Annotated in this window: 42 protein-coding genes and 1 rRNA gene (2 of these 43 cut by a window edge); 24 read left to right on the top strand and 19 right to left on the bottom strand. The window is 40.5% G+C overall.

The features are described 5' to 3' along the window. From CJ263_RS12790 to CJ263_RS12775, 4 genes are all read right to left on the bottom strand, one after another. Positions 1-512, bottom strand: a 16S ribosomal RNA gene (locus tag CJ263_RS12790) (it extends 1,013 nt beyond the left edge of the window). Between the two features lie 428 nt (positions 513-940). Next, on the bottom strand, positions 941-2,812 hold the full coding sequence (locus CJ263_RS12785) for a putative porin (RefSeq protein ID WP_229702360.1): 1,872 nt from the start codon (positions 2,810-2,812) through the stop codon (positions 941-943). Between the two features lie 236 nt (positions 2,813-3,048). Continuing rightward, positions 3,049-4,428, bottom strand: a complete 1,380-nt coding sequence (locus CJ263_RS12780; RefSeq protein ID WP_229702359.1) for a RagB/SusD family nutrient uptake outer membrane protein — start codon at positions 4,426-4,428, stop codon at positions 3,049-3,051. A 13-nt stretch (positions 4,429-4,441) separates the two neighbouring features. Then, positions 4,442-7,495 (bottom strand): SusC/RagA family TonB-linked outer membrane protein, encoded by a 3,054-nt coding sequence (locus CJ263_RS12775; RefSeq protein ID WP_229702358.1) that lies wholly within the window; start codon positions 7,493-7,495, stop codon positions 4,442-4,444. 214 nt (positions 7,496-7,709) lie between these two features. Here CJ263_RS12775 and CJ263_RS12770 point away from each other — a divergent pair, with 214 nt between their 5' ends. The 4 genes from CJ263_RS12770 (at position 7,710) to CJ263_RS12755 (ending at position 12,982) form a co-directional block, all read left to right on the top strand. Further along, complete coding sequence (locus CJ263_RS12770; protein ID WP_094997629.1) at positions 7,710-8,303, top strand: ribonuclease HII; 594 nt, start codon at positions 7,710-7,712, stop codon at positions 8,301-8,303. Positions 8,304-8,331: 28 nt separating this feature from the next. Further along, on the top strand, positions 8,332-10,800 hold the full coding sequence (locus CJ263_RS12765; protein WP_094997628.1) for a ribonuclease HII: 2,469 nt from the start codon (positions 8,332-8,334) through the stop codon (positions 10,798-10,800). 136 nt (positions 10,801-10,936) lie between these two features. Continuing rightward, the gene (locus CJ263_RS12760) at positions 10,937-12,268 is read left to right on the top strand and encodes an OmpA family protein (protein WP_094997627.1); all 1,332 of its coding nucleotides are present in this window, start codon (positions 10,937-10,939) and stop codon (positions 12,266-12,268) included. A 15-nt stretch (positions 12,269-12,283) separates the two neighbouring features. Beyond that, a complete protein-coding gene (locus CJ263_RS12755) occupies positions 12,284-12,982 on the top strand; it encodes a TapB family protein (protein WP_094997626.1) in 699 nt (232 codons plus the stop codon). A gap of 30 nt (positions 12,983-13,012) precedes the next feature. On the opposite strand, the gene lipB is transcribed toward CJ263_RS12755, so the two are convergent. Genes lipB through CJ263_RS12740 form a run of 3 tightly spaced genes read right to left on the bottom strand, consistent with a single transcriptional unit; the run spans position 13,013 to position 14,662 of the window. Next, entirely contained in the window at positions 13,013-13,729 is a 717-nt protein-coding gene (lipB, locus tag CJ263_RS12750; RefSeq protein WP_094997625.1) for a lipoyl(octanoyl) transferase LipB, read from the bottom strand. A gap of 27 nt (positions 13,730-13,756) precedes the next feature. Further along, positions 13,757-14,494, bottom strand: a complete 738-nt coding sequence (locus CJ263_RS12745) for a hypothetical protein (RefSeq protein ID WP_094997624.1) — start codon at positions 14,492-14,494, stop codon at positions 13,757-13,759. A gap of 12 nt (positions 14,495-14,506) precedes the next feature. Then, positions 14,507-14,662, bottom strand: coding sequence for a YqaE/Pmp3 family membrane protein (locus tag CJ263_RS12740; protein WP_010518549.1), 156 nt, complete (start codon positions 14,660-14,662; stop codon positions 14,507-14,509). Positions 14,663-14,755: 93 nt separating this feature from the next. Between CJ263_RS12740 and CJ263_RS21125 the strand changes: the two genes are divergently transcribed. The 9 genes from CJ263_RS21125 (at position 14,756) to CJ263_RS12695 (ending at position 25,127) form a co-directional block, all read left to right on the top strand. Continuing rightward, positions 14,756-15,799, top strand: coding sequence for a response regulator transcription factor (locus CJ263_RS21125; RefSeq protein WP_199768147.1), 1,044 nt, complete (start codon positions 14,756-14,758; stop codon positions 15,797-15,799). 113 nt (positions 15,800-15,912) lie between these two features. Beyond that, positions 15,913-16,473, top strand: a complete 561-nt coding sequence (locus tag CJ263_RS12730) for a thioredoxin family protein (RefSeq protein ID WP_094997623.1) — start codon at positions 15,913-15,915, stop codon at positions 16,471-16,473. 39 nt (positions 16,474-16,512) lie between these two features. Beyond that, positions 16,513-17,247: an SGNH/GDSL hydrolase family protein gene (locus CJ263_RS12725; RefSeq protein WP_229702357.1), complete on the top strand. Its 735-nt coding sequence runs from the start codon at positions 16,513-16,515 to the stop codon at positions 17,245-17,247. A 39-nt stretch (positions 17,248-17,286) separates the two neighbouring features. Continuing rightward, positions 17,287-18,978: a lysine--tRNA ligase gene (lysS, locus tag CJ263_RS12720; RefSeq protein ID WP_094997622.1), complete on the top strand. Its 1,692-nt coding sequence runs from the start codon at positions 17,287-17,289 to the stop codon at positions 18,976-18,978. A 121-nt stretch (positions 18,979-19,099) separates the two neighbouring features. Further along, the gene (locus tag CJ263_RS12715; RefSeq protein WP_094997621.1) at positions 19,100-20,530 is read left to right on the top strand and encodes an SLC13 family permease; all 1,431 of its coding nucleotides are present in this window, start codon (positions 19,100-19,102) and stop codon (positions 20,528-20,530) included. A gap of 189 nt (positions 20,531-20,719) precedes the next feature. Next, positions 20,720-23,209, top strand: coding sequence for a zinc-dependent metalloprotease (locus CJ263_RS12710; protein ID WP_094997620.1), 2,490 nt, complete (start codon positions 20,720-20,722; stop codon positions 23,207-23,209). 171 nt (positions 23,210-23,380) lie between these two features. Next, positions 23,381-23,560 carry a hypothetical protein gene (locus CJ263_RS12705; protein ID WP_094997619.1) on the top strand — a complete coding sequence of 60 codons (180 nt, stop codon included), beginning with the start codon at positions 23,381-23,383 and terminating at the stop codon, positions 23,558-23,560. 164 nt (positions 23,561-23,724) lie between these two features. Continuing rightward, on the top strand, positions 23,725-24,165 hold the full coding sequence (locus CJ263_RS12700) for a Spy/CpxP family protein refolding chaperone (protein WP_094997618.1): 441 nt from the start codon (positions 23,725-23,727) through the stop codon (positions 24,163-24,165). A gap of 425 nt (positions 24,166-24,590) precedes the next feature. Continuing rightward, a complete protein-coding gene (locus tag CJ263_RS12695) occupies positions 24,591-25,127 on the top strand; it encodes a hypothetical protein (protein ID WP_094999239.1) in 537 nt (178 codons plus the stop codon). Between the two features lie 354 nt (positions 25,128-25,481). On the opposite strand, the gene CJ263_RS12690 is transcribed toward CJ263_RS12695, so the two are convergent. Both CJ263_RS12690 and CJ263_RS12685 read right to left on the bottom strand, forming a co-directional pair. Next, complete coding sequence (locus CJ263_RS12690) at positions 25,482-26,612, bottom strand: IS91 family transposase (protein WP_094996498.1); 1,131 nt, start codon at positions 26,610-26,612, stop codon at positions 25,482-25,484. Further along, positions 26,612-27,451, bottom strand: a complete 840-nt coding sequence (locus tag CJ263_RS12685; protein WP_308423278.1) for a tyrosine-type recombinase/integrase — start codon at positions 27,449-27,451, stop codon at positions 26,612-26,614. Before CJ263_RS12685 ends, CJ263_RS12690 begins: the two co-directional genes overlap by 1 nt. Positions 27,452-27,723: 272 nt before the next feature. Between CJ263_RS12685 and CJ263_RS12680 the strand changes: the two genes are divergently transcribed. The 8 genes from CJ263_RS12680 to CJ263_RS12645 all read left to right on the top strand — a co-directional run bounded on the left by CJ263_RS12680 (position 27,724) and on the right by CJ263_RS12645 (position 35,774). Then, positions 27,724-28,389 carry an HAD family hydrolase gene (locus CJ263_RS12680; protein ID WP_094997617.1) on the top strand — a complete coding sequence of 222 codons (666 nt, stop codon included), beginning with the start codon at positions 27,724-27,726 and terminating at the stop codon, positions 28,387-28,389. 222 nt (positions 28,390-28,611) lie between these two features. Beyond that, complete coding sequence (locus CJ263_RS12675; protein WP_094997616.1) at positions 28,612-29,520, top strand: DUF5694 domain-containing protein; 909 nt, start codon at positions 28,612-28,614, stop codon at positions 29,518-29,520. A gap of 78 nt (positions 29,521-29,598) precedes the next feature. Then, positions 29,599-31,863: a zinc-dependent metalloprotease gene (locus tag CJ263_RS12670; protein WP_158657151.1), complete on the top strand. Its 2,265-nt coding sequence runs from the start codon at positions 29,599-29,601 to the stop codon at positions 31,861-31,863. Positions 31,864-32,215: 352 nt separating this feature from the next. Beyond that, positions 32,216-33,133, top strand: coding sequence for an NAD(P)-dependent alcohol dehydrogenase (locus tag CJ263_RS12665; protein ID WP_094997614.1), 918 nt, complete (start codon positions 32,216-32,218; stop codon positions 33,131-33,133). A gap of 110 nt (positions 33,134-33,243) precedes the next feature. Then, positions 33,244-34,344: an adenylate/guanylate cyclase domain-containing protein gene (locus CJ263_RS12660; RefSeq protein WP_094997613.1), complete on the top strand. Its 1,101-nt coding sequence runs from the start codon at positions 33,244-33,246 to the stop codon at positions 34,342-34,344. A 6-nt stretch (positions 34,345-34,350) separates the two neighbouring features. Further along, a complete protein-coding gene (locus CJ263_RS12655) occupies positions 34,351-35,115 on the top strand; it encodes a DUF6090 family protein (RefSeq protein ID WP_094997612.1) in 765 nt (254 codons plus the stop codon). Positions 35,116-35,224: 109 nt separating this feature from the next. Then, positions 35,225-35,509: a hypothetical protein gene (locus CJ263_RS12650; protein ID WP_094997611.1), complete on the top strand. Its 285-nt coding sequence runs from the start codon at positions 35,225-35,227 to the stop codon at positions 35,507-35,509. Positions 35,510-35,537: 28 nt separating this feature from the next. Continuing rightward, entirely contained in the window at positions 35,538-35,774 is a 237-nt protein-coding gene (locus CJ263_RS12645) for a DUF1059 domain-containing protein (protein ID WP_094997610.1), read from the top strand. Between the two features lie 2 nt (positions 35,775-35,776). Here the strand turns inward: CJ263_RS12645 and hemL are convergent, their stop codons facing one another. Genes hemL through CJ263_RS12625 form a run of 4 tightly spaced genes read right to left on the bottom strand, consistent with a single transcriptional unit; the run spans position 35,777 to position 39,152 of the window. After that, complete coding sequence (hemL, locus tag CJ263_RS12640; protein ID WP_094997609.1) at positions 35,777-37,060, bottom strand: glutamate-1-semialdehyde 2,1-aminomutase; 1,284 nt, start codon at positions 37,058-37,060, stop codon at positions 35,777-35,779. Positions 37,061-37,063: 3 nt separating this feature from the next. Further along, a complete protein-coding gene (locus CJ263_RS12635; protein ID WP_094997608.1) occupies positions 37,064-37,909 on the bottom strand; it encodes a glucosaminidase domain-containing protein in 846 nt (281 codons plus the stop codon). Next, entirely contained in the window at positions 37,906-38,811 is a 906-nt protein-coding gene (locus CJ263_RS12630) for a 1-aminocyclopropane-1-carboxylate deaminase/D-cysteine desulfhydrase (protein ID WP_094997607.1), read from the bottom strand. The genes CJ263_RS12635 and CJ263_RS12630 overlap by 4 nt, the downstream gene beginning before the upstream one ends. Positions 38,812-38,816: 5 nt before the next feature. Further along, on the bottom strand, positions 38,817-39,152 hold the full coding sequence (locus CJ263_RS12625) for a hypothetical protein (RefSeq protein ID WP_094997606.1): 336 nt from the start codon (positions 39,150-39,152) through the stop codon (positions 38,817-38,819). A gap of 228 nt (positions 39,153-39,380) precedes the next feature. Here CJ263_RS12625 and CJ263_RS20970 point away from each other — a divergent pair, with 228 nt between their 5' ends. Together CJ263_RS20970 and CJ263_RS12620 are read left to right on the top strand one after the other, a co-directional pair. After that, positions 39,381-39,539 (top strand): DUF5522 domain-containing protein, encoded by a 159-nt coding sequence (locus tag CJ263_RS20970; RefSeq protein ID WP_158657150.1) that lies wholly within the window; start codon positions 39,381-39,383, stop codon positions 39,537-39,539. 72 nt (positions 39,540-39,611) lie between these two features. Continuing rightward, the gene (locus CJ263_RS12620; protein ID WP_094999238.1) at positions 39,612-40,190 is read left to right on the top strand and encodes a DUF4136 domain-containing protein; all 579 of its coding nucleotides are present in this window, start codon (positions 39,612-39,614) and stop codon (positions 40,188-40,190) included. Between the two features lie 60 nt (positions 40,191-40,250). Here the strand turns inward: CJ263_RS12620 and CJ263_RS12615 are convergent, their stop codons facing one another. Beyond that, positions 40,251-40,715 carry an Lrp/AsnC family transcriptional regulator gene (locus CJ263_RS12615; RefSeq protein WP_094997605.1) on the bottom strand — a complete coding sequence of 155 codons (465 nt, stop codon included), beginning with the start codon at positions 40,713-40,715 and terminating at the stop codon, positions 40,251-40,253. A 177-nt stretch (positions 40,716-40,892) separates the two neighbouring features. Here CJ263_RS12615 and CJ263_RS12610 point away from each other — a divergent pair, with 177 nt between their 5' ends. Continuing rightward, positions 40,893-42,644: an aromatic amino acid hydroxylase gene (locus tag CJ263_RS12610; RefSeq protein WP_094997604.1), complete on the top strand. Its 1,752-nt coding sequence runs from the start codon at positions 40,893-40,895 to the stop codon at positions 42,642-42,644. A gap of 52 nt (positions 42,645-42,696) precedes the next feature. Here the strand turns inward: CJ263_RS12610 and CJ263_RS12605 are convergent, their stop codons facing one another. The 5 genes from CJ263_RS12605 to CJ263_RS12585 form a co-directional block, all read right to left on the bottom strand. Continuing rightward, positions 42,697-43,584 carry a PorP/SprF family type IX secretion system membrane protein gene (locus CJ263_RS12605; RefSeq protein WP_094997603.1) on the bottom strand — a complete coding sequence of 296 codons (888 nt, stop codon included), beginning with the start codon at positions 43,582-43,584 and terminating at the stop codon, positions 42,697-42,699. Positions 43,585-43,605: 21 nt separating this feature from the next. Beyond that, entirely contained in the window at positions 43,606-47,727 is a 4,122-nt protein-coding gene (locus CJ263_RS12600; RefSeq protein ID WP_094997602.1) for a T9SS type B sorting domain-containing protein, read from the bottom strand. Positions 47,728-47,756: 29 nt separating this feature from the next. Beyond that, positions 47,757-50,366: a T9SS type B sorting domain-containing protein gene (locus CJ263_RS12595; protein ID WP_094997601.1), complete on the bottom strand. Its 2,610-nt coding sequence runs from the start codon at positions 50,364-50,366 to the stop codon at positions 47,757-47,759. Positions 50,367-51,206: 840 nt separating this feature from the next. Further along, positions 51,207-52,097: a PorP/SprF family type IX secretion system membrane protein gene (locus tag CJ263_RS12590; RefSeq protein ID WP_094997600.1), complete on the bottom strand. Its 891-nt coding sequence runs from the start codon at positions 52,095-52,097 to the stop codon at positions 51,207-51,209. Between the two features lie 22 nt (positions 52,098-52,119). Then, a protein-coding gene (locus tag CJ263_RS12585; protein WP_094997599.1) for a T9SS type B sorting domain-containing protein crosses the window boundary here: on the bottom strand, positions 52,120-57,671 show its 3' portion. It continues 1,966 nt past the right edge of the window; only the last 5,552 of its 7,518 coding nucleotides appear in the window; its start codon lies beyond the right edge, outside the window; its stop codon occupies positions 52,120-52,122.

Raw genomic sequence — 57,671 nt, 5'->3', positions numbered from 1 at the left:
GCACGGAGTTAGCCGGTCCTTATTCTTACGGTACCGTCAGTGGGGCACACGTGCCCCTTTTTCTTCCCGTATAAAAGCAGTTTACTACCCATAGGGCATTCTTCCTGCACGCGGCATGGCTGGATCAGGCCCTCGCCCATTGTCCAATATTCCTCACTGCTGCCTCCCGTAGGAGTCTGGTCCGTGTCTCAGTACCAGTGTGGGGGATCCCCCTCTCAGGGCCCCTACCCATCGTAGCCTTGGTAAGCCGTTACCTTACCAACCAGCTAATGGGACGCATGGCCATCTTCTACCGCCCGAAGGCTTTAACCACATCCCGATGCCGGGTCGTGGTACCACGGGGCATTAATCCAAGTTTCCCTGGGCTATTCCCCTGTAAAAGGCAGGTTCCATACGCGGTGCGCACCCGTGCGCCGGTCGTCAGCGGAGCAAGCTCCCTGTTACCCCTCGACTTGCATGTGTTAGGCCTGCCGCTAGCGTTCATCCTGAGCCAGGATCAAACTCTTCATCGTTGTTCTTTATATACTCGTCCCAACGACTCCCGAAATTGTTCCCCGGCCCCGATTCTCTCGATCTAATTCTTTATGTTTCTCTACCACCACATTCCCTATTTCGGAATGCGGCTCTCTCCACAATATTTCAATGAACTCCAATCCGGAAATCCCCACAAGGCCTCCGCCCCGTTTCCCTTTCCTTCACCCTAGGTATTCCCCTAAGCGGGTGCAAATATACGCACCGTTTTCGATTCTACAATAGTTAAACCGAAAAAAAATTAAATTAATTTATAACCTGTTGTTTTTCAGATACTTTAAAATGGAAAAAAGTGGAAAAACACCCATAAAAAGGGTAAATACTTGTAAATCAATTTGGTATTATATCATCCTTCAAATGAGGGAAACATCAATTGCCTATATCACAGTACTTTAAAAATGAATAAAAATCAAGAAAAGAAATTCCAAACAAGACCAAATCGTATCACAAAATCCCTATATGGATAATTTGGGGCAGCATAATAATTATATCCACTGAAGGAAGAATTAAAATGTTCTGCCTTTAAAAATATTCTTGTTTGCTGAATGCGTGCGTTAATAAAGAAATCCAACAACGGAAAACCACCAAGCTCTTCCGTCTCTTGTACAAAAAATTCACCAAGAACAGGGTTATACCCATTCATATTATACTTAGTAAAGTATTTTAAGGTGACACCTGTTTGCAAATACATGGCTTTTTTAAATACATCTGAAGAGAAATAAAGTGTATTTCTAGTGACCAATTGGGGGACATTAAACACATTGGATTCCTGAGACACCGTTTGGTACATTAACGTGTTGTTCAATGCAAACTTTCCTAATCTGAACTCCTTGGCGTACTTTAACTTTAAATAAGAAATGCCCGTATCTTCCTGAAAGGGTTTGATATTTGCTTGTTCCGACCCCTCAACCACCTCTGGATTTGGCCCCAAAGAGAAGTAGGCATAATTATCCAAGTTGGTATACTTGGCCGATATATTTCCAAAAAAATCCGAGTCAAGGTTAAGCTCCAAACTATTGACTCTTTCCTTTTTAAAGGTATCCGTATTTTGCCAATTATAATTAAGGTATTCACTTTGGTAGAGCAGAAAATTGAAATTGGGCATCCTGGAAGAAGAGTGCACATGAAACCGTAATCGATTCCTCTCGTTTAAACTGTAGGCTGCGGAAGCATCAAAGATATTTCCAGAAAGATCTCCCGAGAGATTGTACTTAAAAGAGCCTATCAATTCAAAACCTCCTATGCGTTTCTCATATTCTCCACCCAATGCCAATTCCGTTCCATTGAGTTGACTTTGTATCTCCTGCCCTTCTTCGGAATAAAAAACACTGTTGAAAAAGTAATTATAATGGAACATATTGACATTGCCCTGCAACCTCCCCAAGGTCCTATTATAAAACTCAAGGCTTACTTGATTGTACGTTGTCTTAAGATTTGCCTTATCGTTCACTGGCGATAAAATGACATCTCCAAAATAACTATCACCGGCAGATTGCATGAACTGATAATATTTGGTTTCATAACCAAAGGTATGTCCCAAGGATAACGAGGTCTTTTCCACATAACTGGAATCCCTATTCTTTCTAATCAATTTATACGTATGATCCAGATAATATCTTTTGCCAAGCACTACATTATCAGCATCATCAAACAGAACATCCACTTTTGGCCTATCCGTGAAATCAGAGTCACCGGACTCAAACTGAGCCACCTTATCGGTAAGTCCTCCGTTTTCTTGGGACTTGATGTCCTGGGCAGCAATATGTGCCCTAAGACTGTATCTAGCGTTTTTGGATTGATAATTCGTTGTTGTAGTAAAATTTCCGGATTGTATCTGATTGGAGTTGTATTTGCCCAAAGAACGGTGTCCTTTATACCCTATGGAGAAATTAAGGTGCCTAGAGGTATTGAAAGTTAGCATGGCATCCAACAATTGACCTTGCTCCAAGGTCGTTTTGAACAGGATGTCGGTCATTGGCGTTGCTACATTATAATATTTGATATCCTCAACCTCCCAATAATTGAAATGTTTAGCCTTGGCACCCAATTCTGGATACATGGTGGCCCTCTCAACATCAACGCCTAGATAATTATAGGTTTGCCCTATATTGGAAAAGGGCATTAACTCAAAATCATCCCTTCTTAAATAATTGTATTTATATTCCTTTTGAATAGTTAGTGTTGTGTCCAAATAGGTGGTATCCCTAGAGTAAGAGATTATTTTGTAATCCTCAATAGTTATCCCGTTTAAACTATCTCTTTTAGCCTTTCCCTTTGGCATTGGTTTAGGTTTTTGCCTTATGGTCGTTAGGGAGTCGGGTTCTTGTTTACCCTTCTCAGGTTGTTGCGAGAAAAGGGAGCTTGTTAAACAGAAAAAAAACAGTACTAGGAGAAACTTCATGCACAAATATTTCGGGGACAAAGTTAATTTTTTTGTTCCTAACTAAATGTGAAAGTTTGAGGCAATAAAAAAGCCCCAAAAATTGGGGCTTTTATGTGAAATCCAAGAATACTTAATTAGTATCCGTCATTTTGTACCATATTTGAATTTGCATTCATCTCCGATAATGGAATCGGCCAAGCGAACAAATTATTTGGGTAACTTAATGTACTAATCACATTACCCACAGAACCAACAGCCGTTGCTGACTGACCAGTTCTCATCATGTCATCAAAACGGAAGCCTTCAAATATTAACTCTCTTCTTCTTTCGTTAAGAATGTCATCCTTTGTAACAGAAGTGTAGGGAGTTGCATTTCTATTATTAGCTATCAAGTTCAATTGAGTAACAGCATCACCGTCTGTTTCTAACAAGGCTTCTGCATAGTTCAAAATAACCTCCTCGTATCGGAATAATGGTATATTATCTGCCCCATTAGCCGTATCTGGATATTTACCAATATTTCTAAGCGCAGTGCCTCCATCTTGATAACCAAAAATATCTAGACGTACATCACCAGCATCATAAATATCCAATACTTCCGGTAATACCTGAATATCTCCATAACCTCCGGGTGCATCGGCAGGATATCTGTAAATATATCCAAGGGCATCAGGACCACGGTTATCAGCAGTACTAAATGCCAATTCGAACATTACATTAGTTCCACCCTCAGTAGTCCAACTTGACACAAAGGCATCAGCTCCAATAACCGAGTATAAGCCTGAATTGATTACGGCTTCAGAAGCAGAAACCGCTCTGTCCCAATCACCAAAGTAAACAGCAACCCTGGCCTCTAAGGCTTTAGCAACGTACTTAGACACAAAAATTTTGGAGGTATCATAAGATGAATCCATCATTCCAAACGCAGTTTCCAAATCTGAGTAGATGGCCTGCTTTACCTCATCGATAGAATTTCGGGACGGAAACAAATCCTCACCTTTAAAAGTAGTTACTATTGGCACCCCTAACGACCCCCCTCCAGCATGTTGCTGTCCATAGGTTCTTAACAAGTCGAAATGACCTAAAGCTCTTAAAATCATAGCCTGACCTTGTATATGGGCTCCGTAATCCAAGTCACCTTCAAGTGTGGACAAATCAGTATTTATAATAATATTGACATCCGCAAGTAAAGTATACACATTATCCCACACAAAACCAGTATTGGAATTGTATTGAAACTGAGATTGTGTAGTAAATCTACCTGAATTACCATTTGAAAAGGTATTATCTGAACGTACCTCATTAGTAGCAATCATATCCCTTCCATAATAACCAGCACCTGTTAAAGTATTGTGCGCACCTTTCAAGATACTATACAAGTTATCAACTCGAGTAACACTCCCCTCCACACTCTTACTTTGAGCCAGCGTTGGATCCAAATCCTCCGTAGTACACGAAGTCACTATTAGGGCGGTTGCAGCCGCAAATAGCATTACATATTTATTTATTTTCATCTTTTTCATTTTTTTAGAAGCTTAAATTTACACCTACTGCGATTGTTCTTGCAGGTGGAGTTTCTAGACCTGTTTCACCTGGAGTAACATCCCCGCCTTGACTGTCTACGTCAACTTCTGGGTCAAATAATAAATTGTCATCCTTAACCCAAGTTAAAAGATTGTTACCTCTAACGAAGAATCTCATACTATTAATACCAATTCTATCCGTAGCACTTCTAGGCAAATCAAATCCAACTGTTAGCGCTCTTAGTCTAATGAAGTCTCCATCATATAAATATTTGGAGTTTCTTTGCCATGGAGTAGCCCCTGTGGTAAATGCTCCATTACGAGCGATATCCCCAGGCTGTTGCCATCTATCCAATAAGGATGTATAACCATTATATGCCAAAATAGGATAAGCATTGGACTGATTCAAATATAGGTGCCATCCTTCATAAATTTTATGTCCACCAGCGTAATATCCGTTGGCATTAATGAAGAAGTTTTTATACTTAAAATTAAAGTTAAGACCCGCTGTAAAGGTAGGAACAGCGTTGCTTCCTTGAAAGACAGCCTCAGCATCGTTAAAGTTAGCAGTTGTTTCACCGTCTACACCATTAACATACCATTCCTCCGCACCTGTTTCCGGATTCACACCCGCCCAAGTAGGCATGTACCATTCCCTAACGGGATGTCCCGTTTCAATTCTTGTTGTAGTTGTAGTAATTGTTCTTTCAACACCGTTTGGATCTAACGGTAATTCAGTAACTTCATTTTCAACAGTAGCAAAATTTCCGCCTAATGAGAATTGAACATCTTCCGTGTCTACAATGTTAAAATTCAAATCAACCTCCACACCCTTGTTGGTCAACTCACCAATATTTTGGTATTGGCTGGCAAAACCTGTGGTTTGTGAGAGAGGAACATTCAACAATAAATCTTTGGAAGTTCTGCTAAAATAAGCAACACTACCGCTAACAACATTATTGAATAATGCGAAGTCTACACCAACATCCAAAGTATTCGATGTTTCCCAAGATAAATCTTGATTTCCAAAGGTATCAACAAACTGAGCACCTTCTCCGCCGTAATCGGCATCAAAACCAAATAATGATTGGTACAAGTTTAAGTCAATATTAGCATTACCCGTAACACCATAAGAACCTCTCAATTTTAAGTTATTAACAACGTTAGAATTTGCAAGGAAGTCTTCTTTAAAAATATTCCATGCAGCACCTACTGACCAAAAGTTACCCCATCTATTCGTTTGAGAAAATCTGGAGTTACCCTCTCTACGATAGGAAAGGTCTAAAACATATTTACCATCAAAGGCAGAATATTTAGCCAATCCCATGTAAGAAGCAATATAAAAATCAGTAAAGCTAGAACTTACAGAATTGGGGGTTCCTACGTTATCAAGATTATACAAACCATCATCGGCGAAATTCTGTCCGGACCCACCCAAGAAATAACGACGATTTGACTGATATTCCTGCAGCACTTTGAAATCAAAAATATGATTATCACTCAATTCCAATTTATAATCAAAGAAATTTTGGAATACATAAAAAACATTAGTCCTATCAAATTGCTCAGCGTCTCCAGAAGTAGGCTCACCATACCCATAATTTCTATTCGAGTAATTTCTATAATTGTAACCTTGGTAATCAACATTGAAAACTGTTCCATAAGAAAGGTTGTCCGTCAATTGCCAGTTTAAGGAATTATTGGATAGAATTCTGGTTAACCTGTTCTCATAAATATTATTATCCATAAGATATAATGGGTTGGGCAACGAACCTCCAAATAAATTATACGAGCCATCCGCATTGTATGGCAAGTTCAAGGGTGACAAGAAAAATTTAGCTGATCTTGGGCTCTCAAAATAAGCACTTGTCTCTAAAAAGGCGTTCTGTAAAGAATGTGAAGCCGAGTTGTTTGAACTAAAAGTTAAATTGGAAGTCAAATCCTTGCTAAAGTTAACTGCTCCTGAGATACGCTCAAAAGAGGGCCCTACCACTGTTCCTTCTTGATTCATATATCCTAAAGAAGCAAAGAAAGTATGATCTTCTCCCCCACCAGAAGCTGAAATACTATGTTGTTGAACCGACGCAGCATCATTTCTGACAGCCTCGTCCCAACGAGCTTCAGGCCTACCAGCAGCATCCCAATCGGCAAAATCACTTGCCAACAAATCATTAATAGCTTCTTGTTTTGTAGCTGCAAGACCATCATTAAAATAGGCCTCAGCGGTGAGTTCCAGTCTATTCGCTGCCGTTAAAGGGACTGGCCCCGTTATCGCATCTCTTTGAAAACCATAACTGGAATTGACTTCGAAAACTGTCTCCCCTACACGACCTCTTTTTGTTGTAATCAAGATAACACCATTTGAACCACGTGCCCCATATTGAGCGGTAGCAGATGCATCCTTCAAAACAGTAATGGACTTTATATTGTTATTATCCAAACCTGCCAATGAAGACAAAGAAGAATAAGCACCACTAGCCCCCACGTTTCCATTACTAACAGGAACACCATCAATTACATACAATGGTTCATTACCAGCCGTAATAGAACTGATACCTCTAATCCGAATGTTAGCTGTAGAACCCGGTGTACCAGATGTAGCCGAAACGGTAAGACCGGAAACATTACCCTGCAAAGCTTGATCAACACTTGGAGCAATAATTTGAGATAATTTGTCCGAATCAACCTCTACAATAGAACCAGTTATATCAGAACGTCTTTGGGAAGTATAACCCGTTACAACTACTTCTTCCAAAGCCTGGGCATCTTCTTCCATTTCTACATTTATTACACTACCAGCACCAACTGATCTTGTTACCGTTTTTTGACCGATGTAGGAAAACCTAAGCTGCCCACCCTGTTCCACAGAAATGGAATAGTTACCATCAAAATCCGTTTGGGTTCCATTTGTCGTACCTACCTCTACTACCGAAACCCCGGGTAGCGGTAAATTGGATTGGTCCGTTACAGTACCGGACACTGTTTTTTCCTGCGCATAGGAAAACGATATGCTTAATACCAATAAAGGTAAAAGCATCCATCTAAACTTCTGTTTCATAGATTTTAGTTTTTGAATTAGCAAGCGCCAAAATTGACCAAAAAAAGGAACTATTCCAAAGCTATTCTTAACCCGAAAACTAAAACTGTTAAATTATGGGGGTCCAATTATTATATTTTTATAATTTTTGCATTTTTTAACAACAACCTTTCAAATATTTAACTTTTTGTTTATTCGTATTAAAACTGTAGTTTAGTTAAAAAAATCATAAAATTTGGATAGATATTACACTTTTTTTAACGAATGCGGAACAGATGAGGCCGGAAGAGGTTGTCTGGCTGGTCCTGTAACGGCAGCGGCGGTCATCCTACCAGAGGGTTTTCATAGTACAATTCTAAACGACTCCAAACTACTTTCAAGCAAGAACCGTGAATTATTAAAACCAATTATTGAAACCCAAAGTTTGGCATATGGGGTCGCACATATTTACCCAGTGAAAATTGATGAAATCAATATTCTCAACGCTTCAATTTTGGCAATGCACAAGGCGATAGACCAACTTAGACAAACACCTCCACACATCGTAGTAGACGGAAACAAGTTTAAACCCTACAAAAGCATACCACATACCTGCATCGTAAAAGGGGATTCAAAATACATGAATATTGCAGCGGCCTCCATATTGGCTAAAACCGCCAGGGATGCTTATATGGAAAGAATCCACGAAGAATGCCCCATGTACAATTGGAAGCAAAACAAGGGTTATCCTACCAAAGAGCATAGAGCAGCTATCAGGAAATACGGGATAACCAAATATCACAGAAAAAGTTTTAGGCTTTTGCCGGAACAGCTTACGCTAGACCTATAAAAAGTATAAATTTGCCAAAAGGCATTTCATGAAGATCAAGCTACTGCTTACAATTCTAGGTTCCGTCTTCTTTCTCAATTGCGTTACTGATAGGGACAATAGCGCCCCCCCCCTAGCCCTTATACCACATAATACCGCTATACTTATCAAGGTGAACGGCATGGATACCTTTACATCAGATGTAAAAGGGAACGAAGTCATTTCCCGACTACAGAACTCCGAGGGAATAGCACAATTGGCGGAGCGACTTAAGCCATTAGAACAAATAAAATCCCAAAGTACCGGTTATATAGCCCTAATGGACCACCCGGAAAACAATTTTGATTTTGTTTTTATCCCTTCTGATAGCCTTCCCCAAATCGTTTTGGACAGCTCAATAAACAAAACCATTGAAAAAATCAGTAAAGGTCGTCTGGAATTCAATAGATACGATGTTGATGGTGAAGTTTTTTATACAGCGGTTTTACAGAACAAGGAAATTGTGGGTTCCTCAGAATCTGCTATTGAAACGGTGTGGAACACTTTGGAAAATCCTTCCCCTATCAAAGAACAATTTATAAAGTTTAATGAGGTTGGAAATTCAAACAAATCGGCCCAAATCTGGTTGGACCTGAATAATGGTAAAGATTTAATTGACAAGATTTTAGGTAAAGAGAGAAAGGCTGACGAATTCAATTATGCCGATTGGCTTTCGTTAGACATATCATTATATGATGATGGGCTGATTCTCAATGGTATCGGCATCACCCGTGATTCCCTCCAAAATTATCTGGGGCTATTTTCCAAAACCAAACCGATTCCAAACATAACTTCTTCTATTGTCCCAGGTGGTTTAGATTCATTTGTCTCTTTTACATTTTCGGACTATAAAAATTTCAGTGCGAACCAGAAACAAATCCTAAATGAAATGGCCACAAGGGACTCCATATTTTCCGCTGTGGAGGAAATTGGAATTAGCCAAATGGGCGATGGAAAATTGGTACTTCTTAAAACCTATGGCACGGCAAATATTTCAGATTATGTAAACAACATACAGTCCAATTCCTTAGAATATCAGGGTAGTGAAATCAAGGAACTTACTAAGGACAGTCTGCTTCTTCGAAGCTTCTATCCACTTGTGGAAGATTTTACCCCAAAGTTCGCAACGGTAATGGAAAACACCTTTGTTTTTTCTGAAACAATGGATATCCTTGAGAACTTTATTAGTTCAAACAAAAGTGGACAGACTTTTGATAAAACCTTATTATTCGAGAACATTAAGGACCTTATTACTGAAGAATCTACCGTTTTATCCGTTTCAAACAGTAATGGGTTTGTGGCCAATCTTAATCAAACGGGACTTGGAGTATTATCCGACGTACTCGTTAAGGCCAATTTATCCGATTATTTGTTTGGCTCACAAGTCGTAGCTGACAATGGCTTCCTGCATACCAATTATTTTATCAAAAAAATTACGAAAACCATCAACAAAACAGGCGCTTTGGAAATGTTCAGGACCCAATTGGACGCGGATATTTATTTAAACCCCCATTTTTTTTCCAATCATAGAACAAATAGAAAGGATATTATCGTTCAGGACCAGGACAATGTGCTGTATTTGATAACAAATAAAGGTAAAATCATTTGGAAAAAGGAACTTGAAAGCCCTATTCAAGGCAAAATTCACGAAGTCGATATCTATAGAAACGGCAAGTATCAATTGGCTTTCACCACTAACAATAGGTTCTATATCATTGACCGAAACGGAAAAGAGGTGGCCCCTTTTACCTTTAAATATGAAGGTGGAAACCTCAACCCATTGGCCGTTTTTGATTATTCCAATAATAAAAATTACCGATTTGTAGTAACTCAGGGCGACCGGGTTTTTATGTATAACAATGATGGAAAGATTGTTTCCGGTTTTAAATACACCAAAGCGGAAGACAATATTTTGGGGGCTCCCCAGCATTTTGTTATAGGAACCAATGATTACATCGTGTTCAGGTTGACCGACGGGACATTGAAAATCTTAAACCGTGTTGGTAATGTAAGGGTGAGAGTCCCTGAAAAAATTTCCTTTTCTGATAATGAGGTCAAAGTTTACCAAAATAAATTCATAGTTACCTCCAAGCATGGAATACTTTACAAAATTGACACAAAGGGAAAAATTGAAAAATCTGATTTGCAACTCACCGCGGACCATGGTTTTGATGCTACTTCCAGAACTTTAGTAATCATGAACGATAATGTTTTATCCATCCGGGGAAAAAAGGTAACCCTGGATTTAGGCGTATATGCTAAACCCACCATTTTCTATTTGAATGATAAGATTTATGTATCGGTAACGGATATTCAAAATTTAAAGACCTACCTATTTGATAGCCAAGCAGAACCCATTGAAGGATTTCCGGTATATGGAGCCTCAACCATAGATATGGCCAATATGGACAATGACAACAAACCAGAGTTGGTAATTAAGGACCAGGAGAACTCCATTGTGGTTTATAAAATACAGTAATACAGGTTTCAAATAGGTTTGTAATCCCTGAGTGACCACTCATACATTTGCTATTGCATTTTACCCACTTTTCCGCTAATTTTAGTAGATTGAATTATGCGAATTTTTGCCCAATATAAAAACTAATTACACTATTATGAAAATCATGAATTGGTCCCAAAAATTATTTTTGGTGACGGTCATTTTATTTTTTTGTGCTACTGACTCAAATGCACAATTCCTTAAAAAGTTGGGAAAACGAGCGGAAAAAGCTGCCGAAAGAGCTGTAGAAAGAAGGGTAGATAAAGAGGCGACGGAGAAAACCGATCAGGCCCTGGACAGTATTTTGGAACCCGGGTCCAAGAAAGGAGGAAATTCCCCAGTTCCAAAGAAAGAAGATTCTGAGGTTGATTCCTCCAATAATAAAAATACTCAAGGAAACGCCCCAAAAGCCGTTTCAGAAGGGCCAAAAAGTCTAGAGGTTTACAGTAAGTTCGATTTTGTTCCTGGAGATGTACAACTGTTCTTTGATGATTTTGCCAATGACTTTGTAGGCGATTTTCCCTCAAAATGGGATACGAATGGAACAGGTGAGGTAGTAACCGTTGGCAATTCAAGTGATAAATGGTTTGAAATAAAATCAAGTAGTGTATACTTTCCAAACATAAGCAAGCTTCCTGAAGATTACACGATAGAATTTGACATTTTAACCCTTGGATTGGATGACCAAACCTCAAGTACCGCAATTTTAAATTTGAACCTTGAGGATGGAAATTCTTACGACTACTATAGAGCTGGAAAAAACTCGGTCAACGTCAAACTACCTTTTGCGCAATATGCAGATATTGACATTAGAATTTGGAACAAAATCAATAATGAAAATTTAATCAACAACAATGTTCAAAGCGATATTAGAAAAGCCGTAATGAACAAACCGCATATTTCAATTGCAGTCAATGGGCAGCGGTTCAGGTTATGGGTGAACGAGACAAAGTACGTGGATGTACCTAAATTGGTCGCCCCAGGCGGGGTACTCAATTATATTCGATTTGAACCTGAGGGTCTAAAAGACGGCAAGGACCGTGTATTCATTACTAACCTAAAAGTAGCCAAAGGTGGAGAGGATCTAAGAAGAAAGTTATTATCCGAAGGAAAAATATCCACCAACGCCATACTTTTCAATTCGGGGTCTGACCAATTAAAACCTGAATCCATGGGGGTTATCCGACAAATTTTCCAAGTATTGGAACAAGATTCCAGCATCAATCTCAAAATTGTGGGCCATACGGACAGTGATGGTGCTGAAGATGTGAACATGAAGCTTTCCAAAAGTCGAGCCGAAGCCGTAAAAAATGCCCTTGTTACCGTATATGGAGTGGATGCCGGTAGGCTTTCCACGGATGGCAAGGGAGAATCAGAACCTGTAGGGGATAACAAAACAAGCGATGGAAAGTCCCAAAACAGAAGGGTAGAATTTATCAAAATTTAAAACAATTATAAAAAAATGAAAATTAAGATCATATTTAGCCTAGTCTTCCTTTATGGCACTTCAGTGCTATTCGGTCAAAATGCATGTAGTAAATACTATCCCATGGAAGAGGGCAGCACGTTTCAATATACCATGTACGACAAAAAAGATAAGGTAGAAGGGGTTACGGACTACGTCGTATCCAACGTTGAAAATGAGGGTAGTAACACTACCGCAACCATGAAACTTACCTATACCGATGATAAGGGAAAAAATGTTCTGGAATCCGATTATAATATTACCTGTACCGGTACCGGTGTCAAAATAGATTATGAGAGCTTGTTTCCCTCAGAAATGAGAAAACAATATGAGGACATGGGCATGGAGATGGAAATTACGGGTACGGATATCGAAATTCCCAATGACTTGTCCGCCGGTCAAACCTTGGACGATGCCAATGTAAAAGTCTCCATGGATATGGGTGCGATGAAGATGAACATCAATGTGGAGACCTTTGACCGCAAAGTTGAAAAAATGGAATCCGTTACCACGCCAGCAGGTACCTTTGAATGTTATTTGATTACCGAAAAAAGCAAATCCAAAGTAATGATGGCCAATATGGAAATGAGCAATAAGGTTTGGATTTCAGAAGGTGTAGGAATGATAAAACAGGAATCCTACGGAAAGAATGGCAAACTTATGAGCCGTATGGAACTTACAAAATACAGCAAATAATTTTTCCGTATTAAAACAAAAAGCCTCGGTCTAGACCAAGGCTTTTTGTTTTATTAATTCAGCCTCGAAAAGAACTTCAAAATGCTTTAGCAGTTTTTCCTTTACCTCATCCACATCAACCTTGAGTTTTCCCAGTTCAACGTTTAAAGAGGTCACGGCTTTATCCTTAATGCCACAAGGTATCATCATATCAAAATAACCCAAATCAGCATTAATGTTTAAAGCAAAACCATGCATGGTCACCCACCGGGAAGCACGCACGCCCATGGCGCATATCTTACGGGCAAAGGGCGTTCCCACATCCAACCAAACACCCGTTTCTCCTTTGGAGCGTTCGGCTTTTAGTCCATATTCAGCCAAAGTTAAAATGACCATTTCCTCCAATAAACGAAGGTATTTGTGTATGTCCGTAAAAAAATTTTCCAGGTCCAGAATAGGATAGCCCACAATCTGTCCCGGGCCATGATAGGTAATATCCCCTCCCCTATTTATTTTATAAAATTTAGCTCCCTTGGCATCCAGCTCTTTCTCATCCACTAACAGATTTTGAATATCCCCACTTTTGCCCAAGGTATATACGTGAGGGTGTTCCACAAAAATAAAATGGTTGGGGGTTTCAAGAGCAAGTTCCTCTCTCCTATTCCTTATTTTTATATCGAGCGTTTGTTGAAAAAGAAATTCTTGATAGTCCCATGTATCCTTATAATCCTTTTGTCCCAGATCCTGTAAAATCACCTTCTTGTTCATGGTGCAAAGATACGAAAAGGGCTTATCCTATTTTTCTAACTCTACTTCAATCTTAATGGACTCTGGGTCTTTTAGCATGTCCAGAAAATTAACTTCATAAATCATGGTTTTTCCATCCATGGAAAAAGTGGCTTTTTCAACATTGGTAGATTTCACTCTTTTAGGAAAGTGATATTTAAACGTATAGGTAGAACCGCCCAAAAACATTTCCGCACTCTGCAAACTATCCAAACTTTTTTTGAACAGTTCCATATCCTTAATTTCCGTTTCACGGACAAACTTATTCCCGTTAAAGCTATAGGATACTTGGGTAGCTCCGTCACTCGATTTCTTGGGCATGCTCGCGTCACCTGCAGAGGGTCCAATGGTACTGGCATTTTGAAAGGCGTTAAAAGCGTCGTTTACATCGGAAACATTCTTAAAGTCAGAGAACATATCAAAATTCATAACACCATTGGGCTCGTCCACAACCATATGTATGCTGAATGGCTCCAATTTTTTTAGCTTTTCCTGTTCCTCTATGGGAAGTTGGGCAATACTGTCTTTCTTTTCTCTAAGAAAATCCTTAAACACCAAGGTGGAATCTATGACCTCCTTGGTCGATAGACTGTCCGACGCAGGAATCATCTGCAGCATTTCACTGCCATCAAAGCCGATATTCATTTTACCGGATCCATCTTTATTGAGGTGAATTTCCTCCGTAAAATTACATGCGATGAAAAATACCGTAAGGAATATAGCGAAAAATACCTTTTTAAATCCCATTTCGTTTTTTGTTTAGTTTGGATTGTTCAAGATAACCAAAGCAGCGATAACCCCGGGCACCCATCCACAAAAAGTTAAAAGTAATACAATTAGAAAAGATCCACACCCTTTTCCTATTACGGCCAAAGGGGGAAATAAAATAGCCAATAAGACACGTATTAAACTCATTTTGATTTTTGATTTTGATTGATGTACTTATTAGTTGCTAAATTACCTGATTTGTTACAGAATCCTTTATTTTTAACGATAAAGAGAACCATCTTGAAACAATTTATAACATCCATATGTTTTCTTTTTTCCTCCTTGGCCGGTTTTGGGCAATACAATTTCAGTGGCCATATTTCAGATTCTATTGCAGGAAAAACGGTATATCTTTCCGTTATCGAGGATTATAGAAAAATATCCAGAACCTATTTGGAGCAAATTCTAAAAAAAACGGTTACGGACTCCACTGGTTACTTTGAGTTTGAAGGCGACAATCTACTGGAAGAAAACAGGATGTATAAAATACATATCGATGATTGCTCCGAAACCGTAAATGAAAATCATTTCTTTGGCAATTGTGTCAATACAAAAAGTATTTTATTCATTGCCAATGCCAAGGACACCATATATTTCCCTACTACTTTTAACAACGAAATATTTTGTGATTTGACGTCTACCAATAGCGCGTCTGCGGATATTTTAAAAATTGATGGACTTTTCAATGAAATGGCCTTTGATTTTGCAAGTTTTAGGAGCGATGCCAACGAGCGGTTGAACTTCAAAAAATGGTTCAATAAATTACAGGATTATGGCAAAACCCTAAATGAGCCATTATCCGAATTGTATATCTATCAATTTCTTTCGGATAGAAAGAACGAATCGTACGAGTACTTTACAAAGGACCTTCAAGACAATGATTATTATTTAGAACTACAAAAGAGATTAAGTAAAGTATATCCTTCAGCTTCTTTTACCAAACAATTTGAGGCAGAAATTGAAGCCTTTTCCCTTTTAGGAAACCCTCAAAATAAAAACCGCTTTTCATGGATTATCCTTTTGGGCGCCCTGCTCTTAATTTCCCTTATTTTCAATATGTATCTATGGCAATCAAAACGCCTACTGGTCAATAATAAAGAAAGAAGTTTGTTCGAGGCGCTATCGCAACAGGAAGAGAAAATTGTAAGCCTTATCAACCAAGGTTTGTCCAACAAGGAGATTGCATCCACACTATTTATTTCAGTAAGTACCGTAAAAAGCCATATCAATAACATTTATAAAAAGTTGAATGTCCATTCCCGAGATCAACTAAAAGGGCTTTAATCCTATAGATTTAATTTTTCCACCCAGGGTCTAGTCCCTTTTTCCAACCTCAAATCTCCTATTTACAATCACGTTTTCTTCAGTTTTGGTTTTCATTTTTAAAAATATACATCATGAAAACCTTAGTGACCTTTATCATGCTTTTATGCTCTTCAAGCTTACTCGTTGCCCAATCCCTTAACAAGGAAATAGTTCTCAACAACAATCAAAAAATACTTGTAGGTAAATTTAATAAAGCCGGGTTGACCCAATCCACAAACCATCCTTGGTTTCAGAAAAATTATGATGATTATACTTTAGACACAAATACGATATCCAAATTTTCCAAAAAACTATCAACCTATCACATCAAACTTTTTATGGGAACTTGGTGTGGAGATAGTAGGAGGGAAGTTCCCAGGTTTCTTAAAATTCTGGAACATGCTAAATTTCCCATGGAAAAACTGCAGATGGTTGCGGTTGATGTTAGAAAGGACCATTATAAAAAAAGTCCGACCGGAGAGGAATGGGGGTTACAAATCTTGAGGGTACCTACAATAATATTTTACAAAAATGGAAGAGAGGTAAACCGTATCATAGAGACTCCAAATAAAACTTTAGAAGAGGATATTTTGGCCATTATCCAAGGTAATTCCTATGTTCCCAACAAGGCGACCTCACTACATTTCGACTGAATATGACAAACCGTAATCGAAATATTTCGTATCTAGGGTATGAAAATACAAATTACGGATATGAACACTTTTAAGATCATCATACTCATTCTATTACTTTTTAATTGTACTGCAAATGAGAATGAACTGCTACCAGATACCTCTGAAGAAAAAAATTTACAAGAGAAAAACGGTTTCAATTATTTGGCCTTGGGTGATAGTTATACCGTTGGAGAAAGTGTTCCGGCAGAACAAAGTTTTCCCATTCAACTTTCTAACAGGTTGAAAAGCGAATTAAATATCAATATTGAAACAAAAATTATAGCTAGAACCGGATGGAGAACCGATGACCTTCAAAATGGCATTGCGAATACAAGAATAGACAAACCTCAAGATTTGGTCACCCTATTAATTGGTGTCAATAATCAATATCAGAACAAACCTTTTGGGCAATATGAAAAGGAATTTCCAGAACTATTGCGGACCGCCCTAGGTTTTGTGGATGGTGATACTGCAAAGGTGTGGGTCATCTCCATTCCAAATTATGCCCACACTCCCTTTGGCCAAACAAGCGATGTGGATAAAATATCAACAGAAATTGATAAGTACAATGAATTTGCCCAATCCATTGCTAGCGATTTCAATATAAGCTTTGTTGACATAACCGATATAACCCGAGAAGGTTTGGACCAGCCGGAATTGGTTGCACCGGATGGCCTTCATCCTTCTGGACAGGCGTATGGAAAATTTGTGGAACGTATCCTTCCTTTTGTACTTGAACGATTTAAAGATTAAGGCATTCTTGCCTATATTTGCGGCTTTAAATCAGACATCATGCAGTTATCGGAACAAGAGATAATACGAAGAGAGAAGTTGACGAAATTAAGGGAGTTGGGCATCAACCCATATCCTGCTGAACTGTATCCCGTAGATACCACATCCAAAGGCATTAAAAAGGGATATGAGGAAGGTAAAAAGGTCACCTTGGCCGGTAGATTGATGTCCCGTAGAATACAGGGAAAAGCATCCTTTGCCGAAATTCAGGATAGTGAAGGGCGCATACAGGTCTATTTCAATCGAGACGAAATTTGCCCCGGAGAGAATAAGACCCAATACAACGAGATTTACAAAAAATTACTGGATATTGGTGATATCATTGGTGTGGAAGGCGAATTGTTCACCACACAAGTAGGTGAAAAGACGGTTATGGTCAAGAATTTTAAAATGCTCAGCAAGGCATTACGACCATTACCCCTCCCAAAACAAGATGCCGAAGGCAAGGTGTATGATGAATTCAATGACCCCGAATTGCGCTATCGCCAGCGTTATGTGGATTTAGTGGTAAACCCAAAAGTGAAGGAAACGTTTATAAAAAGAACAAAAATCACCAACAGTATTCGTGAATTCTATAACAGCCGAGGTTACCTAGAGGTTGAAACCCCTATTTTACAGCCTATACCCGGAGGTGCAGCTGCAAGACCATTTTTAACCCATCACAACGCCTTGAATATTCCTTTGTACTTGCGCATCGCGAACGAACTTTACCTAAAACGCTTGATCGTTGGTGGTTTTGATGGTGTGTATGAATTCTCCAAGGATTTTAGGAATGAGGGTATGGACCGTACCCATAATCCGGAGTTTACTGTAATGGAGCTTTACGTGGCCTATAAGGACTATAATTGGATGATGGACACTACAGAGCAACTATTGGAAAAAGTGGCCATGGATGCCAACGGAACTACCAAACTCAAAGTAGGAAACAATGAAATAGAATTTAAGGCACCCTATGCCCGCGTTCCTATTTTGGAGGCCATTAAAATCCATACGGGAATCGATGTTTCGGGCATGGATGAGGAAGAGCTTCGCGACACTGCCAAAAAACTGGGCCTTGAAGTGGACGACACCATGGGCGTTGGTAAATTGATCGATGAAATTTTCGGGGAAAAATGTGAGCATCATTATATACAGCCAACCTTTATCACTGATTACCCAAAGGAAATGAGCCCATTGACAAAAGAACATAGGAACAATCCAAAACTTACAGAACGTTTTGAGCTTATGGTAAACGGAAAGGAACTGGCCAATGCCTATTCTGAGCTTAACGACCCAATAGATCAGCGTGAACGTTTTGAAGAACAATTGAAACTTTCTGAAAAGGGTGATGACGAAGCTATGTTCATTGATCAAGACTTTCTACGTGCCCTTGAATATGGTATGCCCCCTACCTCCGGTATAGGTATAGGTATTGACCGATTGGTCATGTTAATGACCAATAATTCATCTATCCAAGAAGTACTTTTCTTCCCTCAGATGAGACCGGAGAAGAAACCCGTTCAGCTCACCGAAAACGAAAAGGTTATATTCGATATCCTTAAAAAGGAAAAAAGTATGTTGCTGGATGCCCTAAAATCCCAAACCGGATTAAGCAACAAGGCTTGGGACAAAGGAATAAAGGGTTTAACAAGTCAAAAGTTGGCCAAAGTCCAAAAGGAAAATGATGAACTTTTGGTCGCTCTGGCAGAGTAGCGCCTTTTCCTATTTAGTAGGAAAAAGCGTCTTAGATCATATCTGATTTTTTTCGAGCATTCAAAAAAAATTAAATGTTCGTTCAAAAAATAGTAGCTTAGAGCCACATTGATACCAACCCATGGGACTAAGCAAAAAATGGGGACTTTTTTTAGGTCCCCTTCTTTTTCTTGTACTGATAAGCCTACCAAGTACTTTGATATCCGAACAAGCGGATGCAGTCATCGCCGTTGCACTTTGGATGATTGTTTGGTGGATTACGGAGGCGGTTTCCATATCGGTCACCGCTTTATTACCCCTATTACTTTTTCCAATTCTCAAGATTATCCCCATGGAGGATGTTGGCGCAAACTACGGGAGTCCCATAGTTTTTCTATTCTTCGGTGGGTTCGTCATGGCCTTAGCCCTAGAAAAGGTCAATCTACATAAACGTATAGCCCTAACCATTATAAAAATTACTGGCACAACGCCCAATAAGGTCATCCTTGGCTTTATGATTGCTACGGCCTCTTTGAGCATGTGGATCAGTAATACGGCCAGTACCGTGGTGATGCTGCCCATTGCCATGTCCGTAATTCAGCTTTTGATCCATGATGCGGACGGATTTACAAAAAGCGACCGTAATTTTGCGCTGAGCGTAATGTTGGGCATTGCTTTTTCTGCAAATGCCGGGGGCATTGCCACTGTAATTGGCACTCCGCCCAATTCCGTTTTGATCGGTTTGTTGGAAAATGAATATAACATTGAGATTTCCTTCTTAAAATGGATGGTCGTAGGATTGCCTTTTTCCATTATAATGCTGGCCTGTTGTTATTTGGTGCTGGTCAAATTTTTATTTCCCAATGGGGCCTTAAAGTTTAATGCGTCAAGAACCATTATAGACGGCGAACTCAAAAAGTTAGGTCCAACTTCGGGGAAGGAAAAAATGGTCTTGACAATTTTTGGAATTACCGTTTTTCTATGGGTTTTTAGAACGGTGCTAAACTCTATTTTTCCATTTTTGGGATTGTCCGATGCTATGATCAGTATGTTTGCCGCGATTGCCTTATTTGCCGTTCCCTTTAACCTAAAAAAGGGCGACTTTATACTTGAATGGAAAGACACTCAAAAATTGGCTTGGGGTATCCTGGTATTATTTGGAGGTGGTTTGGCACTTGCACAAGGAATGTCGGTTACGGGTATTGTAGATTTGGTGGCCGGAGTTATTGCGGAAAGTGATATTAGTGTACTGTTTACAGCAGCGCTTTTGATTTTCCTAATGCTTTTTATGACCGAGTTGATGAGCAATGTTGCCTTGGTCGCTGTTTTAGCTCCCGTGGTCGCAGGGATTGCCATTGGTCTTGGGCTGCCAATAGTTTATTTGCTTATCCCTATTACCATGGCCAGTAGTTGTGCCTTTATGCTCCCTATGGCCACTCCGCCTAATGCCATTGTATTTGCCAGTGGTTATATAAAAGTGCATGAGATGGCCAAAGCCGGATTTTTATTAAATGTAATTGCAGTTCTTCTGTTGATAGGTTTGTTTCAGTTTATTCTTCCTTTTTTGTTTTAGCCAAAAGATAAAGCCCCTGCTTATGCAAAGGCTTTATACTTAACTAATTCAGAAATTATAAAATGATATTCCCTACTCTATAGACGTCTTAAAAATTAAAATGTTACATTTTAGGCTTATGATTTCATTAACAAGCCTTTAAATTAATTTTTCGGTTCTTTGAAAAATTGACCAAATTCCAAGATATAAATGACAAAAAAATTACTGTTTCCGCTACTTGCGGCGGTTTGTATGTTGAGCTTTCAAACCACTGAAGCTCAAATTTTCAAGAAGAAAAAAAAGAAGACAGAAAGTCCATCAGAAAAAACAAGTAAGGATAAAATAAAGCCTTACGACAAGGTAATTACCAAGGAGGCAAAAACGGATACCGGACTCTTTGATGTTCATGTTGTAGACGATAAGCATTACTATGAAATTCCTGATTCCCTTTTTAATAGGGAAATGCTAATGGTAAGCCGAATTTCCAAAACCGCTTCGAACATTGGCTTTGGCGGAGGAAAAATAAATACTCAAGTACTGCGATGGGAAAAGAAAGACAAAAAGGTGTTGTTACGGGTCGTATCCCATGATGTGGTTGCTGCCGATTCCCTGCCAGTGCATGAAGCTGTCGTGAATTCAAATTTTGAACCCGTTCTTTATGCTTTTGATATCCAAGCTTTTAAAAAGGACTCCCTTAATCCTGCAACGGTTATCGAAGTTGATGACATCTTTACCAAGGACACTAAAGCTTTTGGTATGCCGGAATCCTACAGGAAAAGGTATAAGGTTTCGCGATTGGACGATAGTCGAAGCTTTATAGAAAACATTAGAAGTTACCCCTTAAATGTGGAGGCAAGACATGTAAAAACCTATTTAGCCGGCAATCCTCCTAGCAATGGCAGCCTTGGTTCTATCTCCATTGAAATAAACAATTCCATGGTCTTGCTACCGAAGGAACCTATGAAGCGTAGGTATTTTGATCGGCGCGTGGGCTGGTTTGCAAGAGGCCAAGTAGATTATGGTCTGGATGCTCAAGAGAGTAAAACCGTAACTTTTTTGGACCGCTGGAGATTGGAAGTCAAGGACGAAGATTTGGAAAAGTTCAAAAACGGCGAATTGGTAGAACCTAAAAAACAAATTGTCTATTATGTAGACCGGGCAACTCCAAAGCAATGGGTTCCCTTTATAAAAAAAGGTATTGAAGATTGGCAGGTAGCTTTTGAGGAAGCTGGCTTCAAAAATGCCATTATAGCCAAGGACCCACCTACGCCGGAGGAAGACCCGGATTGGTCCCCCGAGGACGTACGGTATTCGGTAGTAAGATATCTGGCCTCCCCTATTCCCAACGCCAATGGTCCGCATGTGAGCGACCCGAGAAGCGGTGAAATATTGGAATCCGATATCAATTGGTATCACAACGTTATGAGCCTTTTGAGAAATTGGTACTTTGTCCAAACGGCCGCTATTAATCCGTCTGCCCAAGATGTGAAGTTTGATGAAGATGTCATGGGAAGGTTAATTCGTTTTGTATCCTCGCACGAGGTAGGGCATACTTTGGGCTTGCCGCACAATATGGGAAGTAGTGTTGCCTATCCGGTAGATTCCTTGCGTTCGGCCAGTTTTACTAAAAAGTACGGTACGGCACCCTCAATCATGGATTATGCTCGTTTCAACTATGTAGCCCAGCCCGGTGATGATGGTGTTGCCCTTATGCCGAATATTGGAATTTATGACAAGTATGCCATTAAATGGGGGTACAAACCTATTTTGGATACCGAAGCCAAGGAAGAGAAACCCATTTTGGACGAATGGATTTTAGAACATGCAGGTGACCCCATGTATCGCTTTGGTCACCAACAAGTAGGTGACATCGTTGACCCTAGTTCCCAAACCGAGGATTTAGGGGATAACGCCATAAAGGCCAGTGCATACGGTATTGCCAACCTTAAACGTATTGTTCCCAAACTCATGGAATGGACCCAAGAAGATGGTAAAAATTATGACGATTTGGAAACATTGTACGGACAGGTAATTGCCCAGTACAATCGATATATGGGACACGTGTCCAACAACATTGGTGGGGTCTACGAACACCATAAGACCTATGACCAAGAAGGGGCGGTTTATACCCATGTAGATGCCGAGCATCAAGAAAATTGTATGAAATTTTTGCAGGAGCAACTTTTTCAGACTCCGGAGTGGTTATTGGATCAGGACATTTTTGGCAAAATTCAATACTCGGGATTTGTGGAACGTATCCGTGCCATTCAAGAACGCACCTTAAACAATATTTTGAGCTTAGGCAAAATGGCCCGCTTGGTAGAAAATGAAGCCGCGAACGGCAACGATGCCTATACCTTGGTGGAAATGATGGACGATTTAAGAGAAGGAATCTGGTCCGAACTTTCAACAGGTAAAAAGATAGATACCTATAGAAGGAACTTGCAAAAAGCCTACATAGACCGTTTGGCCTATTTAATGACCGCAGAAAACCAGAAAAAGTTGCCGGATTTTGGCGGGTATAGAAAGTCTACTGCGGTAAACACCAGCCAATCGGATATACGTTCAGTAGCCCGGGCAGAATTGAATATTTTGAAACGAAATATAAGAAATGCCATTGGCGGTGTTTCAGATAGAATGAGCAGGTATCATTTGCAGGATATAGAAGAGCGAATTGACCACATTTTAAACCCGGAATAAAACTTGTTTTTTTTGCTTATATCGATGAAATGCAAACTTAATCCGTCCAAATTTAGGATTTCACAACAAACAAACACTATTTAACATCAAAAAAAGGCCTTTACACAACAATATGTATTTTCCTACGTTTCTATTTTATAGTTTAGTTATATAATTAAAAACCCCCAAATCATGAACAATAAACTCAAAAGCCTAATTTACCTAAGTTGTTTTATCATAGCCGCCGTCTTCTACCATTTTCAGATTAGCGAGCAATCCAATCATACGCTTCCTAGTAATGAAGAAATGGCCAAAGCGGATATCGTTGTTGAACCTTTTACTGCAGATATCACGAACGAAGCTGTACAATAACATACCTAACAATATTTTTATACAAAAAGCGCAACTATAATAGTTGCGCTTTTTGTATGTCCCAATCGTAGGGTTGAAGTTAAAGTCCTCTTAAAAGCTTCCCTAAGGTTAAACCTTTCCCGTCCAAACATGTCCTATTTACAAAACCCATAAAATTCGAAATGATGAGAAAGTTAATATTGGCCGCTCTTTTCCTAAGTGGAATAACGGCAATGGCGCAGGACCATAACAGAAAGGAAGGAAGAGGGCATATTGCAGATTTTACTCCAGAACAAATGGCCACCTTACAGACCAAAAGAATGACTTTGGCCTTGGACCTTACATCGGATCAGCAGTCCAAAATCCAAGATATGTTTACCAAAAACGCTGCCGAAAGAAAAGCTAAAATGGAAGCCCACAAAGCCAGAAAAGAAAAAGGGGAAACACTAACGGACGACGAAAAGTTCGAACTAGAGAACAATCGATTGGACAAAGCGATTGCCCTTAAGGAAGAGATGAAATCCATTTTAAATGACCAACAATATGATAAATGGGCAAAAATGGGTGAAAAAAAAGGAAACCATAAAAGGGGAAATTACCGCAAAATCAGAACGAAAAAGAAATAGGTTGTTTAGTTGATTGATTGTTAGGAAAAGACCCTGTCCATTAAAGCGGGGTCTTTTTTTGTCTATTTACAAATAGTTGTACATTTTTAAAGTAGAATTGATTTGTATAAATTAAGTAAACCAAAAAAATATTGGAATTTTAATTACTCCTCCTAAATATGTAATTGTACACATATTCAATAGATGATTTCCAAAACACCAACTGCATACTTTTGTTGCAATACTCCCGCAGTCAACGTACTAAAAGCAAGTAGACATCATCTTCGCACTCCGTCAAATCGAGCGAGCAAGATTCATAAACTCCACTATCAAAAAAACTACAACCTAATACTGCTGTAACGGCTTTCTTACATGACGGGGCGTTGTAGCCAAAATTGACGCAACCCAAGGGAAATATTACATCTATAAAACAAAGTGCAAAAAAAATGAAAAGCAAATTTCTCATTATTGCTCTGTTACTAATTAGCTGTATAATTTCTTCTTGCTCATCTGAGGATGATGATTTCAATTATCAAAATGATTTTGAAGAGAGCCAGAAAATATGGCTTGACTTTAAAGAATCATCAAATAATTCTTATAAATATGTTGTATCAGAAGGTTCTGGTTTTACAACCTATGGCTGGGAAACAACCGTAACAGTATCAAATGGAATAATAATTAAAAGGGATTTTAAATACACAGCGGGGGCAGAAGGTTTCGTTCCAGAAGATCAACTAGAGTGGACTGAGAATCAAAATGAAATAAATAGCCCAGAACACGAACATACAAGTGCTTTTCCGGCACTGACACTAGATACTATATACACCAAGGCAAAACAGGAATGGCTGATAAAAAAAGAAAATACCGATGTTTTTTTTGAAAGTGAAAACGATGGGATGATTTCCACTTGCGGTTATGTAATGAACAATTGTCTTGATGATTGTTTTGTTGGTGTACATATTAAAAATATCAAAGTATTATGAAAATTAAGGATTTAAATTATACAAATCATTGATACCGGTATCAGAGACATTCGGACTTTAAAAAAACGTTGTAAATAACTAGCGTTCGTGTGGTCGGTACGACCCAGCATGAACGTCGTGTTGACTGAACCGGTTCTCTGTCGGTCAGCCTTCTATGGGTATTGGTCTGTTTTAGGATGGGTTATTTAAGGTCTGCACTTGAACCGTATAGTGATTTGGAGGTCTTGTTTTTCTCCCGAGTATGTCCATCACTTCTTAAATTCTATTGAACCTCCTGTTTTTGGGGTATTTTGGCCGCTTTTGCTTGGTTTCGGACATAGGCTTCCCTATCCCGTTCAAAGGGCGTTTATTTTCTTACTGTGCTTTAGTGTATTTTTTAAGTTTTGTGATCCAGTGTGCCGGTGGTCCCCGTGCGGTAAACGTATGCAGGGTCACCAGTTCTCCCTTTTTACAAGATGGGCAGATTCGGTGTTGCAGGGGCGGTTTTTCTTGGAGCTGTACCTTCCCCAGGGTTTTACCCAAGTGGTCAAGACTTTTGCGTTTATGGTAAGCACTTAATATCCCATAATGGCGGATGCGCACAAACCCCTTAGGGAGTATGTGCAGGGCAAAGCGCCTGATGAATTCAGTATCGCTCAGGTACATCAGGGATTTGTTTCCCCCGTGGCGGTAATCTTTTACCGAAAACACCACGCCGCTGTCATCCAGGTTTTTGATTCGGTGGTTGCTGATCGCAATTTTATGGGTATAGCGACCAAGGTATTCCACTACCTGAGGTGGCCCTAAAAACGGACGCTTGCAATAGACGACCCACTCTTTTTTGAACAGGCTTTGGTAAAGGGCCTCTGGTTGTTCTGTTTTAATTTTTTTACGTAACCCTGCAACAAAGCGGGCACGGAATACCTTGCTCATGGCCTTGACCGGGAACAGGTATTTCCCCTTGTTCCGGGCAGGTTTCCACTTACCACTTTTGGTTGCCCCACCACCGGGCACGATACAATGCAAGTGCGGATGCAGGGACAGGTTCTGTCCCCAGGTATGCAGGATGGCGATCATCCCGGGACCGGCACCTAAAAACTTAGGATTGGAAGCAAACCCCGCTATGACTTCCCATGAAGTTTTGAACAGCAGGCCATACAGCAGTTTGGGTTCGTACAGGCACAGGCGGTTGAGTTCTGAAGGCAGGGTAAATACCACGTGGAAGTAAGGAACGTTCAAGAGCTCTTCTTCCCGTGCCCTGATCCATTGTTCCCTTTTGTGCCCCTGACACTTTGGGCAATGCCGGTTGCGGCAACTGTTGTAGCTCAGGTGCAAGGTATTACAGGATGGATTCGTGCAGTGGTCAATGTGACCGCCCAGGGCAGCCGTACGACATTTGCGCAGGGCGTGCAGGGTCCTTAGTTGCCAGCTGGTGGCACAACAGTCTGCTAAAGACTCCCTGTTGCGATTTAATACCTGGGCCACTTCGTGAGCAGCGGATGCCATTACTCTTTGTAGAGCCGATCCAGTGGACTGAAAGGCTTTTGCCTGCCCAGTTGTGCCACGTGAAGGTAGGTCAGTGTGGTCTGTATATCTGCGTGCCCCAAAAGGTCCTTTACACTCATAATATCCAAGCCCATTTCCAGAAGGTGGGTAGCATAACTGTGGCGCAGGCTGTGGGTGGTCACTTCCTTTTGAATACCACTATGTTTACGGGCTTCCCGTACAATCCAGCGAACCCCTTGGGTAGAAAGCGGGACTGGACGCCCTTCGGTATTGTTCCCAGTGAAGCACCAGGTGCAAGGATTTTCTGCCGCAAGATATGTTTTAAGTCCGCGGATCTGCATCCTCGACAAGGGTACATACCGATCTTTCCTGCCTTTGCCTTGGCGGACGTGAAGCATCATACGATCAAAATCCAGATCTTTTAACTGTAGGTTGCACAGTTCAAAACAGCGCAGTCCGCAGCCATAAAGCAGCGCCAATACCAGACGGTGCTTCAGTAGTTTTGGGGCTTTTAAGAGTTGCTTTACTTCCCTACAACTTAAAACTACAGGGAGTTTTTTGGGACGCTCAATAGCGGGGAGCATTACCTGCATCTCTTTACGATTTGATATCCGGTAGGCATACCTCAGACCATAAACGGTATGCTTGAAGAAGCTGCTCGACGGGGTCTTGTGCCGGGACTTTAAAACATGTAGATAATCCAGCACCTGTTCTTCATCCAGATCGAGTGGACTGCACTTAAAATGCAGGGCTATGTGTGAAAGACAGCGGGCATAGTTGGTCAGGGTGCTTTGGCTTTTGCCCGATAGTTCAACAGAACGTTTTAGTTTGAGATACAATTCCTGGAATTCTGGAACACGTTCACAGGCTCGTTCGATCAGGGTACTACTTTTTTTTCATAATTTGCTAAATATTAGTTTTATACATCTTAAAGGTAGTGAATGGAGATTTAGATAACTCCTGAAGCTACCTTTAGGTTTAGTTCAACAAAGAACTAGGATAAAAAGCGATTCTTTTCACCTTAAATTTAAGACCTATTTGTCTCCTCCCCTATTCATGAATTCAAAGTAAAGGAGACCGTTATCTGTAAATTATACAAACTCAATAAACCATGGGCATAGAAGGAGTAATATTTGATTTTAACGGAACTCTTTTTTTTGATACACCTATACATAATCAAGCTTGGGATATTTTTCTGAAGCAACATTCACTAGAACTAAAAGATGACGAAAAAAATAAAAAGATTCACGGAAAAAATAATGCTGAAATACTAAGAAGTCTGTTTTCAGACAAACTATCTTTAGAAGACATCAAAAGACTAAGTGTTGAAAAAGAAGACATATATCAATCGCTTTGCCTAGAACAGGAAATGAAATTGGCTCCAGGAGCAGAAGAGCTTTTGGAATATTTACTCCTTAAAAAAATTCCTTACACGATTGCAACTGCCTCTGACCTTTATAACTTGAAGTTTTACTTTGAGTATTTAAACTTGTCAAGGTATTTTGATATGACCAAGATTGTTTACAGTGACGGAAAAGTAAAAAGTAAACCGAATCCCGAAATCTTTATAAAGGCAATGGATATTTTAAAAATCAATGCCGATCAAACATTGATTTTTGAAGATTCAACATCCGGAATTAAGGCGGCGGAAAATTCCAATGCTAAAAAAATAATCATCGTAAAATCAACGAATGATAACTATGATGCTTGGAATCACCAAATAATACGTTCGTTTTCAGAAGTTGAAAAGTCAATATTCCAAAATAACCGCAGTTAACATCACCCATAGCAAATAGTGCAAAAAGCACTGAAGCTAAAGACAGGGGCTTATTTGGCCTTAAAAAAAGATAAAAGCAAAACAAAAAGCTTTGACTACCAGCACAAATGAAAAGTTTCCTGCCCTACCCTCCTCACCATATCCGTGCGGCTTTGGCCAACTATATAAAACAAACTGTAACATTCTTACGTAAGTTCAATCTTTATAAAAAGTAATTTTCAAATGAGAAAACTGATTTTAGGTATTACATTCCTAACTGTTTTAATTTCCTGCAAACAAGAATCTGATAAAACAGATGATAAAATTCCAAAACAAACTCATATTAATCCTATTGAAGACCCAAATAAATTCATGGGAAGACACAAAGCAAAAGCTATGGTTTTGGGTGTTTTTCATTTTAACAACCCAGGTTTGGATAGCTATAAAAGTAAATATGATTTTAATATTTTAGAAGATAAAAGACAAAAGGAATTGGACGTTCTATTAGACAAGATGGTAAAATACAAACCAACTAAAATACTTGTAGAATCTAGCAGGATTGAAGCGGACAGTATTCTGAATAACCGATTTAAAAAATATATTAATGGAAATTTCAATATTGAAGATAAGAAGAACGAAGTTTACCAAATAGCCTTTAAACTCGCAAAGAAGCTTGGACATAAAAAAGTTTATGCTTCCGATGCTTCTTCCGATTGGTTTGGAGTTCAATTGGATTGGGATAACTACGACGAAGATGCTTACCTAAAAGAACTCGGACAATTTGAGAAGGCAAAGCGTTACGATTATGAATCTTTTTATACTTTGTACGACTCTTTAAAAACAACTCAATCTTTAACTCAACATTTAATCTCGGTCAACAATCTTGAAAATAGATTAAAGGACCACCAAGCTTACCTTACAGAAACGATTATAATTGGAGCGGGGGACAATTATTTGGGAGCTGATTCCGTTGGAAAATGGTACCGTAGAAATTTAAGAATTTTTGCGAACGCTTACGATATGACAGATTTTGATACCGAAGAAAGACTTTTGCTAGTTTACGGTTCGGGACACGTTTGGCAATTGAGTCAACTATTTAAGGATTCACCTGATTTTGAATACGTGGAAGCGAATGAATACTTAGCTAAATAAATATTGTTGCCAAGATCAGCCATAGCAAACATTTTGAAAACAAAATGAGAAATGAATTTAAACTTACAAATAACAAAAATGACAAGTAAATTTTTCCTGAATCTTGTGGTGATCTTATTCGTCACTCTCAATAGTTCAGCTCAAACCAAAACATCTAAAACAGATGGCCTTAATGATACTGCATATTTCAAACTTCCAAAAAAATTTGTAGATAAGCCTTTATTGGTCATAAATAGAATTACAGGATATCCCAACAAGTTATTTTACTACGGAAGTTCCGGGATGGACGTTGACTATTCCGTGATTGTAAAATTTGAAATCGACAATAATCAATTAAAAGTAACACAGCAACAATATCAAAATAATGTAGATAAGGATGATGTTATCAAAACATCTGTACGAAAAAATCATTTCAATCCTACAATTTGTTACATCCCAATACTATCTATAGGTGAAAAAACTATAAAAATCAACACTGATGTTTTTAAAAATGACATCAAAGTATTTTCTCCCATAGACGATGAAACGATTGACAAATATGGACTAGAACCATTATCCAATAATAGTATTGTGATTGGGAATATACGATTAAGTAAGAATAGCCTGTTGGTTTCAAGAACTTTGAATTTCACCTCTCAAAAATCACCCGAAAAGCATTATTCCCCTAATATTTCGGTGGAACAGTTATTGGCGTTTAGAATTCTGCCGGAAAACCCCATGGTGAGGAGAAAATGGGACCCACGTGTTGGGAATTTTTATCTTTCTACCACAAAATACGACAGTGATAATGTATTTATAAAAGAAGAATCCTTTATAGAGAGATGGGCTTTGGAACCCGAAAATAAAGCCGATTATTTTAACGGAATTCTAACCAAACCCAAACAACCCATCGTTTTTTATTTTGATGAAAATGTACCACAAAAGTGGAAAAAATACGTGAAGCAGGGAATTTTAAACTGGCTCCCTGTTTTTGAAAAAATTGGGTTTAAAGACGCCATTGAAGTACATGACAAGCCAAAAAACGCCAAATGGGATAATTATGACCCGAATTACAATATGATTCGTTGGGTTTCTTCTGAAATTAAAGATGCGCAAGGAAATTATATTTCAGACCCAAGAACGGGAGAAATTCTAAACGGCACATTAACATTGTATCAAAATTATTTTACTGCGATTAATGACGATTACTTTGTGGCAACTGCGGCAGTAAATCCTGTGGTTAGACAAGCTGTTTTGCCCGATTCTATTTTTGGAGAACTTTTAAGATCGACCATGACTCACGAAATGGGACATGCATTGAACCTTGGTCATAATATGATTGCGTCTTCGGCGTATCCAACCGATTCTTTGCGTTCAAGTCATTTTGTTCAAAAGAATTCATTTTCTGCCTCTATCATGGATTATGCAAATTACAATTACGTTGCACAACCGGAAGATATGCCGATACCGTTATACAGTGAAATTGGACCTTATGATTATTGGGCCATTGAATATGCATACAAATATACTCGTCCATTAAATGATAAATCGAAAATGGAAAGCGTTTACCCAAATGAGGAAATGGATAAATACTTGCAGGATGAAAAACGTCAATACATGGAGCAGGAATATGGCATAAGAATGGATCCAACCAACAACACGGGCGACTTAGGGGACAACCCAATACTTTCCGGAGAATATGGATTGAAAAATTTAAAACGAGTCATGCCGCATATCGTAGAATGGTCACTTCCAGAAGATGCAGATCCGTCTATTTTACTTAGCCGTTACGACGAGGTAATAAAACAAGTCGATTTATACTTTAGTAAAGTAATCAAGTTGATTGGAGGTAAAAAGAACAGATTAACAAGTGGAATGGAGTATGTGACCGAGCCAATAGATGATCAAACCACTATGGATGCCATGAATTTTATTGCCAGAAATGCATTCACCAAAATGGATTGGTTATACAATCCAGAGATAGAAAAGTTTAGTGAAGAAAATCTCTATGTTAATGGTGTTGAAAAAATTCAAACAGATGGCATTAAGCGAATCCTAAATAAAGACAGATTATTGCGTTTAATTGATTATGACACAAAAAACAACACAGAAACAACTACAAGAATTCTTAGAAAAATGAGTGATGTACTCCTTGTAGAAAGTACCTTTGAGAATATTCCATTGAATGTGCAAAAAGCGTATTTAGATAGGGTCAATGAACTTATTGAGCAAACTACAGACACACCTATTTTAAATTATGTATTAAAAGGTGAGTTGGACTACATACATAAAGCAATAACAACTAAAACTCAAAAGGAAGATAACCCCCTGGTAAAAGGGTTTTACACAAATTTTATCAAATAAGCTTGCTTTTAATTTTCAACTAAGAAAGTATAAATAGAAAAAGGTTTGTTCACAAACTGATGCAAAAAACGAGGCTTTTTATGGTAATTTGAACAAAAGTTTCCATCCTGAAGAAAATCATTTTTTACGATTTCAAAAGTTTGTTTCAGTAGTTTGTTGTACTACTCGCGCAGTTAACCCATACATTTTATAGTTTTATTATTTCCTTTAGGATAGCCCAGTCCAAAGGATCATCACTGTCCCATATATTGCTGCTCGATAATCCTTTCCACTCAGAAGAATTTCATAATTTACATGCTACAGTTTTGTATTTCAAAGAAAAACATAAAAACCAATACATGTAAACCCTAATATGAAAGCAATAATTTGCCAAAAATATGGACCCCCAGAGGTATTAAAAATAGTGACCTTACCCAAGCCCATTCCAAAGGACAAGGAAGTTCTGGTCAAAATAATGGCCACTGCCATCAATTCAGCAGATGTAAGGATACGAGGACTCAAGGTGAAGGGGATTATGAAACTGGTCATGCGACTGGTCATTGGTTTCAACAAACCCCGTAAATCCATTTTGGGAACCGTTTTTTCAGGTAGGATTGAAGCGGTTGGCGGTAAGGTCACCCGTTTTAAGGTGGGCGACAAGGTTTTTGGAATGACCGGCCTTAAATTTGGCACGAATGCCGAGTATATTACTATCAATGAAAATAAGCCTGTGGTTACCGCTCCAAAGAACGCCACTTTTGAGGAGTCGGCAGCCATTATTTTTGGTGGACAGTCCGCCATTTATTTTTTGGAGAAATCAGGGATTGCAAAGAAACCGAATGTAAAAGTCCTTATTTATGGGGCTACTGGCTCCGTAGGAACAGCGGCCGTTCAAATTGCACAATCTCACAATGCGGATATTACCGCCGTGTCCAGCACCCGGGGTACAGCACTCATGGAAAAATTGGGCGTGAACAAAGTGCTTTTCTACGACCAAGGGGAGTTCGAGGAACATACCCCCAAATACGATATTGTTTTTGATGCCGTAGGAAAGGCTTCAAAGAAAAAGTGCACCTCCTTGTTGGAAAAGGATGGGATTTTCAAGACCGTTGAAGGTATGGAAGTTGCTTCAGAGTCCATAAGCCAACTGGAGAAACTTAAGGAGCTATTTGAAACGGAACGGTACCATGCTATTATAGACAAAGTATTTCCCATGGACCAAGTTGTGGAAGCCCATCGTTATGTGGACCAAGGTCGCAAAAAGGGCAATGTTGTGCTGCGAATAGGGTGAAATAGTAAAACGTCCTACTCGTATCCTATGGTTCCATACATCCTATTCCAAAAGAATCATTAAATTGACAGGGATTACAGTTTTACCAACAACATTCTAAATTAACAGATTTGCTTTCCTATAAAACCAAACGAAAATTTAGAAAAATTCTATCATTTGGTATTATTTGGACCCTATTGGGGTGGTTATTTCTATTTATTGAGCAAACTGCAATTATTGATGCCAAGGCTTCGCAACAAGAAGCTATTGAGGTAACACCGAAAATTTTTTTATTTGCTAGTTTGTCCGTTTTCTTGGTCGGGATGTTCGTCGGGTATCTGGAACTGACCTTTCTGAACAAACTATTTATTAATAAACCCTTCTACAAAAAGGTCTTGTTCAAGCTATTTTTTTACCTGATATTATTCTCCCTGATCATGTTGGTATTATACCCCATTGCGTCCAGTATACAGCTTGGTATGCCTTTATTTTCAGCTACGATTTGGCAACGCTATATCGATTTCCTATCCAGCACGGTGCATGTAAGTACTTTGGTCCAACTATCGGCCTCCTTATTTATTTCTTTAATATATACAGAGATAAGTGACAACTTGGGGCATGGCGTATTGCAAAATTTCATTATAGGAAAATATCATAAGCCAAAGGAAGAGCATCGCATATTTTTGTTTACGGATATGAAGGACTCCACCGCCATTGCCGAAAAATTGGGAACAAAAAAATACTTTTCCTTCTTAAGGGACTATTATGATTGCCTGGAAGACCCCATTATAAAATTTGGCGGGGATGTGTATCAGTATATTGGTGATGAAATCGTAATTACTTGGGAATATAAAACGGGAATCAAGAAAAACAACTGTCTTCATACTTTCTTTGAAATGAAACATGCTCTAGAGAAAAATGCCGAATTCTTTCTTGAAACTTATGGTTATATACCAAGTTTTAAGGGAGGTATGCACTATGGGGTAGTAACCACCGGGGAAATAGGGGCCTTAAAAAAGGAAATTGTTTTTTCCGGGGATATTTTGAATACAACGGCAAGGATACAAGGTGCCTGTAGTACCTATAATACGGATTTATTACTTTCCCAGGCATTGGCCAAACGTCTTGATTTTGATAAAGGCTTTGATTTTTCCGAAATTGGGGAAGTTTCCTTAAAAGGAAAAAATGAATCCTTAACCTTGGTCAAGGTCCATAAAATTAATCCGAAGTAATTATTTATGATAAAATTCTTTAGAAAAACCAGACAAAAACTATTGGCAGAAAAGAAGGTAGGCCGATATCTGGCCTATGCCTTGGGAGAAATTGTACTTGTGGTCATCGGGATACTTATAGCTCTGGCTATTAACAACAAAAACCAAAAAAACATAGAGGAAAAAATAGAACAGACCTACCTACTAGGCTTAAAAGATGAGTTTTTGACCAGCAGGTCAAAATTAACGGAGCTCATGACCATTAACGAACAGAATATCGAAGGAGCTAAAAAACTATTGGCCTTAACGAATTTGAAGGACTCACTTCCTACCGAACAGGAATTTTCCAAACTTTTGTTCCAAACATTTGTTTCGGACATTGCCTTTAACCCTAACAACTCCCTGCTAAACGAAATTATCAACTCTGGAAATCTAAAAAATATTAAGAATAGCGACCTAAGAATTATGCTTACCAATTGGTTTGCTACCCTTGAGGATATTTCCAGGCAAGAAAAAGACCTATTGCTACAGCGGGAAAATTTGTTGGATATGTTCAGGACCAACCAATATAGTCTGGAGACCGTTTTTAAGGACGCCGGTATTTATGCTGAAATGGATTTGGCCAAAGGAGAGGAAACAAAATCCAACCTCGGTTTATTGTCCTCTATAGAGTTTGAAAACAAACTCCTGATGTTTATAGTTACCAGTCATGCCACCGGAGATACCCACTATAAACCCTTAATGACCTATTTGGATAACATATTGAAGACTATTTCCAAAGAATTGGACTAAAGAATATTGCTGTATCTAATTGATTTTCAATAGGTTTATTAAAATTTTTGAGTTCCAGACAAACTGACCAAAAGGAAAAATTTATACTTTAGTTATAAAGTAATCTAAGATGACACTTCCAAAAAAACAACTCCTAACCATTCTAGCCCCATTGACTTTACTTTTAGTACCTTTTGTTGGTATGCAATTTACCAACGAAGTTGCTTGGAGCCTGAGTGATTTTGTAATAATTGGCCTTCTTTTATTCGCCGTAGTACTAGGAATCAATTTTATTCTCCGGAAAGTAAGACCAAAATTTCGTGTTGCTTTTATAATAGCCCTACTCGTACTTTTTCTTTTGGCTTGGGCAGAGTTGGCCGTGGGTGTTTTTGGTACACCGTTCGCAGGAAGTTAGACCTTTTTTAATACGTAAATCTATTGCCATGAAAACCATGACATGCAGACAATTAGGAGGCGCTTGTGAGCAAAAATTCCAAGCTGAAAATTTTGAGGAAATGGCCGAACTGAGCAAAAAACATGGAACAGAAATGTTTCTAAAGGGTGATGAACCACACCTGAAAGCCATGGAAAATATGAAGTCCATGATGCAATCTCCCGAAGCTATGCAAAACTGGTTTAAGAGTAAACGAGAGGAATTTAACGCCCTTCCTGAGGAATAATACTAACTTAGGTCCAAATTGTCCACCGCCTCGATAGTTGCGTCCAAATCTTCGTAGCACAATGCGTCATTGAGGAAATAGCTTTCAAAAGCAGATGGCGGCAAATAGATTCCTTGGTCCAACATACCGTGGAAATACTTCTTAAATGTATCATTATTCCCTTTTGCCGAAGTAGCAAAGTCCATAACAGGTTCATCCGTAAAGTGAACTGAAATCATACTTCCAAATCGGTTGATTTGATACGGAATTCCTTTTTTATCAAGAGCTTTGGAAAGACCAATGTGCAAATGGGCCGTTTTCTCCTGAAGGCTGGTAAATATCTCCGGATTATTATTGAGTTCGGTCAACATGGCCAACCCGGCGCTCATTGCTAATGGATTACCACTTAAAGTTCCAGCCTGATATACCGGTCCATCAGGTGCCAAATATCCCATAATCTCATTATTAGCGGCAAAGGCTCCTACGGGAAGTCCGCCACCAATAACCTTTCCAAAACATAAAATATCCGCTTTTATGCCCAGAGCCTCCTGAGCACCTCCCCTTCCTAATCGGAATCCGGTCATGACCTCATCGAAAATCAAAAGGATATCGTTTTCATCACAAAGTGCCCTTAGGCCATGGATGAATCCATCGGTAGGGATAATACAGCCCATGTTTCCGGCAACCGGCTCTATGATAACCGCAGCAATTTCACCTTTATTAGCTTTTATGAGTTGTGCAACACTTTCCAAATCATTATAAACGGCCAACAAGGTATCCTTCGCTGTGCCTTGGGTAACCCCAGGGCTGTTTGGACTACCAAAGGTTACCGCCCCGCTACCTGCCTGAATCAAAAAGGAATCAGAATGCCCATGGTAACATCCAGCGAATTTTATGATTTTATCCTTTCCTGTATATCCCCTTGCCAAGCGTACGGCACTCATACAAGCCTCAGTTCCACTGTTCACAAATCGGATTTTATCGATATTGGGTAACATGGAAACGGCCAATTTGGCCAAGTCGGTCTCAATTTCAGTAGGCATTCCAAAGGACGTTCCCTTCTTGGCCTTATCGATAATGGCATTTAAAACTGGCTCATAGGCATGTCCCAAAATTAGGGGTCCCCAAGATGCGATATAATCTATCAATCTATTTCCGTCCTCATCATATAAATAGGCACCTTTGGCTTCCTTTACAAAAATAGGCTCACCACCTACCGCCTTAAACGCCCTAACTGGGGAGTTTACACCGCCTGGAATATATTGTTTCGCCTCTGCAAAGAGCGCACTGCTTCTTTTATAAATCATCTGTTATTTGTTTACGGAAGTGGATTTTACCAATAGCTTTTGACCAATGGAAAGTCCAGCGTCCCTTAGATTGTTCATACGCATCAATTCGTCCACAGATACGTAATACCTCCTAGAAAGGGAATAGAGGGTATCGCCCTTTTTAACGATGTGGACGGCATCGGAATCGGTTACAACGACCCTATCGTCAACATAGCCAGTATCGAGTTTACCACCGTCATAGGTATAGAGTTGGTGTTTTTCTATCAAATAAATCAATTTCTGGGGGTACCTTTTATCCGTAGCATATCCTGCCTTTCTAAGTCCATGTGCCCACCTTTTATAATCCGTGGGTTTGTAATCAAAAAGAAAAGCATACCGACTTCGAGTCGTTAAAAAAATACTATGATCCCTAAAAGAATACATGGGATGATTATACTTTCTAAAACACTCTCCTTTGGCATCATCGTCATGAAAATCGTAATCTCCTTCCCATCCCGTATGGCATTTAATCCCGAAGTGGTTATTGGTCTTAAGCGCCAATTCCCCCTTACCATAACCGCTTTCCAAAAGTCCTTGGGCCAAGGTAATACTGGCGGGGATTCCATAGGCCTTCATTTCAAGCTGCGCAATTTCCGAAAACGTATCAATGTATTCGTCAATGGTCTCTATCCTGAACTTTATAAATTTCCCGGAATCTTCGGGCATGGAAGTATCTCCTTTCGTTGTGGAAGAAGTGGCTTCCCCATTGGATTTTCTGCTCTCTGCCCTTACATTTTCGGTGCGAAGTCTATCGGAATATGCTTTTTTGGATTTACATCCAATGACACCAACGGCCAACAACAAAAGCATTAAAATTTTCTTTTTCATATATCCAACAAAGGTAATTTTTTCTTTAGCAATACCCTATTCATGCCGTTTATGCCCTGAATTCCTCCAGTATGTATGGCCAGTATTTGTGTTCCGGGTACAAAATTATCATTCTTGACCCTATCTAACAACCCATACATCATTTTTCCAGTGTAAACAGGATCTAAGGGGATAGTGGTCTGCCGCTTAAATTGATTTATAAATGCAACAAGTTCTTCATTAATCTTACCATAACCTCCAAAATGGTAGTTCAAATCAAGACGCCAATTTCGTTTTTCGGTAAGTTCCTTTATGTCGTTTTCCAAAAAATCCCCCTTTAAAACAGGGAACCCCAAAACCTGTTGATTATTGTTCGAGGCCTTGATTAATCCTGCAATAGTGCCACCAGTCCCCACACAAACACAGATTATATCGAATACTTTATCCTCCTCCTCAAGAATTTCCTCACAGCCCTTTATGGCCAAAGCATTGGTCCCTCCTTCCGGAACTAGGTAAAATTCACCAAACTCTTCGCGAAGGGAAGCCAAAAAATCCAGTTCCTCTCTTTTTCTATAGGTTTCCCGGTCTACAAACTTGAAACGCATGCCGTTTTCATGAGCCATTTTTAAAGTGGGATTTTCTTGCCAACTATCCGCCAGTTCGTTCCCCCTAATAATTCCAATGGAATCCAGGTTATGCATTTTACAGGCGGCGGCTGTGGCGGCAATATGGTTGGAGAAGGCCCCGCCAAAGGTCAATAGATGGCGGTATCCTGATTGTTGCGCTTCCTTTAAATTGTACTTTAATTTTCTATACTTGTTTCCGGAAACCATAGGGTGAAGCAAATCCTCCCGCTTTAGGGTAATACGAACTTCCTTTTCTTTTAGAAGTGGAAGTTCCAGATATTGGTTTTCACTGTGCAAAGTGGTTATTTATTATGAAAGAGGTATTTCATAAAACTATAGGGCCTTCGGTTTTTCAAATAATCTAATATTCCCTCGTTCCTATAAGCCTCCCTTTCAAAACTAAGATTTTGATACGCTTTATAGGTGTCCAAATAAAGAACAGACCTTACCAACCACTCCAAGACATACAATACGTAAAAAGGAAGTATTAACAGTTCCTGTTGCTGTCTCAAGTGAATCTTCTCATGATTGATCAACTCCTTGTCCTTTTTAAGCGTATGCGTTTTGAGGATAATGAAGGGCCAAAGGGAGAGACCCACATAATTTCTATAAAACAAATGCTTAAAAACCAATATCATAGGTAAAACCAATCTTGTATATTCAAAGATACCTGTTAAAATTTAAAATCAAAAGCATACGGAATTATGTTTCCAACAACTATGCAGTCCATTGGTTTTTTGCTAAATCCCCGTTAAACTAGGATTCATAAATGTTAACGACTCCGGTTATCAACAGAAATATTCTAATTTTATGATACGTAGTCTCATTACTAATCAAACATTAAAAAGCTAATTTTCACCCATTGAATGAAAAAAATTATCCCGATCGAAGATGGTGATTATTACTGGACGGACGAAGGTTACAGGGTTTTTACGCGCCAGTACCATTTAAAAAGGGGCTATTGCTGCGAAAGTGGTTGCAGGCACTGTCCCTACGGATATAATCCAAAAACGAACAGTCAATAACAGGCTCTTCGGCATGATTTTTGAGACTTTTAAAATTGATAAATAATTCCTTAAACATATAAATTGATTGCTATGAAAAACTTTAAAATTTTATCGCTAATAGCGCTGGCGTTGGTGGTCTTGACCTCATGCTCTTCGGTTAGGGTACTTTCAGACTATAACCAGCAAGCCAATTTCAACCAATATAAATCCTATGCTTTTTATAAGACCGGGATAGATAAAGCCCAAATATCGGACTTGGACAAAAGAAGAATTCTACATGCCATTGAAGATGAAATGTCGTCCAGAGGTTTTGTGAAATCTGAAAACCCAGATTTATTGATAAGTATTTTCACCAAAGAACAGGAACGCGTGGATGTCTACAACAACAACTTTGGTTGGGGTTGGGGCGGCGCCTGGGGCTGGGGACCAGCATGGGCTTGGGGTCCCGGTTGGGGCTGGGGCTGGGGAGGTCCTAGTGTTAGTACCCGTACACAAGGTTCCCTGTACATAGATTTAATCGATACCCAAAATAAAGAGTTGGTATGGCAAGGTAAAGGTGAAGGCACATTGTCCAACACCAAAAACATCGAAAAGAAAGAACAGCGAATAAAAGAGTTCGTTTCCCAAATATTAGATCAATATCCGCCCAATTCGGTGGCCGTTAGATAGGAATTATTTCATATTGAAAACCAAGGCCCTTTCAAGCAAGAATACTTGAAAGGGCTTTTTTCATAACAGTGGAAAATGCTGACTGTTCTTTGCCTCATTTAATACAAAAGCACTTTTTACAGCACCAATATTTGGCAGAGTCGCAATCCTCGTTTTTGCAAAATCATAATAGGCATCCAAATTCTTCACGGTAACTTTTAGAAGAAAATCGAACTCACCCCCAACAACATAGCATTCCGTAACCTCATTGAAAAGCGCAATATTATCCAGAAAATCATCCATTAAACTACCCTTCTGGGCATCTAGGGATACAAAACTGAAGACCGTAATGCTAGGTTCAATTTTAGACGTATCCAGCACCGCTTTGTAATTCTTGATGAATCCGTCTGATTCCAATCGTTTTATACGCTCATATACAGGTGTCTTGGTCATTCCCAATTGGTCCGCAATCGATTTGGCCACAGTTTTGGCATCCCTTTCCAATATTCTTAAAATCTTTCTGTCAACCTCGTCCAAATTTTCCATATTATTTTTTCCTTTTGTTGCCCCTTCTAGACTCCACTAAAAACACTAATTCCTATCAAATATACAATTTGAAGGAATTATTTCCTTATAAATAAATTTTAACAGAAATATAGACTATATATTATTAAATTTATAAGACACCCCAATTAACGAAACAATTACCTAAAGGATACAGATATGAGCTACGAAAGCAATCCCATACTTGACAAACTGCCCAAACATTTAAAGCAGTACATAAAGCCACAAAATTATGAACATTATACGGCTATCAATCAAGCTGTCTGGCGTTATGTAATGCGAAAGAATGTGGACTATCTCAGTACAGTAGCCCATGATTCCTATACACAGGGATTGAAAAAAACCGGGATTTCCATAGATAGCATACCCAACATGTACGGAATGAACCGAATTCTAAAGGATTTGGGATGGGCAGCAGTTGCTGTAGACGGTTTTATTCCCCCTGCCGCCTTTATGGAATTTCAGGCGTATAATGTTTTGGTAATCGCCTCGGACATCAGACAGCTTGAAAATATTGAGTACACGCCCGCACCTGATATCATCCATGAAGGAGCTGGGCATGCGCCCATTATCGCCAACCCAGAGTATGCCGCTTACTTAAGAAGGTTTGGCGAAATTGGCAGCAAGGCCATATCCAACGCCAAAGATTTTGAACTGTACCAAGCCGTTCGACGCTTGTCCATCATCAAGGAAGCCAAAGGAACGAAACGGGAGGAAATTGAAAAAGCCGAAAATTTGGTGGAAGAACTACAACAAAATATGGGCGAACCCAGCGAAATGGCTTTAATCAGGAACCTACATTGGTGGACCGTGGAATATGGACTAATAGGTACTCTAGAGAATCCGAAAATCTATGGGGCCGGACTCCTATCGAGTATCGGGGAGAGTGCCTGGTGTATGACGGACAAAGTTAAAAAAGTACCCTACTCCATCGAAGCGGCACATACACCCTTTGACATTACCCAACCCCAACCCCAACTTTATGTGACACCCGATTTCGCATTTTTAAGCCAAGTACTGGAGGATTTTGCCAACACTATGGCCTTACGAACCGGTGGCCTGATCGGACTACAAAAACTTATCGATTCGAAAGATTTAGGTACGATAGAACTAAGCACAGGATTGCAGGTATCAGGTAATTTTGAAAGCGTCATTGCACATAATGGGGATCCCATTTATTTTCAGACCAAAGGAAAATCGGCATTGGCTTTTAGGGAAAAGGAATTGGTAGGACAGGATATCAATCAACATGCCACGGGATTTGGATCCCCAATCGGAAGACTTAAGGGAATCAATATTGCCATTGAAGATATGAGCCCGAGGGATTTGAAGGCCTATAATATTTATGAAGGAAACGAGGTCTCTCTAGACTTTGAAGGCGGTATCAATATCAGCGGAAAAATTGTAACAGGAACCAGAAACCTACAGGGACAAATCATCCTCATCACCTTTGAGCACTGTAAAGTTACCTATAACGATAAGATTCTCTTTGAGTCCAAGAACGAACTGTATAATATGGCCATTGGGGAACGGATAGTCTCTGCCTATCATGGCCCTGCCGATTTAAAAAGCTTTGATCTGTTAGACCATGAACTAAGCAGTTCCAATCCAAAAGCGAAAAGTTCTAAGGATGAGGAATTAGAAAATCTCTACCAACAAATTAGGGACTATAGAAACGGCAGAAACACTACCATTTCAAGGAATAAGGTTTTTAAGGTACTTACTGAGAAATATCCTTTGGATTGGCTGCTTTCTGTGGAATTATATGAACTGGCAGTAGGAAACCAGGATTTGGATTTTGCCAGTGATATAAAGGCCCATTTGAATTCGATCAAATTGGAAAATCCGAAGTTAGGCCATCTGATCGATGACGGCATTGGGCTGACGGAAAAGGAATTTATATTACAATAAAAAAAGCCCTTGACCAAAGATCAAGGGCCTTTTTAGAAAAACACCAAACTACCTATAATAAGAACCTCATGAAGACCTCATGTGTCCCCTGGTCAATACCATCGATTGGTCTTTGCCAGGCGGATTCATAGGCATAGCCCAATTGGAACCCGTTTGAAACCTTAAAGAGAAAAAGTCCGCTTATGCTTTCATTATACCTATACCCCGCACCCAAGGTAAAACGTTCCGCCAGATCCAACAGCCCGGTAATTTCATAGGAGAGCGGGGACGCATCGGCATACCTGACCATGCCCAAGGCCTGAAGTTTGGTCTTTTCCCCTAAAAAGAAATCATAACCTCCCGCTAGGTATACATGCAATCTATCGGCACCTAAAAAGGCGTTCCCATTGGCTTCCTGAAGCCTATCGGGTGTCAGAATTTTTGGCACTGACAAGGATAGAAAATACCTTTCGTTTTTCAGGTAGATACCAGCACCTACATTCGGTGTAAAACGGCTTTCAAAGTTCATCAACGATCCGTCCTGGCCAACACCGTAGGTCAAAAGGCCTTGTGTATTGGCATCGTAAGAGTTAGCACTTGCCTTTAGTCCGAAATAAACCCTGTTGGCATCGTTGAGTTGAATATGATATGAAAAGTCCACGGCCATCCAAGTCTGGGTCTCTATGAACGTTTTGTCGTTGAGGATACTCACGCCCAATCCTACCTTATTTCCTACCGGCATGCCAAAAATGGCGCTCTGGCTTTCAGGGGCGCCTTCGATGCCCGCCCATTGGCTCCTGAGCCCAAGGACGAACTCCACCCCTTCGGAACTGCCCGCAAAAGCCGGGTTGTAAATGTTCATGTTATACCGGTAGAAGGTATAGTTTGGGTCCTGTTGGCCCCATGCTTTCCCTATGGAAAGCATTAAAAAAAGGACGATGATCAAATTAAATATTCGCATGATTTTATTTTTTAAGGTTGATTAATAGTTGATGAATATCCATCCACGGATTGGCTGGGAACTGTCTCCCAGGTCAATAACATATAGGTAAGATCCCGAAGGCAGTTTTTCTCGGTTGTTCTTATAGAAGCCCTCCCAATCGTTTTGGTAGCTAACAGCCTCATAGACCAAATGGCCCCATCGGTTAAAGACCTTCACTAAGTTATTGGGGTAGTTCTCAAGACCGGGAATTATCCAGGCATCGTTGTTGCCGTCCCCGTTCGGGGTAAAGGCTTGGGCCGGTGCCACTTTTGAAGTCTCGGCCACGGGCTCCGTTGTAATTTCCTCCGATGGAAAACTTTCAGCGTCCAGAGGATCAGTTCCACTTTCAATTTCTTCCTGATCGGTAAAACCATCAGCGTCATCATCGGTATCTGAGTTGTTGCCCGTGCCATCGCCATCCGTATCGGTATCCTCATCGGCATCCAATGGGAAGGCATCTTCCTCATCACTTATGCCATCGCCATCATCATCCAAATCCGCGTTGTTGCCCGTGCCATCGCCATCCGTATCGGTATCCTCATCCACATCTAATGGGAAGGCATCTTCCTCATCGTCCGTTCCGTCGTTGTCGTCATCAGAATCGGCATTGTTGCCCGTGCCGTCACCATCGGTGTCGGTATCCTCATTGGAATCTAACGGAAAATCATCCTCATTGTCATTGGTACCGTCGTTGTCACTGTCCATATCAGCGTTGTCGCCAACTCCATCATCATCGGTATCAGAATCCTCATTTGGATCTAACGGGAAGGCATCTTCACTGTCGGGCGTACCATCGTTGTCGTCATCATAATCACAAGCGTCATTAAGGCCATCATTATCCGTATCATCAGCGGTTAAGTCTTCCGTGGCCAACACAGCTACTCTATTACTTGCGCATCCGTTAACATTAACGGTTTGGGCGTAATAGGTGTCTCCTAAAACAAGTACGGAAGTGGGGTCTAAAGCGGTACCCCCTGTTGAAACATTGTACCATTCCAATGTAGCTCCGTTTTCAACGGTAGCTTCTAAATCTGCAATGGTATTATCAGGGCAAACAATTTGCTCTGCAGGTGCTACCGGGCTATTGGGCAATTCATTCACCACTCCGGTCAAATTTATAATCTCATCGGTCGCTCCCGTGGAGGTTATGGTCAATGAACCCGTAACATTACCGGTTACTGCGGTATTGGACGTTCTTACATATACATCGGTAGCACTTAAATTACCGCTCGCGGTAATCGTTACCGAATTGGAAAACGCCGTACCTGATGTTAAACTTACCTCGAAATCTCCTGAGGTGGTCACTACAACATCTTGAATTAGATCGGTAGCAGAAACAGATAGTATCTGTTCGTCTGATGGGGATCCAATACATGATGTAAAATTGGTTAGCGAATGATCGACCGAAATTGTTGGCACGATTTCTATTTCGGTTACCGAAACACCCCATGTCCCCCCACCGGCATTTTGATTAGCCGGAATGACCAAGGACAACCCTCCAATCGTTAACGGTAACTGACTAAAACCTTGACTAGTGTACGCTAAATTAGCCACGGAGTTCCAATCGGCTTTAAGTCTATCCGCCATTGAGACCGGTGGTGCCGTTTGGAAATCACCAACAAAAGCTCTATCCGAAGAATATTGATTATTTGTACCATTAAAGAAAAAAGAACCTAGGAACATGTTCCCATTAGAGGCGGCCGCAATAATACCAACATGATTACTTTCTAGATCATCAAGAGGAACATCGTTCAAAATAGACCCCAATGTTATTTTAACATTCCTTCCGTTAGGAAACAAAGCCTGATAAGACCCATTATTTATGAGCTCCCATTCCGTAACATCCTCTTCAGTCACATTACTGAAGGTCATGGTCAAGGGTTGATTTGTAAAGGGAGTTCCGCCATAGGTTCCGCTAACACTGTTCAATGACAAGGTATAGGTATATTCCTCTCTTGTGGGTAATTGTACGTAATTGCCATAATATTTTGCAAAACCGGAGAAGCTGCTATAAACCGTGGCCATTTTATCATCATTGTAAACCGCCAAAGAACTTCCATTAACTTCAGAATAGGTAAAATCTGGAGAACCTACCAAATCCCAGGTATCCGTGTGCGTATTGAACATTCGAACAGCAGATTTTCTAGTGGAATTATCCGTAAAACCAAGATATAGGGTATTGGTATCTGAAATCTGGAACGACATGTTCCACGCGCTACCGTTGAAAGGTGTACCTATTAAATTCCATTGATCTAGATTTGGATCATAGGCTTTAACGGTAAGGGATCCATTATAACCATAGGCAGCATACAACACGCCATTATTATCAATATCAAGCGCAGTTTGTTCTGCACGATCATATAGGCCTGACACTAAAGGTTGGCCTATTTGATCCCATTCTTGGGTATCTGCATTGTACTTCCAGACCGGACTGGATGAAGCACCGTCCCATTTTGAAGAGGTCAGATAAGGTATACCTTGTGCATCAACCGTTACATCAATATGATTGGTATTGCCTATTGGTAAATTTGTATGTGACATGGTTGACCATGTTTGGGCCGCCGAGTCATACTTGCGCACCGTGGGGCCCGCCACATTATCTTGATGGGCAATAAACAGATCACCATTGGGCGCAATATCCAATTCTAAATATTCCGTAGGGGCGGTACCTCCCGGGTTGCCTACTTGAACCCAATTAGTCCCATCATATTTATATACCATTATAGCACTAAATTCATCCCGAAAGAGTACATAAGGTTGATCTTGTTCGTTAAATTCAAGATCAATGGCTCCTGCATATGTAGGGGTAAAACCGGGTTCGCCTAAATATTCCCAAAGCTCCGTACCTATATTATAGAACATTACGGAAAGCTTACGATCATTTAGGCCGTCGCTATATGCCGCGTAAAGATCGCCGGCACTGTTGAATTTGGTCTTTACATCATCCATTTCGCCCCCTGTAAAACCTACTTCGCCCAACGTATTCCAGTTACCGGTTTGTTCGTCGTAAAATTTAACCACTGCACTGCTATCCAAACTATTTGCTGAATAGGCAATAGTCAATTCACCATCTGGGTTGAAAACTAATGAAGGATAATCAGTAGAGCTGCCAGAAATACCTATGCCCATACTTTGCCAAGTTGCATTAATGCTGTCGTACTTCCATACAGAGATTCTTTCATTGGTATCAGCGTCTTGGTCATGGTCATCTTCAAAGGACAAATACAATTCGCCCGATGCTGAAAAGGCTATCCTTGGATTATCTGGATATATGTTGTTTGCAGGTACGGTACCGGAAACTTGTACCCATTGTGTGCCATCAAAAAAATCTACCCTTATTTCATTGTTCGCTTCGTAGGATATATAGGGTACGTCGCTGGGGGAAAGTGTCATAAAAGTATCTCTTGTATCATCACCCTGGCCAGTGGTGGTATAGGGTATCCATACCTGGTTTACGGTATCTAACTTATAGACATAGATGAAATCGGCATTCAGGTTTTGATCATACGCACTGAACGAAAAATATAATGACCCATCTGATGCTATTTCTAAATAGAGTTCATCTGGATATCCGTTGGATACTGCATCGCCTATTTGGGTCCAAGAAGTACCATCATACCTTTGCACCTTAACTTCATCTGTATCATCATCTTGATAAGCTACCAATACATTGCCGCTGGCATCGATTTTTAAATCGACCTCTTCTGCAGTATCCGTAAAAGGTGCCCCTAAGTCTTCCCAAGCAGTACCATCAAAATACTTGACCACCAACTGGGTGTCGAGGTCATCATCTGCATAGGCAATATAGGGTATGTCGTTTTGATCAATGGCTATGGCCGTGAATTCAACATAATCCCCGGAAATACCTCGATCACCTACAAAACTCCATTTGCCAGTTGCCAGGTCATAACGAACTACACTGATTTTTTCATCAAAATCGTAATCCATATAAGATAAATATGGGATACCCGAATTGTCAAAGGCTAAATCAATATACTCGGCTTCTATAAAAGAAGCCCAATTGTCATCATTTGGCCCCAAAGGTTGCCAGTCTTGCGCTCTCAACACTCCCGAAAACAGAAGTGCCAAGAACAGTAGTTTTAGTAAAAATTTAGATTTCATTATTTATTTATTTGATTGTTATTTAAGATTTAATAATTCAGGAATACCCAACCTTGTAAAGGTGCTTCTCCATCCCCAAGGTCGATTACATATAAATAAGAGCCAGAAGGTAGTTTTTCTCGGTTGTCCTTATACAGCCCTCCCCAATCATTTTTATAGGATTGGACCGCAAATACTTCATGCCCCCATCTGTTGAAGACTTTTACCACATTGTTGGGATAGTTGTCTATTCCAGGTATTACCCATGTATCATTTATACCATCACCATTAGGAGTTAATGCCTCTGCCGGTATCACCGTTTCCTCAACGGGAACTTCTGTAGTATCATCTGCTTCTAAAGGATTGGTATCTTCAGAATCTTCAATACCGTCATTATCGTCATCCTCATCCGCATTATTACCAATCCCATCTCCATCGGTATCTGTATCTTCAGTTGAATCCAATGGAAAGGCATCCTCGGAGTCCGGTGTACCGTCGTTGTCGTCATCGGTATCCACGCAATCAGGAGTGGCATCGCCATCGGTATCGGTAGCCATAGAAGCGGCATCCAAGGGGTCTGAACCACAACTGGTCTCGCCGGCATCACTCTGGCCGTCGTTATCATCATCGGTATCGGCATTGTCGCCGGTACCATCACCATCGGTGTCGGTATCTTCATTTTCATCTAACGGAAAGGCATCCTCTGAATCTGGTGTACCGTCGTTGTCGTCATCGGTATCGGCATTGTCACCAGTGCCGTCACCATCGGTATCGGTATCTTCATTAGGGTCAAGTGGGAAGGCATCTTCCGTATCGGGCGTGCCATCGTTGTCATCATCGGTATCGGCATTGTCGCCGGTACCATCACCATCGGTATTGGTATCCTCATTTTCATCTAACGGAAAGGCGTCCTCTGAATCCGGTGTACCGTCGTTGTCATCATCCTCATCGCAAACATTTCCAAGACCATCGGAATCTTCATCCGCTTGATTCGCATTCGCCATACTGGCGCAATTGTCTTGGTTATCTAAAATACCGTCATTATCGTCATCATCGTCACATAAATCGCCAATACCATCTTGATCTAAATCGGACTGATCAGGATTTGAAACGTATTTACAATTGTCAATTGCATCTTGAATTCCGTCACCATCTGTATCTTCATTATCAGTGTCCAAAATGGTAATTAGAAAGCTTTTTTCAAAAAAACCTCCAAAGCGGTCTGTAGACCTCACCCTAATGGAATAGGTATTTTTGGTTTCATAATCAAAGGGGCCGCCTGCTTGTAGCTCTGCATCGACTATCATAAAACTTTCGTTATCTTCGGCCCCAATACCGGAAACAAGACTATAGGTATGCGTATCATCAATGTCAGCATCAGTAGTAGAAAGACTTCCTACGGTATCCCCAATTTCATTGTTTTCGGTAATTTCCATTGAGGTAATCGTTACATCGGTAGGCACCATATTATCGGCAATCAAAATCTCTACCAAATCGGTTGAGGGCAGACAAGTTCCATTAGAAATTTCCCATTGATATTCGTAGGTTCCTTCCATAAGGTTTGAGAGGTTCAAAACATTATCGGTCACCGTGGCATTTGGTGTATTCGGGCCACTAACCCAAGACCAGGCTCCTTCACCCACACTCGGTACATTTCCTGTCAATTGAGCCGTAGTAGTACCGGAAGTCAAGTAGATGTCTTCGCCTGCGTTTGCAGCTGTCGGGTTGTCGGATATGACCACCTTATCTGTGTATATATTAGAAGATGCGTCTTGACGGACCACAGTTAGCGTGATGTCAAATACTCCTGCAGCGGTATATGTCTTAGACGGTGCAGCCAAGGTTGATGAGGTAGTATCCCCGAAATCCCAAGCATGACTGACTACGGGTGATCCCCCATCGTCCAAGAAGGAGAAAGACACGCTATTGGTGGCCAAACAAGTATCTCCAGTAGTTTGAATAGATCCCACCAACCACATCATGATGTTCGCAAAAAGTTGATAACCCGGAACAGCATTGCTTCCAGTAGCAGCACTCGGAGAAACTGCAAAGTCGATTACCCTGCCCATGCCATTTATTCCCACATTTTCCCTAGCTTGAAGACCGGGCCTTCCATCGGAGAATTTGGCTATGCTATATGCCTCTGGAGCTAGGGTATTGGAAGTAGAGGACCATAAACTTCCTACATTCCAAGTAGCGGTATTAATTACAAACGGATAGTTAAGGGCCGGGTGTGTAGGAATATCTATGGTTCCAAAGTTCGTAGGCCCCATTGATTGACCAGCTGGTATAAGCGCATTGTAGTTCCATGAACCACCTATTTCTATTGAAGCGTTGGCGAATAGGAAAATACCCACGCCACCCCCATTATCAACATAGGTTTTTAAAAGATCGCCCATACCATATGAGGCATTATAACCACCATTGGTAACCACCATGATCGCATCATAGTCATTGAGATAGTTTAAGTCATATTTGTTCGGCGCATCCCAAATAACGGCATCAACGGTATCAAATACTCCCGTTGCACTTAGATTAGCGGCGTAGCCCTGTGCTTGGGACAGTTGGGAGGTCTGGCCCCCATATAATATCAAAATATCCTGGGCCTGTATTCGATGGAGGCATAGTAGAAGTATTACATAAAAAATGATTTTTTTCATGGTTGAGAATTATTGATTTTATTGGAATTTTGAATAATCATGTGTTTGGATTTTTAAGTTTGGTATATTTAACAAATACAAAATTGAATTAATTTGTAGTATTTTTCTTATTTATATTGTAATTACCTATTTTTAGTATGTAAGAATGTTTGATTATGTAGTAGCCCATTCGAGGAAACGTTCAAAATCATCGACGAAATAACAATTATGCACAGTACATTCTAAAAACCTGTACCTTCTCAGAGGTTTGCAAGCAGCTGTAAAAAATGTATTAAGGGAAACTTTATAAAACCCTTTGTGCATTTAGTTTAAATTGATTTTAATCACTAAAATTCCCTTTTCATTCAATTGTGATTTACTTTAAGGGGTGTTTGTTTGGTTTCTTTCATGCACGGCATAATGGATAAAGCGGGTTTTGTCAAGACTTTCGGGGAAAAATCAGGAGTGTCTGCGACGTAGTAAGTTCCTTGGAATTTCAAGGAAGCAGAAACCTTATTTTTCGCAATTGTCCAGATAACTAGAGGATAAACACCATGAAAAAAAGCCGGAAGAATCCATTTTTGGATCTATGGACTTAGAATGATTATGTCTCAAATCAAGGAAGAATTCGAACCTTCGATCGTCTGCCTAAAAGACAGATGCTCCATTCAGCTCAGCTACGCAACCATTTTCTAAAAAAACGAGATTTAAAACAATAAATCCAAAGCAACTAAACTGGAAAATCCGAAGTTAGGCCATTTGATAGATGATGGCATCGGGCTGACGGAAAAGGAATTTATATTACAATAAAAAAAGCCCTTGACCAAAGATCAAGGGCCTTTTAGAAAAACACCAAACTACCTATAATAAGAATCTCATGAAAACCTCATGTGTCCCCTGGTCAATACCATCGATTGGTCTCTGCCAGGCATTCTCATAGGCATAGCCCAATTGGAACCCGTTTGAAACCTTAAAGAGAAAAAGTCCGCTTATGCTTTCATTATACCTATACCCCGCACCCAAGGTAAAACGTTCCGCCAGATCCAACAGCCCCGTAATTTCATAGGAGAGCGGGGAGGCATCGGCATACCTGACCATGCCCAAGGCCTGAAGTTTGGTTTTTTCCCCTAAAACGAAGTCATACCCTCCCGCCAGGTATGCATGTAATCTATCGGTACCTAGAAAGGCGTTCCCATTGGCTTCCTGAAGTCTATCGGGTGTCAGAATTTTTGGTGCGGACAGGGATATAAAATACCTTTCGTTTTTCAGATAGATCCCCGCACCTACATTCGGTGTAAAACGGCTTTCAAAGTTCATCAACGATCCGTCCTGGCCAACACCGTAGGTCAAAAGGCCTTGTGTATTGGCATCGTACGAGTTAGCGCTAGCCTTGAGCCCAAAATATAACCGGTTGTCCTCGTCAAGCTCAATGTGGTAGGAAAAGTCCACGGCCATCCAAGTCTGGGTCTCTATGAACGTTTTGTCGTTTAGAATACTCACGCCCAAGCCTACCTTATTTCCTACCGGCATGCCAAAAATGGCACTCTGGCTTTCAGGGGCACCTTCGATGCCCGCCCATTGGCTCCTGAGCCCAAGGACGAACTCCACCCCTTCGGAACTGCCGGCAAAAGCAGGGTTGTAAATGTTCATGTTATACCGATAGAAGGTATAGTTTGGATCCTGTTGGCCCCATGCAATGCCCGCAAATAGAAGAACGAACAGGATACTAATTGTATTTATAATTCTTGTCATTTTGATTGTTTTTTAGGTTGATTTAATAGTTGATGAATATCCATCCACGGATTACCTCGGAACCATCCCCAAGGTCGATCACATACAAATAGGAACCAGATGGTAATTTCTCCCTGTTGTTCTTGTAAACCCCTCCCCAATCATTTTTATAGGATTGGACCGCAAATACCTCATGCCCCCATCTGTTGAAGACTTTTACCACATTGTTGGGATAGTTGTCTATTCCAGGTATTATCCAGGTATCGTTGTTGCCGTCGCCATTGGGCGTAAAGGCCTGTGCTGGAACAATTGTGGGCTCACTGTTGTTAGGAAATTCATCGTTGCTATCTAAAATACCGTCATTATCGTCATCCTCATCCGCGTTATTGCCAATTCCATCTCCATCGGTATCTGTATCTTCATCGGGATTTTGCGGGAAGGCATCCTCAGTATCTAAAGTTCCGTCATTATCATCATCTTCATCCTCATTGTCACCTATCCCATCGTTGTCCGTATCGGTATCTTCATTCGCATCCCAAGGGAAATCATCTTCGGCATCTGGTGTCCCATCGTTATCGTTATCCTCATCGAAATTATCCCCAATTCCGTCCCCATCACTGTCCAATGTCTCGTCTGGGTTGTTCGGGAAGGCATCCTCACTATCAGGAACACCGTCATTATCCGTGTCTACCGCATCTCCATTGGGAAATTCATCTTCATCATTGCTGATGCCATCCCCATCAATGTCTTCGTCAGAGTTGTCCCCAGTTCCATCTCCATCGGTATCTGTATCTTCAGTTGGATCCAACGGAAAGTCATCCTCACTATCTGGTGTACCGTCACCATCATCATCGGTATCGGCATTGTCGCCGGTACCATCACCATCGGTATCGGTATCCTCATTTTCATCTAACGGAAAGGCGTCCTCTGAATCCGGTGTACCGTCGTTGTCATCATCGGTATCGCATGCATCACCATCTCCGTCATTATCGGTATCTAGTTGGTCCGTGTTTGCAATGGAAGGGCAGTTGTCATTGGTGTCAGAAATGCCATCATTGTCTTGGTCTATTCCTTTAGTTGCGGAATCTTGTACAGGAATACCTTCGTTAGCACTACTATCGGTAAGGGTAACGGTTAGGGTTATTAAACCGTCGGCTAATGCGCTAAGATCGATTGCGGTTACTTGGTCCGTGGCGGAAGTTATAGTTCCGGATCCTGTGACCGTTGTCACCCCATTATCGCTACTAAAGCTATAATTATAGGTCGCACCTATTTCAGCACCGGCCAAAGTAAAACTGATTGAAGTTTTATTTGAACTATCTATGGCGTCTTGATCAATGGTTACCGTGTAGCCTTCAGGTGCAACATCATCGGTGACGTTAATGGTAAATTCCTTGGCAAAATCATCGGTACCGTCATTGGTATTGATTCTTACACTGTAACTACCAGGAGAAAGCGCGTTATTGGTTCTTAAGCTTGAGGCATCAATGTTAAAACTAGCAATGTCATCGTCACCTGTACCTGCCACTAGTGAATAGGTATGAGAATCTCCTGAATCAGCATCAGCACTGGATAAGGTACCTACCGTAGCGTCTACACCCGTAGCACTTTGGTTGATGCTGTTAGTATCTAGCGTAATGTCGGTTGGAGCATTGTTAATCGCTTGAACCGTAATTTGGAAATTATAAGGCACATTATCTATACCATCGCTCAGTGTAAGTGCTACATTGTGTACACCTGCATTAGCGTTGGTTGGCGTACCAGTTAATTCAGCCTTGGTTGCTACCTGGGCAATAAGTGTAGTTGTCAATAAAAACAACTCACCCGCATCCGATATTACCAAGTCGTCTGCAAAACCTCCTGCAGAAACTGTAAAAAATGTATCAATATCACCGTTGGTATCGATTTTCCGTATCCGCTTGCTTAACCGCTCGGAAATGAAAATTTCATCGTATTCGTTAATGACTAGTCCTGATGGGTCGGCAAAAGTCGCATTGACGGCAGGTCCGCCATCGCCAGTTTCTGTACCTGCTCCTTGCGTACCTGCTATGGTTTCAATTGTGTCTGCCCCTAAATCAACTCGCCTGATGATATCGTTAAACCGGTCGGTAAAAACCAAACGCCCGGCACTGTCAAACGCCATACCGTGAGGTTGAGAAACTTGTGAGGTTGACGCCGCCCCCGTATCACTGTAACCCATTGTTCCTGTACCGACCACCCGCGTCCAGTTTGCATCAGGGTCGCTATTGGTAAGGTCAATTTCATAAATACCGCCATTTGCAGACGCATACAGTTTAGTGCCGTTAGCATTAACCAGCAATCTGCGCATAAACGCTTCCGGCAAATTAGACAGAAGGGTTCGAGTACCTGTGTTATCAATTTTCAAGATGTCGGTCTTGGCATAATCTCCAACATAAACTGCGTCATTTACCGCATCATAGGCTATCCCTACTGGATTTAGATTTGTATAAGTTCCATCCCCTTGATACCAGGTTTGTACATTTCCGTTCGCATCAACATAACGAATCCCATACTCTTCTTTATCGGTGAAAAACAATTTACCATCACCATGAGCGGCAGTGCCCGCTCGAATAACCGCACTAGTAGCACTGGTTCCATCAGGCGACTGATTTACCCCATCCCCTGTATTGGTGGGGTTTGCACCAGTGCCTACAAAATTCGTTTGCAAGAGACCACTGGTAAAGGTCAACCAAGCAGGAACGGTGTTTGCTGTCCAAGTGATTACATCGTTATCGGCATCTGATGCTTTAATATCATAGTAATAAAGTGATTGCGCTGTTGCTGATGTGATTGACGTGGATGTCACTGTGGGCGCTGTATTACCAATCTCTCGATAAATCGCATAAGCGTTATCGTCAGTCAAGTTTTCACCACTTAAGTCGGATGTTTCATCTAAATTATTCCTAACGTTACCGGCACCCACCAAAGCAGTTAAACCTGTACTGTTAGCTTCAGCACCGCTATAGAGCTTTGCGATACCGCCTGATCCTGTACTAAGGGTAGGTGTGCCAGAAACAATAATATCACCACCCGTTGCCGTTCCAGCTGCAGAAGCTCTACCTGCATTCAAGATGATAGCATCATCTGAAGTGGAAGTGGTATTAATACTTTCAGAAAGGGTAATGTTTCCGGTTTCCGTTTCCACCAAAACAGTACCTGTAGCGAAAATTCCTGTTGGGTTTACCGTGCCAATTTCAAGTGCATTTGCATCACGATAGGCGATATTACCAAGACGTGTAGTTGCATCGCCACCGGCCAGCACATCAATATTGTTACTGCTGTTCTGAAGGGTAAAGTTGCCCGTACCGAACAGGGCCAAGTTGTTGGCCGTGATGGCTGCACTTTGTGTCACATTGCTCGAGGCGTTTAGGCTGATGGTGTTGTTTGATGAAGCTGTCAAGGCTTGGTTAATGGCTATATCGCCTCCATATATCGTAATCGGGCCAGCAATACTTGTTGTAGAACCAACAAGTACAGTTGAGGTATTCGTTGATTTCCCGATAGTAAGACCGGTTAAATCTGAAGAATAGGTCAATTGGGAAGTATCGAAAGTATTTGTAAATGAATTTCCGAACGATTCTATTGCTAAGGTTCCTGCTGTATTAAAGTTAAACCCAGAACTTAAGTCAAAATCGTCTCCGGTAACCGTTATATCACTTGTAGAGTTGGTAACCTCAGAACCTGATTTATACCCTATTGTTGAACCAAAATTAGCGTTAAAAATCTTTCCGGCACTTGCACCAGTTAAATTAATATCCCCGCTATTTGCTAGTACATTTGCTCCTATTAGTAAAATATTATATTGCGTACCTGTACCGCCAGGAGTACCGAAAAGATTAATATTACCTGTACCGGTACTTTGGATAAACAATCCCACTCCCCCTCCAGCTAAGGTTAAACCTCTACTTTGCGATGTTGCATCTGAGGCACTTCCGGTTAACGTTATATTTCCATTCACCGTTCTTATAAATGAAGCTGTCCCTCCTGCAGTTATTGCATAATTTCCAAGATTCATACCATCTGAAAATGACGCATTAGAACCGCTAACATTACCTTCTAAAGCTATATTTCCTGTTTGGCCTGCATCAAGGATAAAACCTTCATAAGCATTTATACCTGCCGCAGCATCGTCAAATATCGACGTTTGTCTGCCTTTGAGCGAAATATTTCCTCCACCTGAAATAATGCTAATATTACTATCGTGTCTAGCACGGATTCCGCTCTCAGTCCCAAGATTTATGCCCCCTCTAAAGGAATTCGCATTATTTAGGGCATATCCTGTAGGTAGAGTGGTTCCGCTTCCTCCACCTAATGTAATGGCTCCGCCAGATGTGTCGTTTGCTGTTCCATCATTTGCAGTTCTATCAGATGAAGTTCTTGTATCTAATGATGTATTATCTTGAAGATAGATATAGCCACCATTAGTAGTCTCATCATCACTGTTCGACCACAGGGTGATATCCGCCCCACTAGTTGTAATGGATTTACTCGCTGCTTGAACGATATTTCCTGAAGCTTTCAGTAAAATATTACCGGCGGCACCATCTACCGTGGTATTCAAGCTTTCGTTAATGGCAATATCGCCTCCATAGACTTTAATAAATCCGTTAATTGTTGAAGCCCGTGCCAAGGTCAAGGCACTGCTGTTTCCCGGCTTACCTAGGGTGAAGCCTGTGGCGGTACTTTCCACATTCACGTTAGCTGTACTGATACCCGCACCAAAAATAGCCCCTACTGGACGAATGGTTAGCGTTCCACTTGTGTTAAATCGTGTGGGCTGCACATCAAAAGTCGCACGGTTAGCCTCAATGACAATATCCGAACTACTGCTAGCTACCTCTGCGCCATTGGCGCCGAATAAAATGGTGTTAGCCGCATTAGGTCGTAGGTATAAACCGGTATAGGTTCCCGTTAGACCTGCTGGCTCAAGGTCACGAATGGTAATGGTGCCCGATGTAGACAGTAACTGCATGCTATTACTATCCAAGGCCAAGCCTCTTGAATTATTACTGGCAGCACCACCCGTCATGGTCAATGTAAGATCACCCGAATCAGTGATAATTTTTGCATCATTCGGTTGCATACCCCAAGCAGAGGCGGTTGTATTACTGCTGTTCGTAGCATCTCCCGTCAAGCTGATTACTCCACTGCCCGTTGTAATTAAATCAGCACTATTAAAAGCAATAACCCTTCCGCTAGCCGATGCACCCGCATAGCTTGCGTTTATATTAATATTTCCGCCGTTTGCATTGACAATAGCTCGATTGACACCACTTCCAGTGATTGCTAATACCGATTCGGTCGTTATAGCAGATGCCGTATAGCTGATATCCGCGCCTGAAGTAGTCACATCTATTCCATCATCTTGAAGGATGCGCTGACCTTCGATGGTAATACCATCACCTGTAGTAGCTGTTGAGCTTAGGTTTGCATCGATATTTATTTCTCCCCCATAAACCGTAATAGGGCCGTTTATCGTAATAGCGTTTGTTAAAGTAATATTTTCTGCGGTAGCATGATCTTTACCTATCACAAGCCCTGATAAAGTTGCCGAAGGTTCAAAAAAATCTGCCA

The organism is Maribacter cobaltidurans, assembly GCF_002269385.1.
GTDB classification, from domain to species: domain Bacteria; phylum Bacteroidota; class Bacteroidia; order Flavobacteriales; family Flavobacteriaceae; genus Maribacter; species Maribacter cobaltidurans.
Note: the sequence above shows the minus strand (reverse complement) of the source record. Positions and strands in the feature narration are given on the sequence as shown.

What these genes read in the sequence shown, in the direction of transcription:
- CJ263_RS12785 (WP_229702360.1), bottom strand. Translation starts at nt 2,812, where the DNA reads ATGCCAAAGGGAAAGGCTAAAAGAGATAGTTTAAACGGGATAACTATT.
- CJ263_RS12780 (WP_229702359.1), bottom strand. Translation starts at nt 4,428, where the DNA reads ATGAAAATAAATAAATATGTAATGCTATTTGCGGCTGCAACCGCCCTA.
- CJ263_RS12775 (WP_229702358.1), bottom strand. Translation starts at nt 7,495, where the DNA reads ATGAAACAGAAGTTTAGATGGATGCTTTTACCTTTATTGGTATTAAGC.
- CJ263_RS12765 (WP_094997628.1), top strand. Translation starts at nt 8,332, where the DNA reads ATGAAGATCAAGCTACTGCTTACAATTCTAGGTTCCGTCTTCTTTCTC.
- CJ263_RS12760 (WP_094997627.1), top strand. Translation starts at nt 10,937, where the DNA reads ATGAAAATCATGAATTGGTCCCAAAAATTATTTTTGGTGACGGTCATT.
- CJ263_RS12755 (WP_094997626.1), top strand. Translation starts at nt 12,284, where the DNA reads ATGAAAATTAAGATCATATTTAGCCTAGTCTTCCTTTATGGCACTTCA.
- lipB (WP_094997625.1), bottom strand. Translation starts at nt 13,729, where the DNA reads ATGAACAAGAAGGTGATTTTACAGGATCTGGGACAAAAGGATTATAAG.
- CJ263_RS12745 (WP_094997624.1), bottom strand. Translation starts at nt 14,494, where the DNA reads ATGGGATTTAAAAAGGTATTTTTCGCTATATTCCTTACGGTATTTTTC.
- CJ263_RS12740 (WP_010518549.1), bottom strand. Translation starts at nt 14,662, where the DNA reads ATGAGTTTAATACGTGTCTTATTGGCTATTTTATTTCCCCCTTTGGCC.
- CJ263_RS12730 (WP_094997623.1), top strand. Translation starts at nt 15,913, where the DNA reads ATGAAAACCTTAGTGACCTTTATCATGCTTTTATGCTCTTCAAGCTTA.
- CJ263_RS12725 (WP_229702357.1), top strand. Translation starts at nt 16,513, where the DNA reads ATGAAAATACAAATTACGGATATGAACACTTTTAAGATCATCATACTC.
- lysS (WP_094997622.1), top strand. Translation starts at nt 17,287, where the DNA reads ATGCAGTTATCGGAACAAGAGATAATACGAAGAGAGAAGTTGACGAAA.
- CJ263_RS12715 (WP_094997621.1), top strand. Translation starts at nt 19,100, where the DNA reads ATGGGACTAAGCAAAAAATGGGGACTTTTTTTAGGTCCCCTTCTTTTT.
- CJ263_RS12710 (WP_094997620.1), top strand. Translation starts at nt 20,720, where the DNA reads ATGACAAAAAAATTACTGTTTCCGCTACTTGCGGCGGTTTGTATGTTG.
- CJ263_RS12705 (WP_094997619.1), top strand. Translation starts at nt 23,381, where the DNA reads ATGAACAATAAACTCAAAAGCCTAATTTACCTAAGTTGTTTTATCATA.
- CJ263_RS12700 (WP_094997618.1), top strand. Translation starts at nt 23,725, where the DNA reads ATGAGAAAGTTAATATTGGCCGCTCTTTTCCTAAGTGGAATAACGGCA.
- CJ263_RS12695 (WP_094999239.1), top strand. Translation starts at nt 24,591, where the DNA reads ATGAAAAGCAAATTTCTCATTATTGCTCTGTTACTAATTAGCTGTATA.
- CJ263_RS12690 (WP_094996498.1), bottom strand. Translation starts at nt 26,612, where the DNA reads ATGGCATCCGCTGCTCACGAAGTGGCCCAGGTATTAAATCGCAACAGG.
- CJ263_RS12680 (WP_094997617.1), top strand. Translation starts at nt 27,724, where the DNA reads ATGGGCATAGAAGGAGTAATATTTGATTTTAACGGAACTCTTTTTTTT.
- CJ263_RS12675 (WP_094997616.1), top strand. Translation starts at nt 28,612, where the DNA reads ATGAGAAAACTGATTTTAGGTATTACATTCCTAACTGTTTTAATTTCC.
- CJ263_RS12670 (WP_158657151.1), top strand. Translation starts at nt 29,599, where the DNA reads ATGACAAGTAAATTTTTCCTGAATCTTGTGGTGATCTTATTCGTCACT.
- CJ263_RS12665 (WP_094997614.1), top strand. Translation starts at nt 32,216, where the DNA reads ATGAAAGCAATAATTTGCCAAAAATATGGACCCCCAGAGGTATTAAAA.
- CJ263_RS12655 (WP_094997612.1), top strand. Translation starts at nt 34,351, where the DNA reads ATGATAAAATTCTTTAGAAAAACCAGACAAAAACTATTGGCAGAAAAG.
- CJ263_RS12650 (WP_094997611.1), top strand. Translation starts at nt 35,225, where the DNA reads ATGACACTTCCAAAAAAACAACTCCTAACCATTCTAGCCCCATTGACT.
- CJ263_RS12645 (WP_094997610.1), top strand. Translation starts at nt 35,538, where the DNA reads ATGAAAACCATGACATGCAGACAATTAGGAGGCGCTTGTGAGCAAAAA.
- hemL (WP_094997609.1), bottom strand. Translation starts at nt 37,060, where the DNA reads ATGATTTATAAAAGAAGCAGTGCGCTCTTTGCAGAGGCGAAACAATAT.
- CJ263_RS12635 (WP_094997608.1), bottom strand. Translation starts at nt 37,909, where the DNA reads ATGAAAAAGAAAATTTTAATGCTTTTGTTGTTGGCCGTTGGTGTCATT.
- CJ263_RS12625 (WP_094997606.1), bottom strand. Translation starts at nt 39,152, where the DNA reads ATGATATTGGTTTTTAAGCATTTGTTTTATAGAAATTATGTGGGTCTC.
- CJ263_RS20970 (WP_158657150.1), top strand. Translation starts at nt 39,381, where the DNA reads ATGAAAAAAATTATCCCGATCGAAGATGGTGATTATTACTGGACGGAC.
- CJ263_RS12620 (WP_094999238.1), top strand. Translation starts at nt 39,612, where the DNA reads ATGAAAAACTTTAAAATTTTATCGCTAATAGCGCTGGCGTTGGTGGTC.
- CJ263_RS12615 (WP_094997605.1), bottom strand. Translation starts at nt 40,715, where the DNA reads ATGGAAAATTTGGACGAGGTTGACAGAAAGATTTTAAGAATATTGGAA.
- CJ263_RS12610 (WP_094997604.1), top strand. Translation starts at nt 40,893, where the DNA reads ATGAGCTACGAAAGCAATCCCATACTTGACAAACTGCCCAAACATTTA.
- CJ263_RS12605 (WP_094997603.1), bottom strand. Translation starts at nt 43,584, where the DNA reads ATGCGAATATTTAATTTGATCATCGTCCTTTTTTTAATGCTTTCCATA.
- CJ263_RS12600 (WP_094997602.1), bottom strand. Translation starts at nt 47,727, where the DNA reads ATGAAATCTAAATTTTTACTAAAACTACTGTTCTTGGCACTTCTGTTT.
- CJ263_RS12595 (WP_094997601.1), bottom strand. Translation starts at nt 50,366, where the DNA reads ATGAAAAAAATCATTTTTTATGTAATACTTCTACTATGCCTCCATCGA.
- CJ263_RS12590 (WP_094997600.1), bottom strand. Translation starts at nt 52,097, where the DNA reads ATGACAAGAATTATAAATACAATTAGTATCCTGTTCGTTCTTCTATTT.